This is a genomic window from Streptomyces bullii (genome assembly GCF_042657145.1).
In the GTDB taxonomy this organism is placed as follows: domain Bacteria; phylum Actinomycetota; class Actinomycetes; order Streptomycetales; family Streptomycetaceae; genus Streptomyces; species Streptomyces bullii.
The window spans coordinates 54,800-111,199 of the sequence record NZ_JBHSNY010000008.1 but is presented as its reverse complement, the minus strand read 5'-3'; the positions used below and the strand labels follow the sequence as shown (position 1 = coordinate 111,199).

Sequence of the window (56,400 nt, the reverse complement as noted above, 5' to 3'; positions counted from 1 at the left end):
GTGTCGCTCAGCCGTAGACAAGTCACCGCGGCCGCGGTTGCCGCCGTCCCCCTCACCTTCGCCACGACCGGTACCGCACAGGCCACCGCCCGCCGCGCCCGCACCCTCTACATCGCCGGTGATTCCACCGCCGCCCAGAAATACGCCGACGCGGCGCCCGAGACCGGGTGGGGAATGGCGCTGCCGTTCTTTCTGCACAAGGACCGGCCGGTCGCCAACCACGCGGTCAACGGGCGCAGTTCCAAGAGCTTCGTCGACGAAGGCCGGCTCGATGTCATCCTCCGGCAGATCCAGCCGGGGGACTTCCTGCTCATCCAGTTCGGTCACAACGACGAGAAGGTGAGCGACCCCACCCGGTACACCGAGCCCTGGACGACCTACCAGGACCACCTGCGGCTGTACGTCGAGGGGGCCCGGGCGCGCGGGGCGCGGCCCGTGCTGGTCACGTCCGTGGAGCGGCGCAAGTTCGACGCGGCCGGCAAGGCCCTGCCGACCCACGGCGACTATCCGGCGGCGATGCGGGCGCTCGCCGAGAAGGAGCGGGTCGCGCTGCTCGACGTCCAGGCACTGTCGATCGCGCTGTGGCAGCGGCTCGGGGTCGATGAGACGAAGAAGTACTTCAACTGGACCGCGACCGAGCAGGACAACACGCACTTCAACCCGCCCGGCGCTGTCGCGGTGGCACGGCTCGTGGCGCGGGAGCTGCTGCGCGGCCGGGTGCTCGCGCCGCGTGATGTGCGGCGGCTGGACGAGGAGATCCCCCCGTCCTGGATCACCTGGCCGGAGGCCACCGCGTAACACCCCCCGACGAAAGAGAGCCGCATCATGAACACACGTGAATGGCATGGGCATGGCATGGGGAGAGCCGCCGCCCTGGTCGGCTGTACCGCTCTCGTGCTGTCGCTGACCGGGACCGCCGCCCAGGCGGGCGGCCGTGACCTCGGCCGCGAGGTGCTCGCCGCCAGGGACGGGTGGGCCTCGCAGGGCACGGGCACGACGGGTGGTTCGGCCGCGGACGCCCAGCACGTCTACACGGTCACCACCTGGGATCAGTTCAGGGCCGCCCTGAAGGACGGCGGCTCGGCGCCCAAGATCATCAAGGTCAAGGGGATGATCGACGCCGTCTCGCAGGGCTGCGAGGCGTTCGAGGCCGAGGGCTACGACTTCCAGAAGTACCTCGCCGCCTACGACCCCGCCGTCTGGGGGCACGACAAGCCGGTCAGCGGCGAGCAGGAGGACCTGCGGGCCGCGTCCGCCGCCAACCAGGACAAGGCCATCAAGGCCACCGTGCCCGCCAACACCACCATCGTCGGTGTCGGCAAGAACTCCGGCATCCTCGGCGGCAGCCTCCAGATCAGGGGCGTGGACAACGTCATCCTGCGCAACCTCACCATCGAGGCCCCGGTCGACTGCTTCCCCCAGTGGGACCCCACCGACGACAACAAGACCGGTGCCTGGAACTCCGAGTACGACGGCGTCGTCGTCTACGGCTCCACCCATGTGTGGATCGACCACAACACGCTCACCGACGGCCGTCACCCCGACAGCTCCCTGCCGTCGTACTTCGGGAAGATCTACCAGCAGCACGACGGGCTGGTCGACGTCGTGCGCGGTGCCGACCACGTGACCGTGTCGTGGAACTCCTTCGAGGACCACGACAAGACCATGCTGATCGGCAACAGCGACAGCGCCGCTGCCACCGACGCCGGCAAGCTGCGGGTCACGCTGCACCACAACCGCTTCGAGGGCATCGTCGAGCGCGCCCCGCGGGTGCGGTTCGGGCAGGTCGACTCGTACAACAACCACTTCGTGATCACCAAGGGCCAGAAGTTCGGCTACGTGTACGGCATCGGCAAGGACTCGCGGCTCGTCGCCGAGCACAACGCCGTCACGCTGGCGCAGGGCATCAGCCCCGCCAAGATCCTCAAGAAGTGGATGGAGGCGCCGCTCACCGCCACGGACAACTACGTCAACGGCAAGCTGACCGACCTGATCGCCGTGCACAACGCGGAGATCCCCGAAGAGACGCTCCAGTCGGGCGCGGGCTGGACCCCGACCCTGCGCACGAAGGTCCACTCGCCCAAGGCGGTCCCGGGCATCGTCGACGCCCGCTCGGGCGCCGGACGCCTGTGCTGACGCACCGCTGAACCGGCCGGGGCGGCCCGCACCCCGCCCCGGCCGTCCCCAGCCGTCTGGCACACACGCCCCCACCCCACCCGCACCACCCGTACGCGAAGGAGCAGCCGCATGCTCTCGCAGCCCCACCGTCCCCTCTCCCGCCGGGGTTTCCTCCTCGCGAGCGCCGCGGCGGGCGCCACGCTCGGCGTCGCCTCCGGCCCGGCGTGGGCCGGAGCCCGCCCCCGCCCGTTCGGCCGGTTCGGTTCACCGGCCGCCCGCCTGACCGCGAAGACCCTGTACGTCCATCCGGACGGCGCCGGCGACTTCGCCTCGGTCGCCGCCGCCGTGACCGCCGCGACCGGCACCGGACACACCCTCGTGATCGCCCCCGGCACCTACCGGGAGACGGTCGCCGTCGGCACCGCCCGCACGGAGATGACCTGGATCGGCGCCTCCGAGAACCCCCGGGACGTCGTCATCGTGTACGACAACGCGGCCGGCACCCCCAAGCCCGGCGGCGGCACCTACGGCACCACCGGATCCGCCACCACCACCGTCCAGGCCGACGGCTTCACCGCCCACTGGATCACCTTCGCCAACGACTGGCTGCGCGCCGACCACCCCGACATCACCGGCACCCAGGCCGTCGCCCTCAAGGTCCAGGGCGACCGCTCGGCCTTCCACCACTGCCGCTTCCTCGGCCACCAGGACACCCTGTACGCCGACTCCCTCGCCCTGACCGCCTTCGCCCGGCAGTACTTCGCGCACTGCTACGTCGAGGGCGACGTCGACTTCGTCTTCGGCCGGGCCACGGCGGTCTTCGAGCACTGCCACTTCCGGACCCTCAACCGCACCGACCTGAGCGGCGCCCCGTACGGTTTCGTCTTCGCGCCCTCCACGGCGGCCGCCAACCCGCGCGGCTACCTGGTGGTCAAGGGCCGCGTAAGCAGTGCGGCACCCGACGGCTGCTACAAGCTGGCCCGCCCCTGGGTGCCCAGCTCCGACCGCACCGCCCGCCCGATGCTCACCGTGCGCGAGACCTGGCTGGGCCCCGGCATCGACGCGGTCACGCCCTACACCAACATGTCGGACGCCCATCCCTGGCAGGCGCAGCGCTTCGCCGAGTACCGCAACACCGGTCCCGGCGCCGCCGTCACCGTCCCCGAGGACCGGCCCCAACTCACCGACGAGGAGGCCCGGTCCGCGACCCGGGCGGTCTGGCTCGGCGACTGGCGGCCGGAGAGGCGGGCGTGCTGATGCGCCGGCGCACCCTCCTCACCGGCCTGGCCGGCGGTCTGGTCGCCGCCGGCACCCGGCCCGCCCTCGCCGCGGCCCGCCGCCGCGTGCTGCACGTCCGCCCCGGCGACTCGGTGCAGGCGGCCGTGGACGCCGTCGACGGGCCGGGCTGGACGATCGTCGTGCACCCGGGCACGTACCGCGAGGTCGTCCGGATCCCCGAGGAGAAGACCGGGCTGACCCTGCGCGGGGCCCGACGCGACCCGCGTGCCGCCGTGATCGTGTACGACAACGCCAACGGCACCAGGAAGCCCGACGGCACCACGTACGGCACGGCCGGCTCCGCCACCTTCTCCTCGGCGGCCCCCGGCCTGACCGTACGCGACCTGACCCTCGCCAACGACTGGCTGCGCGCCGACCACCCCGACATCACGGGCGCCCAGGCCGTCGCCGCCTACGTCACGGGCGACCGCTCGTCCTTCGACACCGTCCGCCTCCTCGCCCACCAGGACACCCTCTTCGTCGACACCAGCGCGCTGACGGCCTTCGACCGGCAGTACTTCCGCGACTGCTACGTCGAGGGCGACGTCGACTTCGTCTTCGGCCGGGCGACGGCCGTCTTCGAACACTGCCACTTCCACACGCTGCGCCGGGACGTCGACTTCACCCCCAAGGGCATGGTCTTCGCCCCGTCCACCGCCCGGGCCAACCCGTACGGCATCCTCGCCGTCCGCTGCCGCGTCACGTCCTCCGCCGAGGACGCGGCGTACAAGCTGGCCCGCCCGTGGGTGCCGTCGTACGAGACGACCGCCTGGCCGTCGCTGGTGGTACGGGAGACCCGGATCGGGCCCGGCATCGACGCGGCGGGGCCCTACACCGACATGCGCGAGGCGTACCCCTGGCAGACCATGCGGTTCCGGGAGTACCGCAACACGGGCCCGGGCGCCGCGATCACCGTGCCGGAGAACCGCCCACAACTCACCGCGGCCGAGGCCGGGTCGCACACCAGGGAGACCTACCTGCGCGGCTGGCGGCCCGGTGCGTAGGGTCCGGCGGCGGAGGCGGGGGCGGGCCACAGCAGGCCCACGCACATCAGGAGGACGGCGAACCTGAAGGTGACCTTCGTGAGGAACCTGTCCACCGGCATCGTGCAGCGAGCCCCGCGCGTGCGCTTCGGGCAGGTGCACGTCCTCACCAACGTCTACCGGGGCAGGACGCCCCTGTACGTCCTCGGAGTGGCCGTGGAACCACGACAAGCTGCGTGCCGTCCGGCGCTCGCGCCACGCCGAGGAGCGGCTGCGCGTGAAGACGTGGCCCGAGCTGGGCCACGTCTTCACCGACCGGATGCAGGACGAGGTCTTCGCGTGGCTCGACGCCGTCCTGTGAGGCTCACCGCCGTACGGGCTTGATGCCCTCCAGGGTCGGCACGACCGGCTTGATCGTTCCGTCGGCCGCGAACTCCAGGCGGTCGATGGTGGTCTCACGGTGCGTGCCGTCGCCGCCCGGCCGGCCCGGGCCGTTCAGGGCGAACCGGTGGTAGACGACGTACCAGTCGTCGGTGCCGGGGGCGTTGACCACAGAGTGGTGGCCGGTGCCGAGGATGCCGTACTCCGGGCGCTTCTGCAGGATCGTGCCCCGCTTGGTCCACGGGCCGAGCGGGGACGGGCCCGTCGCGTACGCCACGTGGTAGTTCTCGCTGCGGGTGTCGTCCTCCGACCACATGAAGTAGTACGTGCCGTTCCGCTTGATCACGAAGGAGCCCTCGCGGAAGTTGGCCGGGGTGATGTCCTTCACCTCCGACGCGTCGAACGACACCATGTCGTCGTTCAGCGGCACGACGTACCCGCGGCCGTTGCCCCAGTACAGGTACGCCTGGCCGTCGTCGTCCGTGAAGACGGACGGGTCGATCATCTGGCCGCTCCACGCCCCGCCCTTGGCGACGAGCGGCTTGCCCAGCGCGTCCTTGAACGGGCCGGCCGGGGAGTCGGCCACCGCCACACCGATCTGCTGCTCGGCGCAGAAGTAGAAGTAGTACGTGCCGTCGCGCTCGGCGATCGCCGGCGCCCAGGCGTACTTGTCCGCCCAGGAGACGTCCGGACCGAGGTCAAGGATCACGCCGTGGTCCTTCCAGTGGACCAGGTCCTTCGACGAGTACGCCTTGAACTGCGTGCCGCCCCAGCCGCGGAAGCCGTCCGTGGTCGGGTAGATCCAGTACCTGCCGTCGAGGTAGTGGACGTCCGGGTCGGCGTTGAGGCCGGGCAGGATCGGGCTGCGGGTGCGCACCGCCTCCACCGTCCAGGTGCGCCGGGTGCCGTCGGCGGCGGTCACCGTGTAGGTCTGCGGGGTGCGGAAGTCGCGGCGGGTGCCGGAGCGGGGGCTGACCGTGGCGCCCTCACCGGCCCACAGCTTCGGGGCCAGACGGGACAGTTCGGCGTCGGGCTCCATCGGCAGCACGACCTTGGAGGCGCTCTCCGTGACGATCGCGTACCCCTTCTGGTCCTTGGCCGTCACGTCCACGACCGAGGCCGGGGTGGCGGGGTAGGCGGCCAGCAGCCGGTCGTACTCCTCCTGCGTCACCGGGAGGACCGTGCCGTGCCGGGGGCTCGCCGGGAGCTGGTAGTCCGTCGACGGGGTCCACTTGCCGGAGTCGAGGTCGGTGGTCTCGAAGGGGAGGTAGCCGCGGCCGCCGTACTCGTCGATGAACAGGTACCACTTCTCCTCGGTGTTGGACTTGAACACCGTCGGGCCCTCACCGCGGTCCATCGCGCCGCTGCCGATGCAGTCGGAGACGAAGTCGTACGTCGTGGACGTGAGGTTTGTGGACTTCTCACCGGTGATGAACTTGGCGCAGGGCGAGCTGGAGGTCGGGTCCCGCTCGTCCTTGGTGTAGCGGTAGTAGGTGTCCTTGTGCTTGACGACCGTCGAGTCGATGACCGAGTAGCCGGGGTCGTTCCACACCGTCGGCTCGCTGAAGGTGCGGAAGTCCTTCGTGGTCGCGTACAGCATCTTGTTGTACGTGCTGCCCTTGTGGTCCGGGTCGTCGGCGGCGTAGAGCTTCGAAGCCCAGAAGACGACGTACGCGCCGAGCTCGTCGTCCCAGTAGGCCTCCGGGGCCCAGGTGTTGCCCGCGTTGTCGGGGGCGACCTTCACCAGGCGCTGGTCGGTCCAGTGGACCAGGTCGGTGGACTCCCAGACCATGATCGACTTGCTGCCGTGCCGCTGGACGTGGTCCCAGCTGCCGCTGCTGTTGCGGTACATCCGCAGGTCGGTGGCGATCATGTAGAACTTGTCGCCCTCGGGGGAGCGGAGCACGAACGGATCGCGCAGGCCCTTCTCGCCGATCGTGGAGCTCAGCACCGGCTTCCCGGCGTTCAGCTCCCGCCAGTGCAGCGGGTCGTTGCCCCGGCTGAGGGCGTAGCGGATCTGTTCGCCGTCGGCGGTGCCCTCGCCGGTGAAGTAGGCGAAGAGGTAACCGGCGTACTTGTGCGGCTTCACGGGTGGCGCTCCGGACTGTGCGGTGCTGGGTGGGGCGGTGAGCAGGGAGAGGAGCAGGGCGGGCAGGGCGAGGAGCGGCAGCAGGAGCGTGCGGGCGGTGCGGGGGCGCATGACACTTCCTGTCGGAGTCTGGGGGATTCTGTTGGGTGGAGGCCCTCGGAGTGTCACCGGTGGGGGGCAGTGCGTCAACGGATGGGGACGGGGCGGGAGGGTCGAAAGTTTTCGGCGTCCCGCCCGGCTCAGCCGGCCGTGCCGTGGCGGCAGCCCTTTCCGGCCACGGCGGCATCGGCTCGACCCTGGACTGACCCGCCGCGCGCAGGGAAACGCCCCCGCCGGCCGGAACCGGCGGGGGCGCCTTGCCGCCGGCCGAGGGGGGCTCGGCCGGTGCCGTCCCGACCCTGCGGAGGGGGGCTCCACAGGGTCGTGGTGCCGGCTGCCCGGATGGGGGTCCGGACCGCCGGGCGTCCGGCCGCCCGAGGGGGGTTTCGGGCGGGCCGGGACCGGGCCGTCGGACGTCGGTCGACGGCCCGGGGTCACAACTCCCGCGGCATCACTGGTAGGTGATGTCGGAGGACGAGAACCTGCAGGTCTTGCCGTCCGGGCCCGAACCGAGCTCCTTCGGCTCCTTGCCGGTGGTGTTGCCCTCGAAGCGGGTGCAGGTCTTGATCTTCTTCTTGCCGTCGCCGTGGATACGGATCTTCGACAGCGTGGCGGTGTCGCCGAAGTTGGCGTTCACGCCGACGATCGACTTGCCGGGCGCGGTGACGTCGATGTCGCTCAGCTCGACCGTGCGCTTGTACTGCGTCTTGCAGTTGCCGCAGGTGCGGACCAGCTTGCCGAAGTTCTCGACCTGGAAGCCGGTCACGGTCAGCCTGCCGGCGCCGTTGAACTGCAGCACCTTGTCGTCGGCGTTCTTCGCACCGCCGCCGATCACCTTGTAGACGGCCGACGACGACTTGCCCTTGAAGGTGGCCGCGTCCTCGCCGACGTCCAGCCACCACACGTTCTCCAGCGTGCAGGTGCCCCTGCAGTGCACACCGTCCGCGGCCGGGGTGCCGATGACGACGTTCTTCAGCACCGCGCCGTCGGCGAGTTCGAAGATCGGGTCCTGGCCCTCCTCCTGGCCGCTGCCGCCCAACTCCCCCGAGCCGAAGAACTTCTTGAGCTTGCCGTCGTACGTGCCCGACACCTTGATGGTGGACGGCACGGCCTGGCTGCCCTTGGCGGTCGGCCAGGAGGACGCGGCGCCCGCCGGGGACAGCATCGTCGTGGTGACGATCGCCGCTCCCGTGATGCCGAGCGCGGACGCTGCGGCGATCAGCGCCCGCCGACCGGTGACCCGGCGGCGGTGGCGGACACGCTGTTCTGCTGGTGCAGTCATGTACCAATTCCTCAAGTGGGTGATGACTCTTGCGCCGTGGGGTCGTCGCCGGTGAGGAAAGGGTTGCCGTGTCCCCGGAAATTTTTCACGCGTCGCCCTCGTCGGTCCCGTCCCCGTCGCCGCGGGCCGCGAAGCTGCCGCCCACGGACAGCTGCCGGTCCCCGGCGGCGGCCGTCGCCGTGTAGCGGTCGTCCTCGGCGTCCCGGCCGCCGTGCCGGTGGTCGTACTGACCCGCGAACACCCACTCGCCCTCGGGGACCGTACGGCCCTCCTTGAGCGTCCAGGTGTAGACGAGGAAGCCGTCCCGCTCGACGACCGTGAAGGCGAAGTCGTCCTCGGGCAGCGACCGCCAGGCGCCCGCGGAGGAGACCCCGCCGGTCTGCGCGATCCGCAACCGCACGGTGAGGGCGGTCAGTCGCTCCGTCGTCCTCAGGGTGATGTTGCTCTGCGCCCAGAAGTCGTTGCTGTGCGGGTCGACCGAGCCGTCCGACCACAGCGGGCCGTCTTCGACGCCGGCGGCGGGCGGACGTGCCGTGCCGGACGTGCCGGGGGTCCGCCCGGCGGGCGCGCTCGGGGCGCGGGACTGCGGGGCGGTGCTCGGCTCCGGATCGACCGGAGGCACGGGAGCCCGGCTCGTCGCCTCCGGCGACGGCGTGGGCGTCGCCGAGACCGCCACCCTCCGCTGCGGGGGAGCCTGCTCGGTCTTCACCGCGGAGGCGACCGCGTACCCGCCCACCGCGAGCACGCCCGCGACCGCGGCCGTGGCGCTGACCACCCGCGCCCAGCCCCACACGGGCGGACGCTGCGCCCGGTGGTCGGACCGGGCCGGAGAGACCATGCCGCGCTCGACCCGGGCCAGGATCCTCGCCCGGTCGGGCCGGTGTGTCCCGGCCGCCTCGTGCAGCCGGGCGCGCAGCTCGTCGTGCACGTCCCGCCGCATGGTCATCGGTCCCTTCCTGAGGCCTCACCGGTGCGTGCCATCGCCGCATGCACCCGTTGCGGTACCGCCTGCGCGCCGAGCAGCCGCTGCAGTTCGGCCATCCCCTTCGACGTCTGGCTCTTCACCGTACCCACCGAGACACCGAGGGCGAGCGCGGTGTCCCTCTCCGACAGGTCGAACGCGTGCCGCAGCACCACACAGGCCCGTTTGCGGAACGGCAGCCGACGCAGCGCCTCCCGCACGTCCACCACCCCCGCGACGTCCGGGTTCTCCGTCCTCTCCTCGCGCTGCGACCAGAACAGGGCGATGCGCCGCCGCTCGCGCACCGCGCTGCGGATGCGGGTGCGGGCCAGGTTGGCGACCACGCCGCGTGCGTAGGCCGCCGGATGGTCGGCGGCGCGCACCCGGTCCCAGCGGTGCCACAGCGCCAGTAACGCGTCCGCCGCGAGATCGTCGGCGGTGTCCGTCTCGCCCGTCAGCAGACAGGCGAGACGGGACAGTTCGGCGTAGTGGCGCTCGAAGAAGGCGTGGAACTCCACGGAGGCGGCGTCGTCGACGACTGTGCCCACGGGCGACCTCTCCTCGCAGCGGCTTCGGGCACCCACCAGGTGCCTGTGAGTGTCATGTAGATGACATGTGATCATCCGGGGATGATCCGGACGAGATCCGGAAGCGTAGCAGTGATCAAGTGCGCGTTCGTACGAGCCTTCGAACGATGTGTGGCCCGTCGACCCTGATTCCGTAACACGGAGAAAACCTGAACCCAGTTCAACGCGGGAACAATCCAGCCAGCATCCGCACACCGATCAACCAGGCACCGAGGAGCACCTGCATGTCCGATTCGCAGAAGGTGGCCGACCGGCCGGACGTCCCGCCCCCGGCGGCGAACAGCGTCGACCGGTTCTTCAAGATCTCCGCGCGCGGATCCACCTTCGGCCGGGAGATACGCGGCGGCTTCGCCACGTTCTTCACCATGGCCTACATCCTTGTCCTGAATCCCCTCATCCTGGGCAGCGCCAAGGACAAGTTCGGCCACCAGCTGGACGCCGTCCAACTGACCACCGCCACCGCCCTGGTGGCCGCCGTCATGACGGTCCTCATGGGCGTCGGCGGCAATCTGCCCCTCGCCCTCGCCGCCGGACTCGGCCTGAACGCCGTCGTCGCCTTCCAGATCGCCCCGCTGATGAGCTGGGACGACGCCATGGGCCTGATCGTCCTGGAGGGCCTGCTGATCTGCGTGCTGGTGGTGACCGGTCTGCGCGAGGCCGTCATGCACGCCATCCCGCAGCCGCTGAAGCAGGCGATCAGTGTCGGGATCGGCCTGTTCATCGCCTTCATCGGCTTCGTCGACGCCGGGTTCGTCAGCCGGATCCCGGACGCCGCGAACACCACCGTGCCGGTGCAGCTGGGCGGCTCCGGCACGCTCACCGGGTGGCCGATTCTCGTCTTCTGCCTCGGCGTGCTGCTGACCGTCGGACTGCTCGCCCGCAAGGTCAAGGGCGCCATCCTGATCAGCATCGTGACCATGACGGCGGTGGCGATCTTGATCAACTCCACTGCCGACATCAAGAACTGGGGTCTGACGACCCCTCAGTGGCCCGACCGGCTGGTCGACGCCCCGGACTTCGGGCTGCTCGGCGACTTCAGTCTGTTCGGCGCGTTCGGTCAGGCGAGCGTCATCACCGTCGCCCTGCTGGTGTTCACACTGATCCTGTCCGACTTCTTCGACACCATGGGCACGGTCGTCGGCATCAGCGCCGAGGCCGGCCTGCTGGACGAGGAGGGCAAGGTCCCCGGCCTCGGCCGGGTGCTGCTGATCGACGGTGCCGCGGCCGTGGCGGGCGGCGCGGCCTCCGCCTCCTCCGCGACCTCCTACATCGAGTCGGCGGCCGGCGTCGGCGAGGGCGCCCGCACCGGCTTCGCCAACCTGGTCACCGGCGGCCTGTTCGGCCTGGCGCTGTTCCTGACCCCGCTGCTGACCATCGTGCCGCTCCAGGCGGCGGCCCCGGCCCTGGTCGCCGTTGGCTTCCTGATGATGACCCAGGTCAAGCACATCGACTGGGACCGGTACGACATCGCCGTCCCGGCGTTCCTGACCATCGCCGTGATGCCGTTCACGTACTCCATCACCAACGGCATCGGCGCCGGTTTCCTCGCCTACGTCGTCATCAAGACGGTCCTGGGCCGGGCCAAGGAGGTCCACTGGCTGCTGTGGGGGACCTCGGCGCTGTTCCTGGTGTACTTCGCGATCGACCCGATCGAGCAGGTCCTGGGCGTGAAGTAGCGGCGAGGGCGACGGGCCGCCCCCCGGGGGGAAGGGGGGCGGCCCGTCTCTTCAGATGGCTTTCGCGCGGCGGAGGTTCACGCACCGGGTCAGTTCTCCAGCGCGGCTTCCATCATCGCCTTGGCGACCGGGGCCGCCAGGCCGTTGCCGCTGACCTCGGAGCGGGCCGCGTCGGACTGCTCCACCATCACCGCGACGGCGACCTCCTTGCCCGAGGAGTCGGACTTGGCGTACGAGGTGAACCAGGCGTACGGCGTCTTGCTGTTGTTCTCGCCGTGCTGGGCCGTGCCCGTCTTGCCGCCCACCGTCGCGCCCGGGACCTGCGCGTTGGTGCCGGTGCCCTTGTCGACCACCGTCCGCATCGCCGACCGGAGCTGCTCGGCCGTCGAGGAGCTGATGATCTCCTTCGTGCCCGCCTCGTCGTCGTAGTCCTTGAGCACATCGCCGCCGCTGTCGGTGATCTGCGAGACCATATGCGGCGAGACGAGCTTGCCGCCGTTGGCTATGGTCGCCGACACCAGGGCCATCTGGAGCGGGGTCGCGGTGACGTCGAACTGGCCGATGCCCGTCAGCGCCGTCTCCGACGGGTACATGTCCGACGGGTAGACGCTCGTGTAGGCCCGTACCGGCACGTCCTGCTCGGCGTTGTTGAAGCCGAACTTCTCGGCCATCGCCTTCACCTTGTCCTGGCCCAGGTCGACGGCCATCTTGCCGAACACGTTGTTGCAGGAGTACTGCAGCGCGACCCGGATCGAGGCGTTCTCGCAGGGGGCGTTCGGGTTCTCGTTCGTCAGGTCGCGGGTGGTGCCCGGCAGCCGATACGGGTCGGGGCTGTCGGTGCGCTGGTCCACCGACGAGTACAGGCCGTCCTCCAGCGCGGCCGCCGCCACCACCAGCTTGAACGTCGAGCCCGGCGGCAGCGGCTGGCGCAGCGCGCGGTTGGTCAGCGGCTTGTCCGGGTCCTTGGTCAGCTTCTCCCAGGCCGTCCCGGCGGTGTTCGCGTCGGTCAGCGACGACGGGTCGTACGACGGCGTCGACACCACCGCGAGGATCTTCCCGGTCCTCGGGTCGATCGCGACGGCCGCGCCCTTCTTGTCACCGAGCGCCTGGTACGCCGCCTTCTGCACGTCCGGGTCGATCGTGGTGACCACGTTGCCCGGGTCGGCCCGCCGGTTGGTGATCGTGTCCATCACGGTCTTCAGCCGGCTGTCCGTGCCGTTGAGCAGGTCCTGGTAGATGCCCTCCAGTTGCGTCGGCGCGTAGGCCTGCGAGGCGTAGCCCGTCACCGCCGCGTACAGCGGGCCGTCCGTGTACGTGCGCTTGTACCTGAGGTCGCCCCCCTTCGTCGGTGCCGAGCCGGTGATCGACTTCCCGGCCACGATGATGTTCCCCAGCGGCTCGGAGTACGTCTCGATCGCGTTCCGCCGGTTGTCCTTGTCGTCCGCGAGTGCCTGGCCCTCGTAGAACTGCACCCAGGTCGCCCGCACCAGCAGGGCGAGCACCAGCAGCAGTGTGAAGACCGCAGCGCGCCTGATCGTCTTGTTCATCCCGCTCTGCAGGACGATCGGGATGGATCGGAACGTTCCCTTCCGACGGTTTTCTCATCGTGTGTTCATGAAAGGGGCCGGGCCGTCCCGAGGAACCCCGCCTCGTACGCCGCGATGACGGCCTGTGTCCGGTCCCGGGTTCCCGTCTTGGCCAGGACCGCCGCCACGTGCGTCTTGACGGTGGCGGGACCGACCGCCATACGGCGTGCGATCTCCGCGTTGGTCAGCCCGGCGGCCATGTGCCGCAGCACCTCCCTCTCGCGGCCCGTGAGCTTCCCCACCCAGTCGGGCGGCGCTGGGTACGCGCGCGCGTGCTCGGCGGCCAGGGTCCGCACGGCGGCCGGGAACAGCAGCGTGTCGCTGCGGGCGACCAGCTGGAGCACAGGTGAGCGCGGCGGTGGTCAACGGCGTGACGGTGCTGGTGGACGGCGCGGTGATCGTGCTGGCCTGGTCCTGACCCGGCCGTGGGGTCTGCGGGTGCCCGCCCCGCGCCGAGCTGCCCTGCGGGATGCCCACCTGACTCCCGGCGATCCAGGCGATCTTGAGGGCGATGTACGGCACGCAGGAGACGACGGCGACGGCCCGCAGGAACCGGCGGGTGGGGCCGAGGCCGGCGGTGGGAGCGAGTGACTGCGTCAGGCGCCAAGGCTCCCGCGCGGCCCACGCGCGGCACCTCCTGGGCGGCGACGATCCGCCTCCGCCGCACGGCGGAGAGACCGCTCATCCCGGCAGCGTCAGCACGACCTCGTCGATCTCCTCGCCCCGCGCGGCCGCGTAGCCGGTGGCCCGCGCGGTCACGCGGAACCCGCACTTGTGGAGGACCCGCAGCGACCCCGCGTTGTCCGCCGCCGCCCGGGCGTACAGGGGGCGCTCCGGCACCTCGGCCAGCAGTTCGCGCAGCGCCGCCGTCGCGATGCCCTTGCCCCAGTAGGCCCGATCCACCCAGTACGTCACCTCGCGTTCGCCCGGCGAGCCGTACACCGCCGCGCTGCCGACCACGTCACCGTCGGCGAGCACCGTGCGGACCACGTCGGACGAGGAGCGGATCCGGGCCCAGTGGGCGTCGAAGGCATCCCGGTCGGCCGGGTCCTTCGGGGTGAAGGCCGCCATGCGGAGGGACTCGGGGTCGTTCATCTGCCGGTAGAAGACCGGCAGGTCGCTGTCGTGGACCTCGCGGAGCGCGATGTGCATGGATTCAGAGCCTCCGGGTGGCGAGCGTCAGCCGGTCCCGCGCGTCGAACAGCGCGTCCTTCACCATCTGCTCGTGCGCGGGGGTGAGCCGGGCCACCGGCACCGAGCAGCTGATCGCGTCTCTCGCGGGCGTGCGGTACGGGATGGCCACGCCGAAGCAGCGCAGCCCCAGCGTGTTCTCCTCACGGTCGACCGCGAAGCCCTGGTCGCGCACCTGGTGCAGTTCCTCGATGAGCTTCTCCCGGTCGGTGATCGTGTTCTCGGTCAGTCCGGGCAGCGTCTCGGGCAGCATCTTGCGGACCTGCTCGTCGCTGTACGTGGCGAGGATCGCCTTGCCCAGCGACGTCGAGTGCGCGGGCAGCCGGCGGCCGACCCGGGTGAAGGGGCGCAGGTAGTGCTGCGACTGGCGGGTGGCCAGGTAGACCACGTTGGTGCCGTCGAGGCGGGCGAGGTGGATGGTCTCGGTGGTGTCGTCGGAGAGGCGGTCCAGCGTCGGGCGGGCCGCCGCGACCACCTCGTCGCCGTCGATGTAGGAGGTGCCGACCAGCAGGGCGCGTACGCCGATGCCGTACCGCGTGCCCGTCGCGTCCGTCTCCACCCAGCCGAGGTCGACGAGTGTGCGCAGCAGCATGTAGAGGCTGGACTTGGGATAGCCGACGGCTTCCTGGACCGCCGCCAGGGAGTGCATGCCCGGGCGTCCGGCGAAGTATTCGAGCAGTTCAACGGTCCGTACCGCTGACTTGACCTGCGCCCCGCCGCCTGTCTCGCCTGCCGACATCGCCCTTGACCCCTTCGTTCGACGGGAAATAGTCTCGCCAGCATATTCAGCATCAGAGACAGTGTTCAGTATATCGAACACCCCTGGTGGATGACGTACATACTGCGGCATTGCATGCGGCAATCAATGTGGAGGGACCCGCGGTGGCAGCAGCACCAGTCTGGAGTGTCGACCCCCGAACCGGGAAGCAGCGTGAACAGGTTGCGGTGGAGGCCACAGCCCAGGAGGTGGACGCCGCCGTCCGCGCCGCGCACGAGGCTCGCGGTGCGCTGGCCGACCGCACCGTCCGCTCGGCCTTCCTGCGGTCCTGCGCCGAGGAGCTGGAGGCGGCCAAGGACGGGCTCGTCGAGACCGCCGACGCCGAGACGGCGCTCGGCCCGGTCCGGCTGACCGGCGAGCTCGCCCGCACCTGCTACCAGCTGCGGGCCTTCGCCGACATCGTCGACGAGGGCGCCTTCCTCGACGTCGTGATCAACCACCCCGACGACACGGCGACCCCGCCGGTCCCGGACCTGCGCCGCTACAAGGTGCCGCTGGGCGTCGTCGCCGTCTACTCGGCGTCGAACTTCCCGTTCGCCTTCTCCGTCGCCGGCGGTGACACCGCCAGCGCCCTCGCGGCCGGCTGCCCGGTCGTCGTCAAGGCGCACCCCGACCACCCGGCCCTGTCCGAGCTGGTCGCCAAGGTGCTGCGCCGCGCCGCCGCCCGGCACGGCGTCCCAGAGGCCGTCGTCGGCCTGGTGCACGGCTTCGAGGCGGGCATCGAGCTCATCAAGCACCCGCTGGTCGCCGCGGCCGGCTTCACCGGGTCCGTCAAGGGCGGCCGTGCGCTGTTCGACGCGGCGGCGGCCCGCCCCGTGCCCATCCCGTTCCACGGCGAGCTGGGGTCCCTGAACCCCGTCGTCGTCACCGAGGCCGCGGCCGCCGAGCGCGCCGAGGCGATCGGCTCCGGGCTCGCCGGGTCGATGACGCTGGGCGTCGGCCAGTTCTGCGTGAAGCCGGGCCTGGTGCTCGCGCCGTCCGGCGCGGCGGGCGACCGTCTGCTGAAGTCCCTGACGGACGCGGTCAGCGACACGGACGCCGGGGTCCTCCTCGACCACCGCATGCGCGACAACTTCGTGGCCGGTGTCGCCGAACGCGCCCAACTGCCCGACGTCGAGTCGCCGGTGACGCCCGGCGCGGGCGGCGAGCACACGGTCAGCGCCGGGTTCCTCACCGTGCCGGCGAGCAAGCTGGCGCGGGAGGGCGAGCACGACCTCCTCCTGGAGGAGTGCTTCGGGCCGGTGACCGTCGTCGCCCGCTACGAGGACGAGACCGAGGTCGAGGCCGTGCTGTCGCGGCTGCCGGGCAACCTCACCGCCACCGTGCACCTGTCGGAGCAGGAGGCGGCGGGTGAGGGCCGGGGCGCGGAGCTGCTGCGGGACCTGACGCCGCTGGCCGGGCGTGTGCTGGTGAACGGCTGGCCGACGGGTGTCGCGGTCGCTCCGGCCCAGCACCACGGCGGGCCGTACCCGGCGACGACGTCGACGTCCACGTCGGTGGGCGGCACGGCGATCGAGCGGTGGCTGCGGCCGGTGGTGTACCAGAACGCGCCGGAGGCGCTGCTGCCGCCGGAGCTCAAGGACGACAACCCACTGGGGCTGCCCCGCCGCTTCAACGGCCGACTGGAACGCTGATCGTCGAACACCCGCACAAAGAAAGGGAAACTGGGAGACTCGGGGCATGGACGTCAGCCTCCCCGAACTCCCTTTTCCCCTGCGTACCTACGGCCCCGACGGGCACTGGTCCTACGAGGACGGTGTGCTCACCGGGTGGGCCGGGGCCCGGCAGGACCGCTTCGTGCCGCCCACCGACGAGGCACTGGACCCCGCCTCCGACGCGCCACGGCTGCTCGGGGCGCCCGAGGGCGACTTCCAGCTGATCGCCCGCGTCACGGTCGGGTTCGCCGCGGCCTTCGACGCCGGGGTGCTGTACGTCCATGTCGGCGAGCGGGCCTGGGCCAAGCTGTGCCTGGAGTACTCCCCGGCCGTGCCCACCGTCTGCACGGTGGTCACCCGGGGCCACTCCGACGACGCCAACTCCTTCACGGTGGACGGCAGTTCCGTCTGGCTCCGGGTGAGCCGCACCGGCCGCGCCTTCGCCTTCCACGCCTCCCGCGACGGACGACGCTGGACCTTCGTCCGCCTCTTCACCCTGGGAGACGAGAAGGAGACGGGCGCGGCCCTGGTCGGCTTCATGACGCAGTCCCCGATGGGGGAGGGGTGTGTGGTGACGTACGACCACATCGAGTTCCGGGCGAGCTGGCCGAGCGACCTGCGGGACGGCAGCTGAGCGGCACGGCGCCGGCGGCGGGCCGCGCGGGAACCGGCGCGGCGGGGGGACACGTCCTCCCCTGCATGATCGCACCGCACAGGACCGTCCAGACCCCGGTGATCAGAACCGCCCTGCCCGTCGAGGCCCCGGCCGTCGCCGAGCTGCACACCCGTGCCCGGTCGACGTACTACCCCGACGGCCTTCCCGACGACGGCGCCGACTGGCCGGCCAGGTGGCGGCAGGCCATCGAGCGGTCCGACGGGCGGGTGCTGTGCGCCGTGCGCGACGGCCGGCTGGTGGGCATCGCCTCCTTCCGCACACCGGAGGGGGCCTGCGCGGACACGGTCAAGCTGTTCCAGTTCCACGTCGATCCCGGCCACTGGCGCACCGGCGTGGGCACCGCCCTGCACACCGCCTGCCTGGAGGAGTGGCGGGCCGACGGCAGACGCACGGCCGTCCTGGAGGTCCACACCGGCAACCGGCGCGCCCAGGCCTTCTACGCGCGCCAGGGCTGGACACCGGACCCGGATCACCCGCCGGCCGACGGCGGCCACCATCTGCGCCTGCGGCTGACGGTGGCCGGGGCAGCAGAACCGGGGACGCCCCCGGAGCACGGCGGGGAATGAACCCGGCTGCTTGAACGTTCATGCATCCGGCGGAGGGAGTCTCCGTACCCCGTACGACCTGGAGAGAGCCGAAGCATGCGCGTCGAGATCTGGAGCGACATCGCCTGCCCCTGGTGCTATGTGGGCAAGGCCCGCTTCGAGAAGGCACTGGCGGCCTTCCCGCACCACGACGCCGTCGAGGTGGTGCACCGGTCCTTCGAACTGGACCCGGGCCGCGCCGAGGGCGACGTCGAGCCGGTCGTCACCATGCTCACCAGGAAGTACGGGATGAGCCCGGCCCAGGCCGAGGCCGGCGAGGACAACCTGGGCCGGCTGGCCGCCGCCGAGGGCCTGGACTACCGCACCCGCGGCCGGGACCACGGCAGCACCTTCGCCATGCACCGCCTGCTGCACTTCGCCAAGGAGCACGGCAGGCAGGACGAGCTGCTCCAGATCCTCTACCGCGCGAACTTCGCCGAGGAGCGGTCCGTCTACTCCGAAGGCGCCGAGCGGCTCGTGGAACTGGCCGCCGAGGCCGGGCTCGACACCGACGCGGCCCGCCGCGTGCTCGCCGACCCGACCGCTTACGCCGACGACGTCCGCGCCGACGAGCGCGAGGCCGCGCAGCTCGGCGCGACCGGGGTTCCGTTCTTCGTCCTGGACCGCAAGTACGGCGTCTCCGGAGCCCAGCCCGCCGAGGTCTTCACCCAGGCGCTGACGCAGGCATGGGGCGAGCGCCCGCCCCTGCGGCTGATCGAGCAGCGGCAGGACGAGGCGGACGCGTGCGGACCGGACGGCTGCGCCGTGCCGCGGGGCTGAAACCCGCAGGCCGGGGAGCACCTATAAGCGTTCCTTGGCGGTACCGCGTAGAAGTCGGCAATGGACGGGGAGGTCCCGGGGCCGCAGAGTGGTCCCATGGAGACCTTCGAGAACCTCGTCCGTGCCGAGTTCGCCCCGAAGAGCACCTTCCTCAACACCGCGAGCAGCGGACTGCTCCCCGCCCGCACCGTCACCGCCCTCACCGAGGCCGCCCGCCTGAGGTTCGAGGGCCGTCCGCTGGACACGCTGTTCGCGGACGTCGAGGCAGCCCGCGCATCCTTCGCCCGGCTGGCCGGTGTCCCGGTCACCCGGGTGGCGGCCGGCGCCTCGGTCGCCGCCCACACCGGACTGGTCGCGGCCTCGCTGCCCGCCGGCGCCGAGGTCCTCACCGCCGAGGACGACTTCACCTCCGTCGTCAACCCGTTCCACGTCCGCGGCGACCTCAAGGTGCGCGCCGTGCCCCTGGAGCGGCTCGCCGAGTCCGTCCGGCCGGGCACCGCGCTCGTCGCCGTCAGCGCCGCCCAGTCCGCCGACGGCCGGATCGCCGACCTGCCCGCGCTGCGCGAGGCGGCCCGCGCGCACGGGGCGCGCACGTACGTCGACTTCTCGCAGGCCGCCACCTGGCTGCCGATGCAGGCCGACGCGTACGACTACACCGTCTCCGTCTGCTACAAGTGGCTGCTCGGACCGCACGGGGCCGGCTTCCTGGTCGTCCCGGAGGACTTCGGCGGGCTGACGCCGATCCTGGCCGGGTGGGTCGCGGGCGAGAACCCCTGGGACAGCTGCTACGGCCCCGTCACCGAACCCGCCCACTCCGCCCGGCGGTTCGACCTGCCCCCGGCCCTGTTCACCTACGCCGGGCTGCGCCGGTCCCTCGCCCTGATCGAGGAACTCGGCGTGGACGCCATCCGCGCCCACGACCTCGCCCTCGCCGACCGCTTCCGCGCGGGTCTCGCCGAGCTCGGGCACGAGCCCGTCGCGGCACCCGGCTCGGCGATCGTCTCCGTGCCCGGACTCGGCCACCGGCAGCCCGCGTTGAGCGAGGCCGGCATCGAGGTGTCGAACCGCGCGGGCAACCTGCGGGCGTCCTTCCACCTGTACAACACGGCCGCCGACGTCGACCGTCTGCTGGACGTGCTCTCCGGCTGACGCAACGGGGCAGGGGCCTCCCGTGGCACACAAGGAGGCCCCTGCCCGGCGGTCAGGTCACCCGGTCACCGCACCGGCGTGAAGTCCCGCGCCCCGATGAACTCAGGCCGCCGCACCGGCGCAGCGAACGGCTCCACGGCCGTGTTCTCCACGCTGTTGAACACGATGAACACGTTGCTGCGCGGGAACGGCGTGATGTTGTCCCCGGAGCCGTGCATGGCGTTGCAGTCGAACCAGGTCGCCGAACCCGCCTTGCCGGTGAACAGCTTGATGCCGTGCTCGGAGGCCAGCTTGGTCAGCGCCTCGTCGGAGGGCGTGCCCGCGTCCTGCATCTGCAGCGACTTCTTGTAGTTGTCCTTCGGCGTGGCCCCCGCACACCCGAGGAACGTCTTGTGCGACCCCGGCATGATCATGAGTCCGCCGTTGGTGTCGTAGTTCTCGGTCAGCGCGATCGAGACCGACACCGTGCGCATGCGGGGCAGCCCGTCCTCGGCGTGCCAGGTCTCGAAGTCCGAGTGCCAGTAGAAGCCACTGGCCCCGAAGCCCGGCTTGACGTTGATCCGCGACTGGTGGACGTACACGTCCGAGCCGAGGATCTGCCGCGCCCGGCCGACGACCCGCTCGTCGCGCACCAGATTCGCGAACACCTCGCTGATGCGGTGCACCTCGAAGACGGACCGGATCTCCTTCGACTTCGGCTCCACGATGGAGCGTTCGTCGGCGCGGATCTCCGGGTCGGTGACCAGCCGCTCCAGCTCCTGGCGGTAGACGGCGACCTCGTCCTCGGTGATGAGCTCCTCGATGGCGAGGAAGCCGTCACGCTCGAAGGCCTGCAGGTCGACGGGCTCGAAGGGCCCGGGCGCGTCGGGCGCGCCCCAGACCACCGGGTCCTGGCGCGGGATCAGCACCTCGCTGGTGCCTCGGCTGGGGTAGAGATCGGTGACGGTGGTCGTGGTCACGATGAATCACACCTCCTCGGGTTCGGTGAGCAGCGGGTAGACGCCGTTCTCGTCGTGGTCCTCCCGTCCGGTCACGGGCGGGTTGAACACACAGAGGCAGCGGAAGTCCTCCTTGACCTTCAGCGTGTGCCGCTCGTGCCCGTCCAGGAGGTACATGGTGCCGGGCGTGATGGTGTAGCTCTGCCCGGTCTCGTGGTCGGTCAGTTCGGCCTCGCCCTGGACGCAGACCACGGCCTCGACGTGGTTGGCGTACCACATCGACGTCTCCGTACCGGCGTACAGGGTCGTCTCGTGCAGGGAGAAGCCGACCCGCTCGCGGGCGAGCACGATGCGTTTGCTCTCCCACGTCCCGGACGCGGCCTTCACATGCCGGTCGGTGCCTTCGATGTCCTTGAAGGAACGGACAATCACGGTGCTGCGATGCCTCCTAGATAGCGTCGGTCAGGCGGTTCACGCGCTTCACGTGCTTCACGCGGTTCACGGGTGCACGCGGTTCAGGCGGTTTCGCGGACGGCGCGGGCGAGCGTGGTCAGTCCCTCGTCCAGCTCGTCGGGGGTCACGGTCAGGGCGGGCAGCAGCTTGACGACCTCGCTCTCGGGGCCGGACGTCTCGATGAGCAGGCCGAGTTCGAAAGCGCGCCGCGCGACACGCTCGGCCCGCGTCCTGTCGTGGAACTCCATGCCCCACACCAGGCCGCGGCCCCGGTACTCCTTGACGTCGGCGAGGTTCTCCTCGGTGATGGAGATCAGCGCCTGCTCGACCTGCTCGCCGCGCGTGCGGGTCTGCTTCTCCATCGCCGAGCCGTCCGCCCAGTACGCCTCCAGGGCCGCGGTCGCGGTGACGAAGGCGGGGTTGTTGCCGCGGAAGGTGCCGTTGTGCTCGCCCGGCTCCCACACGTCCAGCTCGGGCTTGAACAGGCACAGCGACATGGGCAGGCCGTAGCCGCTGATGGACTTGGACACGGTGACGATGTCGGGCGTGATCCCGGCCTCCTCGAAGGAGAAGAACGCGCCCGTACGACCGCACCCCATCTGGATGTCGTCGACGATCAGCAGCATGTCGCGCCGCTCGCACAGCTCGGCGAGCCCGCGCAGCCACTCCGCCCGGGCGACGTTGATGCCGCCCTCGCCCTGCACGGTCTCGACGATGACCGCGGCCGGGCGGTTGAGGCCGGAGCCCTGGTCCTCCAGCAGCCGCTCGAACCACAGGAAGTCCGGGACCTGACCGTCGAGGTAGTTGTCGAACGGCATGGGCGTGCCGTGCACCAGCGGGATGCCGGCACCGGCCCGCTTGAAGGCGTTGCCGGTCACGGCCAGCGAGCCCAGCGACATGCCGTGGAAGGCGTTGGTGAAGGACACGATGGCCTCGCGGCCCTTGACCTTCCGCGCCAGTTTCAGCGCGGCCTCGACGGCGTTGGTGCCGGTCGGGCCCGGGAACATGACCTTGTACGGCAGGTCGCGCGGGCGCAGCACCAGGTTCTGGAAGGACTCCAGGAAGGCGCGCTTGGCCGTCGTCGACATGTCGAGGCCGTGGGTGACGCCGTCCCGTGCCAGGTAGTCGATCAACGCCCGTTTCAGCACGGGGTTGTTGTGCCCGTAGTTGAGTGAGCCGGCTCCGGCGAAGAAGTCGAGGTACTCGTGGCCGTCCTCGTCGTACATGCGGCTGCCCACCGCACGGTCGAAGACGGTCGGCCAGCCGCGGCAGTAGCTGCGCACCTCGGACTCGAGGGTCTCGAAGACGCTCAGGTCGGGCTGGGTGATGGTCACGACGAATCGCTCCTCGATGCGTGGGGGAGGTCGGGGGGAGTCGGAAGGGTCACTGGGACAGGGGGCCGATGCGGTACAGGACCTCGGGATCGTGCGGGCCGTCGGGGAACAGGCCCGCGTCGAACAGCACCTCGCGCTCCAGCCGGGCGCCGCGGCGCTCGGCGAACGACGTGAACAGGCGCTCGGAGGCGGTGTTGCCCGGGGTGATGGTGGTCTCCACGGTGGTCACCCCGTGCTCCGCGACGGCACGCGTGGCCAGCCCGTCGAGCAGTGCGGCGGCGAGCCCGCGACCGCGGTGGGCCTCGTCCACCGCCACCTGCCAGACGAGCAGGGTGCCCGGGCTGTCCGGCCGGACGTAGCCGGTGATGAAGCCGACGGGCTCGCCGTGCTCGTCGCGTGCGACGGCCGAGGTGGCGGCGAAGTCGCGGCACCACAGCAGATAGCTGTACGACGAGTTCAGGTCGAGAGCCTTCGAGTCCTTCGCTATCCGCCACAACGCGGCCCCGTCCGCCACCGACGGACGATCGATTTGCAGGTCTGCTTGTGCGGCAGTCATGCGAAGCGAATTTACCGAGCGAAATTCGAAATTGCATCGCCCTGCGGGGTTACGTACAAGCGCGACGTGTGTTATCACGCGGGCGCGTGGGTTCGCGCGAGACGACGGAAGAATGACGCGGTCTGTCCGGAAAATACCGGACAAAGCGGCGGTGATGTGTAACGCGTCACAACCGTGTAACCCTTACGAGATCTGCCCGAATCACGTCGTTCCGCGTTCGCAGAATCTTTGCGTTTAGGTTCGGGAGAAGCGGGCAGAAGAAAACGGGAAGCTACCCACGGAAAGTGTAGGAATGCAATTCCCGGAATTACGCTGAATCCAGGCTACGGTCACTCCGTCGATACGTTCACGCCCGTGTGTGAGCCCGATGGGACTCCGGCGCCGGTTCGTCTCCCGGCGCCAGGCCCGCTCCTACTGCCAGGCCCTTTCCGCCGCCCTCAGCGCCTCCGCCACGTCCACGTCCAGGCCCCTCTCGGCCAGGGCGAAACCCAGTGCCGTCAGGCTCGACCGCACTGCTGCCCGGGTGGCGTCGGCGCCGTAGTGGTTGACCCGGATCATCTCCTTGGCCAGCGGGCCTCCACCGGCGGCCAGCGGCACCGCCGGGTCGGCCTCCAGCGCCCGACGCACCAGCTCCGCGGCCACGACACCGGACGGTGCCCGCAAAGTCGTGGCGACCGGCGCCGCCTGCGCGACCTCGTGCACGTACGGCTCCAGGCCCCCGCCCAGCGCGAGCGCCCCGGCCCGGGTGGCCGCCGCGGCCGACGCGTGCCGCGCCATCACGGTCTCCAGCCCCTCGCGCTCGATCCGCTCGACGCACGCCTCCAGCGCCAGCATCTCCAGCTGTGCGGGAGCGTGCGGCAGCGCCCTGCGGCCGCCGTCGATCCAGCGTTCCTTCCAGTCCAGCAGGGAGAGGTACGACCGGCGCGGCGCCCGGGGGTTCGCCGCCATGCGGGTCCAGGCCCGCTCACTCACCGACACCGCCGACACCCCGGCGGGACCGCCCATCGCCTTCTGCGCGCCGATCACGCACAGGTCGACGCCCCACGCGTCCGGCAGCACCGGTTCCGCGCCGACCGACGCCACCGCGTCCAGGTGGAACAGCGCGCCGTGCGCCCGCACGACCTCCCCGATCTCCGCGACCGGGTTGGTGTTCCCCGTCGCCGCCTCGGCGTGCACCAGCGACACGAAGTCGATCTCCGGGTGCTCCGCGAACGCCTCACTGATCTGGCCGGCCGTGACCGCCGTGTGGAAGGGCACCGCGAGGTCGATCACCGTCGCGCCGCAGTCCCTCAGCCAGTTCCCGAAGGTCTGCCCGTACGGCCCGGTGATCACGTTCAGCGCCGTGGTGCCGGGCCCGGCGACCCCGCGTATGGCTCCCTCCAGCGGCAGCAGCGCCTCGCCCTGCGGGATCACGACGTCCTGCTCGGTGCGGAGCAGCCGCGCCACCCGGTCCTCGATCGAGGCGAAGTGCGCGGCGCTCAAGGGGGCCAGGTCGAGGAGGGGGTGGGTCACGGGTGTGCTCTCTTCGCTCGTCTCGTCACTCGGTGGTGGACGCAGTCGAGGGTAACCGGGGTGTCGGGGCCGCCCCCCGGCCCCAGACCTGGTTTGAAAGACCAGCTTCCTCCCCATAATCGGAATAATCGGAACTCGCGTTCCCTCACAGGAGGCTCCTCCGTGAACACGTTCCCCGGGCGCAGGGCCCGCATCCTGGCCGCCACCACCGCGACGGCCGGGCTGATGCTCGTGGCCGGCTGCGCCTCGGACGAAGAGGGCGGCAGCGGCACGAAGACCGCCGCGGGCGGGGTGGAGCTGGTCAAGGCCGGTCAGCTGACCACCTGCACCCACCTGCCGTACCCGCCCTTCCAGTCCGAGATCGACGGCAAGGTGCAGGGCTTCGACGTCTCGCTCATCGACCTCGTCGCCGACGACCTGGGCGTGAAGCAGCAGATCCTCGACACGCCCTTCGAGAATTTCAAGACCGGCGCGTTCCTCAACTCCGGCGAGTGCGACCTGGCCGCCGCCGGCATGACCATCACGGAAGAGCGCAAGAAGAACGTCGACTTCTCCGACCCCTACTTCAACGCCACCCAGGCCCTCCTCGTGGACAAGAACAGCGGCGTCGGCTCGCTCGCCGACGTGAAGTCCAAGGGCGTGAAGCTCGGCGCCCAGGCGCAGACCACCGGCGAGGACTACGCGAAGAAGCAGGGCCTCGACCCGGTCTCCTTCGAGTCCTCGGACGCGGTCCTCAACGGCCTGCGCACCGGCCAGGTCAAGGCCGTCGTCATCGACTACCCGGTGGTGCAGGGCTGGCTGAAGGACAAGGCGAACGCCGACGCCTTCCAGGTCGCCGAGAACATCAACACCGGTGAGCAGTACGGCTTCACGGTGAAGAAGGGCAACACCAAGCTGCTCGCCGCCATCAACAAGGCGCTGGCCGACGCGAAGGCCGACGGCACGTACAAGGAGCTGTACGAGCGCTGGATCGGCCCGTACGACGAGTCCGCGGCGTCCCCGTCGGCCTCATGACCGGCACGGACCAGCACGTCCAACCGAAGAAGAAGGGACTGACCCGCCGCCAGAAGCGAGGCGTGTCGCGCGGTGTCCAGTACGCCGTCTTCGTCGCGGCCGTGATCGCCTTCGCGGTCCTCGCCGACTGGGACCGGCTGCGCAACCAGTTCGCGCAGCAGGACATCGCGGAGCAGATGTTCCCCGACGTCATCACGCTGGCGTTGAAGAACACCGTGCTCTACACCGTGACCGGCTTCGCCGTAGGACTGGCCCTCGGCATGGTGATCGCGCTGATGCGGCTGTCGTCCGTGGGCCCCTACCGCTGGCTCGCCGGCGTCTACATCGAGATCTTCCGCGGCCTGCCCGCCCTGCTGATCTTCATCTTCATCGGCGTGGCCGTGCCGCTGGCCTTCCCGGGCACCGAGATCCCCGGCGGCACCTACGGCAAGGTCGCCCTCGCGCTCGGCCTGGTGGCCGCCGCGTACATGGCGGAGACGATCCGCGCGGGCATCCAGGCAGTGCCGAAGGGGCAGATGGAGGCGGCCCGTTCGCTGGGCTTCTCACCCGCCCGCGCGATGGTGTCGATCATCATCCCGCAGGCGTTCCGCATCATCCTGCCGCCGCTGACCAACGAGCTCGTCCTGCTCTTCAAGGACTCCTCCCTGGTGCTGTTCCTCGGTGTCACCCTGGAGGAGCGCGAGCTGTCCAAGTACGGCCGCGACCTGGCCAGCCAGACCGCCAACTCCACGCCGATCCTCGTTGCCGGGCTGTGCTACCTGCTGGTCACGATCCCGCTCGGCTTCGTCGTCCGCCGTCTGGAGGCCAAGGCCCAGGAGGCCGTGAAATGACCCGCCCCGAGATCGAGGTCCGCGACCTGCACAAGTCCTTCGGCACCAACGAGGTGCTGCGGGGCATCGACCTGGAGATCGGACAGGGCGACGTCGTCTGCGTCATCGGCCCGTCCGGTTCCGGCAAGTCGACCCTGCTGCGGTGTGTCAACCTGCTGGAGGAGCCGACGAAGGGGCAGGTCTTCGTCGGCGGCACCGAGCTGACGGACCCCGACGTCGACATCGACGCCGTGCGCCGCCGCATCGGCATGGTCTTCCAGCAGTTCAACCTGTTCCCCCACCTCACGGTGACCGAGAACCTCACCTTGCCGCAGCGCCGGGTGCTCAGGCGCCCCAAGACGGAGGCCGCCCGGATCGCCGCCGAGAACCTGGCCCGGGTGGGCCTGTCCGAGAAGGCGACCGCCTACCCGTCGTCCCTCTCCGGCGGGCAGCAGCAGCGAGTCGCCATCGCCCGGGCGCTGGCGATGGGCCCCGAGGTGATGCTGTTCGACGAGCCGACCTCGGCGCTCGACCCCGAGCTGGTGGGCGACGTCCTGGCCGTGATGCGCATGCTGGCGAACGAGGGCATGACGATGATGGTCGTCACCCACGAGATGACCTTCGCCCGCGAGGTCGCCGACCGGGTCGTCTTCATGGACGGCGGAGTGATCGTCGAGGACGGCACTCCCGAGCAGGTCATCGGCGCCCCGCGCCACGAACGCACCCGCCACTTCCTCTCCCGTCTCCTCGACCCCGCGATGGCGGAGGTGGAGGAGGAGACGTCGGACCAGGTGGGTCGGAAGGACCGGCCGTGACACTCCCGTTGCCGGAACTGTGGCTTCCAGCGCAGCGGGGCCGAGCGGACAGTGCTGGACTCGCCAGGTGCCGCCGTACCCGCTGATCACCCTGATCGCCCTGACCGTCGTGGTCGCCGCCGTCGCGCTCATCGGCCGCGGCCGGCCGGCCCTCTCCCGCCGAAGCCCGCGGCGCCCGGACCCTGCGGCCGGGCTCCGCGTGCTGGCCGGCCTGACCGGCGCGGCGGCCGTCTGCCTGTACGCCTGGGGCGCGCTCGCCGTGGCCGGCGCCGTCCTGGAGGCGGAGGACGGGGGCACGTCCTCCGCGCCGCTCGGCCCCTGCCTCCGGCCGGACCGCCAGGAGGACGCCGGCCACGTCATCGGCTACTCGGTCGACTACGTGCCGCTGCGCTTCGTCTGCGAGACCGCCGACGGCCGGGACGACTTCACGAGCGACGACGTGCCCGGCTACGTCAACCCCGGCGTGGCCGTGCTCGCGCTGGCCGCCGCCGGGAGCGCGGTCGCGGCCGGCTACGCGGGAGAGCTCCGCGCACGGGCCGAGGCCCGACGGGGCGAACGCACTTCCTCGGGCACCGTCTAAGGTGCGGTCCATGAACGAACGCGCGGTGCTGCACGTGAAGGGACGGGTCCTCACCGGACCGCGGGAGGACCAGGTCCGCGACGAGCTGTGGGTGGTCGACGGACGGATCTCCTACGACCGTCCCACCGACGCCCGCGACGTCCGCACCGTCGAGGGCTGGGCCCTGCCCGGCCTCGTCGACGCGCACTGCCACGTCGGCCTGGACCGGCACGGCGCGGTCCCCGAGGACGTCGCCGAGAAGCAGGCGCTGACGGACCGGGACGCGGGCACGCTGCTGATCCGCGACGCGGGCTCGCCCTCCGACACCCGCTGGATCGACGACCGCGACGACCTACCGAAGATCATCCGGGCGGGCCGGCACATCGCCCGCACGCGCCGCTACATCCGCAACTACGCCTGGGAGATCGAGCCGGAGGAACTCGTCGCGTACGTCGCCCAGGAGGCCAGGCGCGGCGACGGCTGGGTCAAGCTGGTCGGCGACTGGATAGACCGCGAGCTCGGCGACCTGTCCGCCTGCTGGCCCCGCGAGGCGGTCGAGGCGGCCATCGCGGAGGCCCACCGCCTGGGCGCCCGCGTCACCGCCCACTGCTTCGCGGAGGACTCCCTCCAGGACCTCGTCGAGGCGGGCATCGACTGCATCGAGCACGCCACGGGTCTGACGGAGGACCTCATCCCGCTCTTCGCCGAGCGCGGTGTCGCCATCGTCCCGACCCTGGTCAACATCGCCACGTTCCCGCAGCTCGCCGCGGGCGGCGACGCCAGGTTCCCCCGCTGGGCGGACCATATGCGCCGGCTCCACGCCCGCCGCTACGACACCGTCCGCAACGCCTACGACGCCGGCATCCCCGTGTACGTCGGCACCGACGCGGGCGGCTCACTCGCCCACGGCCTGGCGGCGGCCGAGGCCGCGGAACTGGTCACCGCGGGCATCCCGCCCCTGGAGGCGGTCTCCGCCACGACATGGGCGGCCCGCGCATGGCTCGGACGCCCCGGACTGGACGAGGGCGCACCGGCGGACCTCGTGGTGTACGACGAGGACCCGCGCACGGACGTCCGCGTACTGGCCGCACCGCGGCGGGTGGTGCTCAACGGCCGGGTGGTCGGATAGGCGGGTCGAGCCCGCGCGGGGTCTGGGACCGGACTGGCGGGTCGAGCCCGCGCGGCGTCTGGGACCGGACTGGCGGGCAGGAACCCGCGTGGCCTCCGGGACAGGACTGGCGGGCGGGGACCCAGGACTGGCGGGCAGGGACCCCGCGTGGCCTCCGGGATCGGATGGGCGGGCAGGAACCTGCGTGACCTCCGGGGACAGGACTGGCGGGCAGGGACCCCGCGCGCGTCCGGGATCGGATGGGCGGGCGAGAACTTGTGCGGCGCCAGATCGGATGGGCGGGCAAGAGGCCGCGTGGTCCGGCATCGGGCAGGCGGACAGGAACCTGCGCGACCTCGGGATCGGGCAGGCGGGCACGAACCCGCGTGGCCTCCCGGACCGTCCAGCCGGGCATGAACCCGCGTGGCCTCCCGGACCGTCCAGCCGGGCATGAACCCGCGCGGCCTCCCGGACCGTACAGGCGGGCGGGAGCCGCGCGCCGTCCGGGAGGCTCCGTGGTGCGGGGCGGAGACCCCGGACCACGGGGCTTCTCTCAGCCGACCGGGTCGGGCCCGTGGGTCGGCGGGCGGCCCACCGCGTCCCCCAGCGCCCGCAGAAACCCGTCCACCGTGGCCCGGTCCCGCACGGCCAGCCGCAGCCACTCCTCGCCCAGACCGGGAAACGTGTCCCCGCGCCGCACGGCGAAGCCCGCCTCCCTCAGCCGCCGCCGTACGTCCGCCGCCCCCGGCAGCCGCACCAGGACGAACGGCCCCTCCGCCGGCTGCACCACCCGCAGTCCGGCCGCGGCGAACCGGGACAGCCCCGCCACCAGATGGGCCCGGTCCGCCGCGACGCGGTGCGCGGCATGCGCCGCCTCCGCCAGCGCCCGCGGCCCGACGCACGCCCGGGCCGCCGCCAGCGCGGGCGTCGACACCGGCCACAACGGCTGCGCCCGCTCCAGCTCCGCGACGATCTCCGGCTCGGCCAGCACGTACCCGACGCGCAGCCCGGCCAGCCCCCATGTCTTGGTCAGACTCCGCAGCACCACCAGCCCGGGCACGTCCGTCCGCCCGGCCAGCGCCTCCCGCTCACCCGGCACGGCGTCCATGAACGCCTCGTCCACCACCAGCACCCGCCCGGGGCGCGCCAGCGCCGCCACGGAAGCCGCCGGGTGCAGCACCGACGTCGGGTTCGTCGGGTTGCCGACCACCACCAGGTCCGCGCTCTCCGGGACGGCAGCCGGGTCCAGCCGGAAGCCGTCCTCCTCCCGCAGCAGCACCCGGTCGACGGTGTGCCCGGCGTCCCGCAGCGCCGCCTCCGGCTCGGTGAACTGCGGATGCACCACCACCGGCCGCCGCACCTTCAGGGCCCGGGCCAGCAGCACGAACGCCTCCGCGGCCCCCGCCGTCAACAGCACCCGCTCCACGGGGAGCCCGTGCCGCTGCGCCACCGCGGCCCGCGCGGCCCGCCCGTCCGGATAGGCGGCCAGGCCCTCCAGCGACCCGGCGATCACCTCGCGCAGCCACCCCGGAGGCGTGTCCGCGCGCACGTTCACCGCGAGGTCGACGAGCGCGGCCCCGTCGTCCCGGACCTCCGCGTCCCCGTGATGCCGCAGGTCCGGCCCGGACGGCGACTCAGTGCGCATGGGAGTGCGCGCCGTGGTGGTGATGCCCGTGGCCGTGTCCGTGGTGGTGCCCGTCGTCGTCCGGGTGGAAGTGCGGCTGCTGGGGCATCCCCACCTTGTCCTCGAACCCGGGCAGCGCGATCCGGTACACGCATGAGTCGCAGTTCATCCGCAGATCGCCCTTCAGGGCCTCCTCGTACCGCTCCATCACCAGGTCCAGCAGCTCCGGCTCCGGCCCGATGACGTCCGCCGACCGCACGTCGGCCTCCGGGTGGGCCGCCGCCCAGCCCTCGGTCTGCTGCCGCACGCGGTCCGGCAGCACGCCGGTGAACAGGAAGTACGGGAGGACGACGATCCGCCGAGCCCCCAGCCTCAGGCACCTGTCCAGCCCGCTCGGGACGTCGGGCGCCGCCAGCGACACGAACGCCGTCTCCACGCCCGCGTAGCCGCGCCCCTCCCACAGCAGCCGGGCCGCCTTGAACACCTCGGCGTTGGCGTCCGGGTCGGTCGACCCGCGCCCCACCAGCAGCACGGTCACGTCGGCCCGGTCCCCGGGCGCGCGCCCGGCGCCGGGGGAGGAGCCCAGGGCCTCCTCCACGCGCCGCTCCAGCACGCTCAGCAGCGCCGGATGCGGACCGAGCGGTCGGCCGTAGGTGTAGGAGATGCCGGGGTGGCGTTCCTTCTCACGGGCCAGCGCCGCCGGGATGTCTCCCTTGGCGTGACCGGCGGACACCAGCATCAGCGGCACGGCCGCGAACCGCCGTACGCCCTGCTCCACCAGTTCGGTGACGGCCTCGCCGAGCGGCGGCGGGGACAGCTCGATGAAGCCGCCGGCGACGGGCAGTCCCGGGTTGCGGCGCCCGAGCTCCCGCACGAAGTCGCGGAACGCCTCGGCTCCGGCGTCGTCCCGGGTGCCGTGTCCGGCGATGAGCAGGGCGGGCGGGGTGGTCACAGTGTCTCCTCGGCAGAAATCGGGTGGTACAGCAGGGCGTTCAGCGCGGCGGCCGCGACCGCCGAACCGCCCTTCTCGGACACGTTGCTCACGGCGGGCAGCCCGCTCTCGCGCAACGCGGCCTTCGACTCGGCCGCGCCGACGAAACCGACGGGCAGCCCGATCACGAGCGCGGGCGAGGCGTCCAGGGTCAGCAGCTCCTCCAGAGCGGTCGGCGCGCAGCCGATCACCCACAGCGCCCCCGGGCCCACCTCCTCGTGGGCCAGCCGCATCGCGTGCGCCGAACGCGTCAGACCGGGCCCGGCCACCGCGTCCTTGAGACGGCAGACGGTCTCCCGCCGGGTGATCCCGGCGGCCACCATCTCCACGTCCACCACGACCGGCGCCCCCGCGTGCAGCGCGACGTGCGCCTTCGCCAGGTCGCCCTCGTCCATGACGAGGTCGCCGGCGTACTCGAGGTCGGCGGAGGAGTGGACGACCCGCTCCACCACCGCCCGGGTCAGCGGCGGGAAGTGCGAGGTGTCCAGACGGCCGCGCAGCCGCCGGAAGGACTCCTGCTCGATGGGATGCACCACGCGGTTCATCGCGCCTCCTCCTGCGGATCCTGCTGCCAGCGGTAGCCCCGCGGCGTCACCATGCGGCCGGCGATCGTGCGGGTCGCCGTGTTGCCCACCGTCACGACCGTCATCATGTCGACCGTCACCGGGTCCAGGTCCGCCAGGGTCGTGACCCGGCTGGACTCGTCGGCCCGCGACGCGTTCCGTACGACACCGACCGGCGTCGTCGGCTCCCGGTGCCCGGCGAGGATCGCGAGGGCCTTCGGCAGCTGCCAGTCGCGGCCCCGGCTGCGCGGGTTGTAGAACGTCACGACGAGGTCCGCCTCGGCCGCGGCCCGCACCCGCCGCTCGATGACCTCCCACGGCGTGTGCAGGTCGGACAGGGAGACCGAGACGTGGTCGTGGCCCAGCGGCGCCCCCAGGATCGCCCCGGCCGCGAGCGCCGCCGTGACCCCGGGCACGCCGACCACGTCGATGTCGTCCGACGCCTCGGCGAGCGCGGGGGAGGCCATGGCGTACACGCCCGCGTCCCCGCTGCCGATCAGCGCGACGGCCTGTCCGCGCCGGGCCTCCTCGACCGCCGTCCGGGCCCGCTCCTCCTCGGCGCCGAGCCCCGACTCCAGGACGCGGGTGCCGGGCCGCAGCAGGTCGCGGATCTGGTCGACGTACTGGTCGAGCCCGACCAGCACCGAGGCGCGCCGCAGCTCCGCCTTCGCCCGCGGTGTCAGCAGGTCCCGGGCGCCCGGGCCGAGCCCGACCACCGCGAGCCGTCCACGACCGGGCCGCCGTACGACGGCGCAGGTCGCCATGGCCGACTTGCGCTTGGGCACCAGGAGGTCGCCGCCCCGCAGCAGGGCCGCGGCCTCGGCGACGGAGGGCGTACCGACGGCGGCGAGCGGCGCGTCCGACGGGTTGGGGACCTCGACGGAGGCCAACTCCTCCGCGGCGTACGTCACCAGGGGAACACCCAGCCGCTCGGCCGCCGCCAGGATCCCGGGTTCCTCGGCCTTGGCGTCCACGGTGGCGAGCTCCGCCACCGAGGCGGCGGACAGCCCGGCCTCGCGCAGGACGCCCTCGACCAGCCCCAGCACCTCCTCGGCGGGGGCGTTGCGGGAGGCGCCCACGCCCACGACCAGGGACGGCGGCCGCAGCACCACCTGCCCGTCGGCGGAGTCGACCAGACGGTCCGTCAGACGGATCACATAGGGGCCCTCGGCGTCCTCGGCGACCGGGAGCGGCGGCAGCGGCCAGCTCACCTCGGCGCGCAGCGCCACCGGAGCCCCGTCCAGCAGGGCCCGCGAGACGCCGGCGACGTCCCCCTCCACCGGGAGACCGAGCGTGTCCAGACCGGACAGCCCGACCGCGTCCGTCGCCGTCGTCACGACGGGCTCGGCCCCCAGCACCTCCCCGACCTTCCGGGCGAGTTCGTTGGCGCCGCCGGCGTGCCCGCCCACCAGGGACACGGCGAACCGCCCGCCCTCGTCGACGCACACCACGCCCGGGTCGGACCTCTTGTCCTCCAGCAGCGGGGCCACCAGCCGCACCACGGCCCCCGTGGCCAGGAAGCACACGAGCTGCTCGCACTCCGCGAACGCGGCACGCACCGCGTCCCCGACGGGACCGTCGTACACGCGCGTACGGTCCGGCCACGCCGCGGCCAGCCGGTCCCGCGCCGCCGCTCCCGCCGCGGTGGCGGAAATCAGGCCGATCACTGGGCAACTCCTTCACTAAGGGCCTGGGACCTGACGCCCCACAGCAGAAACACCGGGTTGGTCGCGGCGAGCCGGGTCACGTCCCCCGGCAGCGGCGCCAGCCGCGACGACTGCAACAGCACCCCGTCGCAGTCGAACCCCGCACGGGTCAGCGCCTCGCGCACGGCCGGAACCCGGTCCAGCGCGGCCATCGCGACGACCACCGTCCGACGGGCGCGCCGCGCGCACGCCGTGACGATGCCGGGCAGCTCACGGCCCCCGCCGCCGACGAAGACGGCGTCGGGATCGTCGAGGCCGGCGAGCGCCGCGGGAGCCGCCCCGTGCACCACGCGGACGTCGACGCGGTGCGCGGCGGCGTTGGCACGGATCCGCTCCACGCCGTCCGCGGTCTTCTCCACGGCGGTGACGGCGGCACCCAGCCGCGCGCACTCGACGGCCACCGAACCGGAGCCGGCGCCGACGTCCCACACCAGGTCGCCGGGGCGCGGCCCGAGCCGGGCCAGTGCCAGCGCCCGGACCTCGAACTTGGTGATCATCGAGTCCCGGTGGGCGAACCCGGACTCCTCCAGCGCCCACCCGGCGGGCCGCGCGGGCGCTCCCGCGACGGTCCGGGCCGGGCCCAGCGCCCGCGCCTCGTCCAGGCACAGCACGACGCTCACCGCCGTGCCCCAGTCGCGGGCGGCGGCCTCGTCGGGCATGACCCGCTCCACCCGCTCGTCCGGGGAGCCGAGCGCGGAGGCGACGACGAGGACCCGGTCGTACGACCGCAGCGCGGCGCCCAGTTCGGCGGGCCCGGCCCCTGGCCCGGTCAGCACCGCCACCTTCGGGTGGGCGCGGCACAGGTTGACGGCCGTGCGCGGGTCCCGCCCGTGCGCGCTGGTCACCACGGCGTCGTCCCAGGGCAGCCCGATCCGCGCGAAGGCGGCGGCGACGGAGGAGACCCCGGGCCGCACGTCCAGCCGCTCGGGCCCCAGCCGCTCGGCCAGCGCCCGCACGATCCCGAAGAACCCGGGGTCCCCGGAGGCGAGCACGACCACGGGCCGGTCCTTGCGGGCGTACTCCTCGATGGTGTCCAGGGCGGGCGCCAGCGGCCCGAGGACGATCCGCTCGGCCGTCTCCGGCAGCCGTACGGCGTCCAGATGCCGCCGCCCGCCCACGACGAGCTCCGCCGCCGCGAGCACCCGCTCGTCGAGCGGCACCCCCGCGCCCGTGCCCGTGCCGCTGCCGGTACCCGTACCGACGACGGTGATCATGTGTTCGCCCCCCGCGAGCGCAGCGCCCTGCGGGCCTCCGGGTCGGCCTTGCGGTAGCCGTGGAAGTGACCCGGGTGGTACAGGTGCGAGCGGGTGCCGTGCGCGTCGAGCGCGGGCCCGACCAGGAAGAGGGTGTGCTTCCAGAGCTTGTGCTCCTTGACCGTCTCCTCCAGCGTGGCGATCGTGCACCTGACGACCAGCTCCTCAGGCCAGGTCGCCTGGTAGGCCACGACGACCGGTGTGCTGGTGGGGTAGCCGCCCTCCAGCAGCTCCCGCACCAGCTGCCCGCTGCGGGCGGCCGACAGGAAGATCGCCATGGTCGTGCCGTGCTTGGCGAACTCGCGGACCTCCTCCCCGGGCGGCATCGGCGTCTTGCCGCCACCCAGCCGGGTCAGCACGACGGACTGGGCGACCTCGGGAATGGTCAGCTCGCGCTGCGCGAGCGCGGCGACGGCGGAGAAGGAGGAGACGCCCGGCACGATCTCCGTGCCGATGCCGATGTCGCGGCAGCGGTCCACCTGCTCCTGGGTGCCGCCCCACAGGGCCGGGTCGCCGGAGTGGATCCGGGCGACCTTCAGGCCCTCCCGGCGGGCCCGCTCGTACACGGCGACGACGTCCTCCAGCGACATCGTCGCCGAGTCCAGGATCTCCGCGTCCTCGCGCGCGTGCCGCAGGACCTCCTCCTGGACCAGGCTCGCGGCCCAGATCACCACGTCGGCCTCGGCGATGGCGCGCGCGGCGCGGAACGTCAGCAGGTCGGCGGCGCCGGGGCCGGCACCGACGAAGGTCACCTTGCCGGTGGGGGCATCGGCCATGGGAATCGGTCCTCTCCTACAAGTGGGAAGTCAGTGCGTGACGGGCTGTCGCACGTGCGCGACCGGTGCCCGGTCCGATGGCGGGCCCGCCCCGGGCCGCGCCGCTGGTGGTGGCCGTCCTGTCCGACCGGCCCGGCCACAGCGGCCCGGTATCCGGCAGATCACCGACGAGGAGCGGCGCGGGGAGGCGCGCACGGCGGTCCCCGTCGCGCTGGGCGCCTTCCTGGTGACGCCGGCCGGCGGCTGGACGGCACGGCGCGTGACCGACCGCCGTCGTCCGGTGCTGGGCCAGGGGGGTGCCCCCCTGCGCGAGCGGAGTCGAGAGCCTGGGGAGGGCGGGCCGACGCGGGGCGTGGCCGGTCCGGGCCTGCTGCCGGAGGCGCCGGCGGCGACCGGCACGGAGATCCGAGGTGTCCCGGCCGCGCTGCTGCTGTTCGTCACCGGTTTCCTGCCGGCCCCTCTGGCGGGACGTCTGCCGGCCCACCTCCCCCGAGCAGGGGGGACCGCCAGGGCCGCGCACCGCGCCGGGGCCGCCGGCGGCGGCCCCGGCGCGGTGCGGGACTGACGGCCGCCCCGGCGCACCCCGCCCTCTCCGCGCTGCTGCTGTCCCCCTCCGCGGCAGCGGTGTTGCTCCGGCCGGTGGTGGGCGTGGCCGAACGACACGGACGGGGTCACAGTTTGCCGCCCCGCCCGCCGTCGCGCCGCGCCGGCGCGATCAGCGTCGACAGGTACGGCAGGGGAGCGCCGTCGAGGTCGGCGGCCGGCCGGATGGACTCCTCCTCCAGCCCGAGCGCCGAGCCCCACACGGCGTCGTCGAGCCGCCCGGTCTGCCGCAGCGCCTCGGCGACCTCCTGGGCCTGCCGCCCGAACTTGTAGGCGACGACGGTCCCGGGGCCGGCCAGCGCGTCCTTGAGCACGGCCGAACCCGCGGTGACGGGCACGAGCGTGAGCGGCTCGGTCCCCTCGGTGAGGACGGCCCCGGACCGTGCCGCCAGGTCCTGCATGGCGGTGATGCCCGGCACGGTCTCCACGACGGTTCCCGGTACCAGTTCGGCGACGGTCTGCGCGAGATAGGTGAACGTCGAGTACACGTTGGGGTCGCCGATGGTCGCGAAGGCGACACGGCCGTGGGCCCGCAGCAGCTCGGCGACCCGCTCACCGGCTGCGTCCCAGGCGGCCTCGCGGCGCGCCCGGTCGGTCCGCTCGTTCAGCGCGAAGACCACCCGGACGACCTTCTCCCCGGGCACGTAGTGCAGCACGGTCGCCTCGGCGCGCCCGCGCTCCCCGGTGTCCATCACGGGGACGACGACGACATCGGCGGACCGCAGGGCGTTGACGCCCTTGACGGTCACCAGCTCCGGATCACCGGGCCCGACCCCGACTCCGACCAGCCTGCTGCTCATGACGTCCGGCACCTCTCCACGAACCGACGGGCGACACCGGGCTCGGACGCCCAGTGCGTGTGCAGATAACTCGCGTGCACACCGCGCTGTACGAAACCTTCGACCCGTCGCTCGGGCGCACGCACACCCCAGGCGGGCGCCGTGCCGGCCCCCGGTTCCACGACGGTCCGGTGGAACTCGTGCCCCCGCATCCGCGTCCCGGCGGCCGCCAGCACACCGTCGCTCACGGCCACGGCGTCCCGGTAGCCGAGGGTGAGGCGCTCGGTCATCCGCGCGGTGGCGTCGAGCACCCCGCACATCGGCTGCCCGTCGAGCTCCCGGCACAGATACAGCAGCCCGGCGCACTCGGCGGCGACGGGAGCACCGCTGAGCGCCAGGTCGGCGACGGCCTTGCGCAGCGGCTCGTTGGCGGACAGCTCGGCGGCGTACACCTCCGGGAAACCGCCCCCGATCACCAGCCCGCGCGTCCCGTCCGGCAGCCGCTCGTCCCGCAGCGGATCGAAGGGGACGACGTCGGCGCCGGCGGCGGTGAGCAGCTCGGTGTGCTCGGCGTAGGAGAAGGTGAAGGCGGATCCACCGGCCACGGCGACGACCTCACGCGGGCCCGTGGCGGCGGCCGGTGGTTCCCAGGCCGCGCACGACAACGCCCCCGCGCTGCGCGCCAGCGCCACCAGCCCGTCCAGGTCGCACCCCTCGGAGACCTGCGCGGCCATCGCCGCCACCGCCTCCACGGCCTCGGCCCGCCGCTCGGCGACCGGCACCAGCCCCAGATGCCGGGACGGCGTGTCCACCTGCCGGACGCGCCGCAGCACGCCCAGCACCGGAACCCCCGCCGCGTCCAGCGCCTGGCGCAGCAACTCCTCGTGCCGGTCCGACCCGACCTTGTTGAGGATCACGCCCCCGACCCGCACCTCCGGGTCCCAGGACGCGAACCCGTGCACCAGCGCCGCCACCGACCGCGACTGCGACGAGGCGTCCACCACCAGCACGACCGGCGCCCGCAGCAGCTTCGCCACGTGGGCGGTGGACGCCAGTTCACCCTCCCCGGCGGCCCCGTCGTACAGGCCCATCACGCCCTCGACCACCGCGATGTCGCATCCGCGCGCCCCGCGCGCGAACAGCGGACCGATCAGCTCGGGCCCGCACAGGTACGCGTCGAGGTTCCGCCCCACGCGCCCGGTGGCGAGCGCGTGATACCCGGGGTCGATGTAGTCGGGGCCGACCTTGTGCGGGGACACGGACAGCCCGCGCCCGGCCAACGCGGCCATCAAACCCGTGGCGACGGTGGTCTTGCCGCTGCCCGAGGAGGGCGCGGCGATGACCAGCCGGGGCACGGACGTCACCACTCGATGCCCCTCTGCCCCTTCTGCCCGACGTCCATGGGGTGCTTGACCTTGGACATGTCGGTCACGAGGTCGGCGAAGCCGACGAGCTTCTCCGGCGCGTTGCGCCCGGTGATCACCACGTGCTGGGTGCCCGGCCGGTCGCGCAGTACGTCCACGACCTCGTCGGTGTCGATCCACCCCCAGTGCATCGGGTACGCGAACTCGTCGAGCACGTACAGCCGGTACGTCTCGTTCGCCAGGTCCCGCTTGACCTGCTCCCAGCCCTCCCGGGCCTTCTCCTCGTTGTCCATCTGCGCATCGCGCTGCACCCAGGACCAGCCCTCGCCCATCTTGTGCCAGGCGACGGTCCCGCCCTCGCCGGAGTCGCCGAGCACCTTCAGCGCCCGCTCCTCGCCGACCTTCCACTTGGCCGACTTCACGAACTGGAACACCCCGATCGGCCAGCCCTGGTTCCAGGCCCGCAGCGCGAGTCCGAAGGCGGCGGTGGACTTGCCCTTGCCGACGCCGGTGTGCACGACGACGAGCGGCCGGTTGCGCCGCTGACGCGTCGTCAGTCCGTCGTCCGGTACGACACTCGGCTGTCCCTTCGGCATTACGCCGCCCTCCTCGAAGTCCCCTGCACGTCCCTCACCAGTCCGGCGATCGAGTCGGCCCGCAGCTCGTCCAACGTCACGGCAGTACCGCCCAGTTCACCCGCGAGCTGCCCGGCGAGCCCCAGCCGTACCGGCCCCGACTCGCAGTCCACGACCACCGACGCCACGCCCTCGGCCGCGAACAGCCGCGCCGCTCGGGCGGCCTGCGCGACGGGCTCCGGGCCACCGGTGGCCCGCCCGTCGGTGACGACCACGACCAGAGCCCGCCGCGCCGGGTCCCGCAGCCGCTCCACCCGCAGCACGTCGTGCGCCCTCAGCAGCCCGGCGGCCAGCGGCGTCCGCCCGCCCGTCGGCAGCGCCTCCAGCCGGGCCGCCGCCGCGTCCACCGACGAGGTCGGCGGCAGTGCGACGTCCGCGCCCGCACCGCGGAACGTCACCAGCCCCACCTTGTCGCGCCGTTGGTAGGCATCCAGCAGCAGCGACAGCACGGCCCCCTTCACGGCGCTCATCCGCTGCCGGGCCGCCATCGACCCGGAGGCGTCCACAACGAACAGCACGAGGTTCCCCTCGCGCCCCTCACGGGTGGCCTGCCGCAGGTCGTCCCGGCGCACCACCAGGCCCGGCCCGGACCGGCCGCGTGCCCGCTGGTGCGGAGCGGCGGCGCGCACCGTCGCCGCCAGGTGCAGCTTCGTCAGCGTGCCCCGCACCCGCCGGGCCCCGGTGGTCCGCCCCTGCTCGGTGCGCGCCCGCGACCGCCGCCCGGCGGCGCCCTCGCCGACGCCGGGCACGCTCAGCACCTTGGCGCGGAAGGGCTCGGCGGCGCGTGCGGGCGTCTGCTCCGAGGAGTCCGCGGAACCGGACGCCTGCGGCTCACCGCCCTCACCGGCCTCGGGCCGCGCGCCCGTGTCACCGCCGCCCTGCGGGTCCTGCGAAGGCGACGGCCCGCCGCCCCCACCGGGCCCGTCCGGCCCCGGGTCCGGATCGTCGTCGTCACAGTCCGAGAACTCCTGGAGCGTCTCGTCGAGCTTGTCCTCGTCCAGCCCCGGCGCGTCGAAGGGGTTGCGCCGCCTGCGGTGCGGCAGCGCGAGCAGCGCGGCCTGCCGCACGTCCTCGGCGAGCACGTCGGTCCTTCCCGCCCAGGCGGCCAGCGCGGTGGCGGTCCGCGCCATCACGATGTCGGCGCGCATGCCGTCCACCTCGAACGCCGCACAGGTCGCCGCGATTTGCCGCAGCGCTCCGTCGCCCAGCCGCACCGACGGCAGCAGCTCCCGCGCCGCCGCGATCCGCCCCCTCACGGCGGCCTCCTCCTGCGCCCAGCGCGCCGCGAAACCGGCCGGGTCGGCGTCGTAGGCCAGCCGCCGCCTGACGACCTCCACCCGCTGGTCCGGTTCCCGCGAGGCCGCGACCTCCACGGTGAGCCCGAACCGGTCGAGCAGCTGCGGCCGCAGCTCGCCCTCCTCGGGGTTCATGGTGCCGACGAGCAGGAAACGCGCGGCGTGCCGCACCGACACGCCCTCGCGCTCGACGTACGAGGCGCCCATCGCCGCCGCGTCCAGCAGCAGGTCGACCAGATGGTCGTGCAGGAGGTTGACCTCGTCGACGTACAGGATCCCGCGGTGCGCGTCGGCGAGCAGGCCCGGCTCGAAGGCCTTCACGCCCTCGGCGAGCGCCCGCTCGATGTCCAGCGCGCCGACCAGCCGGTCCTCGGAGGCGCCGACCGGCAACTCCACCATCCGGGCGGGGCGTTCGACGCCCGGGCCCGGCTCGTGCGGCCCGTCGGGGCAGCCCGGGTCCGGTGCGGCTGGGTCACAGGAGAAACGGCAGCCGGGCACCACGGCCACCTGCGGCAGCAGCGCCGACAGGGCGCGCACGGCCGTCGACTTGGCGGTGCCCTTCTCGCCGCGCACCAGCACGCCGCCGACCGCCGGGGACACGGCGTTCAGCAGCAGCGCGAGCCGCAGATCGTCCTGGCCGACGACGGCCGTGAACGGAAACGGGGTGGTCACTTCTCGTCACCCTCCAAGTCGCCTTCGAGCTCCAGGTAGGTGGCGCGCAGCCGCTCCAGCGTGTCCGCGTCCGGCTCGGCCCACAGTCCGCGGTCCGCGGCCTCCAGCAGCCGCTCGGTGATGCCGCGCAGCGCCCAGGGGTTGGACTTCTTCATGAAGTCCCGGTTCTCCGGGTCGAAGACGTACTCCGCGCTGAGTTTCTCGTACATCCAGTCGTCGACGACACCGGCCGTGGCGTCGTACCCGAACAGGTAGTCCACGGTCGCCGCCATCTCGAACGCGCCCTTGTAGCCGTGCCGCCGCATCGCCGCCATCCAGCGCGGGTTGACCACGCGGGCACGGAACACGCGGTGCGTCTCCTCGCCCAGCGTGCGCGTCTTCACCTGGTCGGGGGTCGCCGAGTCGCCCACGTATGCCTCGGGGTTCGCGCCTGTCAGGTGGCGCACCATGGCGACCATGCCGCCGTGGTACTGGAAGTAGTCGTCGGCGTCGACCAGGTCGTGCTCGCGGGTGTCGACGTTCTTCGCGGCGACGGCGATCCGCCGGAACGCGGTCTCCATGTCCCCGCGCGCCGCCCGCCCGTCCAGACCGCGCCCGTAGGCGTAGCCGCCCCAGACGGCGTACACCTCGGCCAGGTCGGCGTCCGAGCGCCAGTTGCGGGCGTCGATCAGCGGCAGCAGACCGGCGCCGTACGCGCCCGGCTTGGACCCGAAGACGCGGGCCGTGGCGCGCCGCCGGTCGCCGTGCTGCGCGGTGTCCTCGTCGGCGTGGGCCTTGACGTAGTTGGACTCGGCGGGCTCGTCCAGCTCGGCGACGGCCCGTACGGCGTCGTCGATCAGCCCCACCACGTGCGGGAAGGCGTCCCGGAAGAAGCCGGAGATGCGCACGGTGACGTCGATGCGGGGCCGGCCCAGCTCCGCCAGGGGGAGCACCTCGAAGCCGGTGACCCGGCGCGAGGCGTCGTCCCAGACGGGACGGCAGCCCAGCAGCGCCAGGATCTCGGCGATGTCGTCGCCCTGGGTGCGCATGGCGGAGGTGCCCCACACCGTCAGGCCGACGGACTTCGGGTACTCCCCGGTGTCCTGAAGGTAACGGGCCACCAGCGAGTCCGCCAGCGACTGCCCGACCTCCCAGCTCAGCCGGGACGGGATGGCCTTGGGGTCGACGGAGTAGAAGTTGCGCCCCGTCGGCAGGACGTTGACCAGACCGCGCGTCGGCGAACCCGACGGGCCCGCCGGGACGTATCCGCCGTCGAGGGCCCTGAGGATGTGCCCGATCTCGTCGGTGGTGCGGGCCAGGCGCGGCACGACCTCGGTGCAGGCGAACTCCAGGACGGCGACGGCCTCGGGGAGTTCGGTGCCGAGCACCTCACGGACGAGCGCCGGGCATTCGGCAGCCGCCCAGCCGCGGGACTCCATCCCCTCCGCGAGGCGCCGGCACAGCTGCTCCAGCAGATCGACGGCGTCGGCCGCCGTACGGGACGGTCCCGCGACCAGGTCCGTCAGCTCCACCGGTACCTTCACCGGCGCGCCGGGCTCGGCCAGCAACTCCTTCTCCACCAGACCGAAATGCTCGGCGAGACACGCCCTGAGCCCCGGCAGCGCGTTGGCCCGCCCGCCCCACACCTGGGAGGCGCGCAGCACGGCCAGCACCAGGTTGACGCGCGGCTCGCCGACCGGGCCGCCGCCCAGGATGTGCAGGCCGTCGCGGATCTGCACATCCTTGATCTCGCACAGATAGCCGTCGATGTGCATGACGAACTCGTCGAACTCGTCGTCGTCCGGCTGCTCGTCCACGTGCAGGTCGTGGTGGAGCTCGGCCGCCTTGACGAGGGTCCAGATCTGCGCGCGGACCGCCGGGGCCTTGCCCGGGTCGAGGTCGGAGACGAGCGCGTACTCGTCGAGCAGCTGCTCCAGCTTGGCCAGGTCGCCGTAGGTGTCGGCGCGGGCCATCGGCGGCACCAGGTGGTCGACGACGGTGGCGTGGCCGCGGCGCTTGGCCTGCGTCCCCTCACCGGGGTCGTTGACGATGAACGGGTAGACCAGCGGAAGGTCGCCCAGCACCGCGTCCGGGGCGCAGCCGGCGCTCAGGCCCAGACCCTTGCCCGGCAGCCACTCCATCGTGCCGTGCTTGCCCATGTGCACGATCGCGTCGGCGCCGAAGCCGCCCTGCGACGTCGCGGCCTCCAGCCACCGGTAGGCCGCCATGTAGTGGTGCGAGGGCGGCATGTCGGGGTCGTGGTAGATCGCGATGGGGTTCTCGCCGAAGCCGCGCGGCGGCTGGATCATCACGACGACGTTGCCGAACCGCAGGGAGGCGAGCACGATGTCGTCCCCGTCGACGTAGAGGGAGCCCGGCGGCTCGCCCCACGCCTGCACCATGGCCGCCCGCAGCTCCGGGTCGAGCTCGCCGAACCACGCCTGGTAGTCCGCCAGCGGCACCCGCGCGGGCGCGGCGGCCAGTTGCTCCTCCGTCAGCCACTCGACGTCGTGCCCGCCGGCCTCGATGAGGCGGTGGATCAGCTCGTCGCCGTTGTCCGGGTAGCCCTCGACGACGTATCCGGCGTCCCGCAGTGCGTCCAGGACCCGCACGGCCGAGGCGGGCGTGTCGAGCCCCACCGCGTTGCCGACCCGGGAGTGCTTCGTCGGATACGCGGTGAAGACGAGCGCGAGCCTCTTCTCCGCGTTCGGCTTGTGCCTGAGCCGCGCGTGCCGTACGGCGATCCCCGCGACACGCCCGGCCCGCTCGGGGTCGGCGACGTACACGGGCACGTCGTCCGGGCCCTGCTCCTTGAAGGAGAACGGGACGGTGACCAGCCGCCCGTCGAACTCCGGGATCGCGACCTGCATCGCCGCGTCCATGGGGGACAGCGCGGCGTCCGACTCCTCCCAGGCCGCACGGGAGGACGTCAGGCACAGCCCCTGCAGCACGGGCACGTTCAGCTCGGCGAGCCGGCCGATGTCCCAGGACTCCTCGTCGCCGCCCGCCGACGCCTGCGAGGCGTGCGTGCCGCCGGCCGCGAGCACGGTCGCGATCAGGGCGTCGGCCCGGCCCAGGAGCTCGTACAGCCCGGCGTCGGCGCCGCGCAGCGAACCGCAAAAAACGGGCAGGGCGTTGGCGCCCTGGGCCTCGATCGCGTCGCACAGGGTGTCCACGAAGGCGGTGTTCCCGCTCAGTTCGTGGGCGCGGTAGAAGAGCACGCCGACGGTCGGGCGGCCGTCCACGCACGCACGCTCGCCGTGCACCCCGTAGGCGGGCATCCGCTGCGGCGCGGCGAAGCCCTCACCGGTCAGCAGCACGGTGTCGGACAGGAACCGCGCGAGTTCGGTGAGGTTGGCGGGACCGCCCTCCACGAGGTACTTCAGCGCCTCGGCCACCACACCGGCCGGCACGGACGACTCGGCCATCAGCTCCGCGTCCGGCACGGCCTCACCGCCGAGCAGCACGGTCGGGATACCGGAGGCCCTCAGCGCGGCCAGCCCGTCCTCCCAGGCCCGCTTGCCGCCCAGCAGCCGTACGACGGCGACGTCCGCGCCCTGGATCAGCCCGGGGAGCTCCTCGGCGACGTCCACCCGGGTCGGGTTGCCGATCCGGTAGGGGGCGCCGGAGGCCCGGGCCGCCAGCAGGTCCGTGTCGGCGGTCGACAACAACAACACAGTGCTCATGCGGGCGCTCCCGGTGGAATGAAGGGCAGTCCTTGCGGCGCGCCCGACTCGATGAGCCGCCAGAGCGCGTCCGTGTCCGCGTGCTGTTCGATCAGGTCGCCGAGCCGGTCGAGCTGCTCCTCGCGCAGCGCGGCGAACGAGGTGTCCGGCGCCGGCACGAAGCGGCGGCCCGCGGCGGCCGCCACCTCGCGCAGGAAAGCGCGCCGGAACGCGTCCGACTCCAGTGAGCCGTGCCAGTGCGTGCCCCAGGTCTGGCCGACCCGGCAGCCGTCCAGGAAGGGTTCCCCACCCAGCACGTCGGCGACACCGTGATGGATCTCGTACCCCTCGACGGGCTGTCCGAGGGCTTCGCCGGACGGACGCGTGAGGGTCTTCTCCCGCGCGAACCGCACCCGCACGGGCAGCACCCCGAGGCCGTCCACGTGGCCCCGGCGGCTCTCCACGTCGTCCTCGATGTGCTCGCCGAGGATCTGGAAGCCGCCGCAGATGCCGAGGACCGGCCGTCCCTCGGCGGCCCTGCGCACCAGGGCGTCCGCCAGCCCGCGCGCCCGCAGCCACTCCAGCGCCCGCACGGTGCCGCGGGTGCCGGGGACCACGACCAGGTCGGCGTCCGCCAGCTCCTCCGGGCGGTCCACGAACCGCACCACCACGCCCGGTTCGGCGGCGAGCGCGTCCACGTCCGTGAAGTTGGACATGAGCGGGACGGCGCACACGGCGACCCGCAGCACGTCTTCACCGACGGGCGGCGCGACTGCGGACTCCCGTACGGCGCCGCGCAGCGACACCCGCAGCCCGTCCTCCTCGTCGATGCCGAGCCCGTGCCGGAAGGGCAGCACACCGTACGTCCGCCGCCCGGTGAGCCCGTGGAGCATCTCCAGCCCGGGCTCCAGCAGCGACACATCACCGCGGAACTTGTTGACGAGGAACCCCGCGACGCACTCCTGGTCCTCGTGGGAGAGCAGCGCGACGGTGCCGAAGAAGGACGCGAAGACCCCGCCCCGGTCGATGTCACCGACGACGAGCACGGGCAGCCGCGCGTTGCGCGCGATCCCCATGTTGACGATGTCCGTCCGCCGCAGATTGATCTCGGCGGGCGAACCGGCCCCCTCACAGATCACCGCGTCATACGTGCCCCGCAACTGGGCGAGACAGTCCAGCACGGTCCCGAGCAGCGCCTGCTGCCGCCCCCCGTGATAGCCCCGCGCGCTCAACTCGCCCACCGGCTTGCCCAGCAGCACGACCTGGCTGCTCTGCTCGCCGCCCGGCTTGAGCAGCACGGGATTCATCAGCGCGGTCGGCTCGACACGGCAGGCCTGCGCCTGCATGGCCTGCGCCCGCCCGATCTCGGCGCCCTCACGCGTCACGAACGAGTTGAGGGACATGTTCTGCGCCTTGAAGGGCGCGACCTTGACCCCCTGCCGCACCAGCCAGCGGCAGATCCCCGCGGTGACGACGCTCTTGCCGGCGTCGGAGGTGGTGCCCGCGACGAGAAGACCACCGGTCATGACGTACTCCCCTTCCCCCTGCGGGCCTTTGCCGCAGCCTTGGCCGCCTTCGGCGCCTTGGTCGCCGATGTGGCGAGGAGCCGGGCGGCGGCACCCGCGCCGAGCGCGAGCCAGCCGACGCGCCGGGAGAGCCGTACGGCCCGCTCGATGTCGGCCACGGTCACGGCCCGTCCGTCCGCGTTGAGCACGGGCCGGTGCTCGACCCGCCCGCCGTACGACAGCGTCCCGCCGAGCCGCACCCCGAGCGCGCCCGCGAAGGACGCCTCCACGGGCCCTGCGTTGGGGCTGGGATGCCTGCCCGCGTCGGCCCGCCAGGCCCGCACCGCGCCCCGTGGGTCCGGCCCGGTGACGGTGGCGAGGACGGCGGTCAGGCGTGCTCCCGGCCACCCCGCGAGGTCGTCGAGCCGCGCGGAGGCCCACCCGTAGCGGCGGTACCGGGGCGACTTGTGCCCGACCATGGCGTCCAGTGTGTTGACGGCCCGGAAGCCGAGCAGGCCGGGCACTCCCGCGACAGCCCCCCACACCAGCGCGCCCACGACCGCGTCGGAGGTGTTCTCGGCGACGGACTCGACCACGGCCCGGGCGATCCCGTCGGCGTCCAGGGCCTGCGGGTCCCGCCCGCACAGATGCGGCAGCCGGGCCCGGGCGGCCTCGACGTCACCGGCCTCCAGGGCCCGCCCGATGGTGCGGGCCTCCCGCGCGAGCGACGTCCCGCCGACGACCGACCAGGTGGCGGCGGCGGTCAGGGCGACGGAGACGGCGGGGGAGCGGCGTACGGCCCGTTGCGCCAACCCGCCGAGGGCGACGGCCCCGCCGACGCAGACGGCGGTGTGCAGCGCGCCCCACCCGCGGTGGTCCCGCCACAACGCCCGTTCCACGGCAGCCGCGGCCCGCCCGAACGCGGCGACCGGATGCCCGCGGCGCGGATCGCCGAGGAGCAGGTCACCGAGGAGACCGGCGGCGGCGCCGTACGCGAAGACGCGATCGGCACCCATGGGCTCAGCCGACCGAGGGGCCGGGCAGAGAAGGGGTACGGGACCTCAAACGGCAGCCGAGCATCGCGACATGTCCTCACTCAGGGTGTCCACGCCCTGGTTCGACGAGACCGGCGGTGAGAGTTCCTGGCTCCCGGGGCTCCTCGCCCCGGTGACAGTGGCGGGACCGCGCCGGACTTTCACCGGCTTCCTCTCCTGCCGCCGTACTGGCTCCGGAAGTCCACCACGGCCCACGAACAGCCGTCAACTTGCCGTTGACCTGCGGCTAAGGAGTGTGCTCAGGCCCACACGCGGGCGGTCGGGGATATCACGGCGAGCGCCGCGCACGACAGCGGGGTGCGGGACGGCGATCCGTCCCGCACCCCGCTGTACCGCTGCTGCCGGTCAGGCCACGATCAGGTAGATCCCGTACGCCACGGCCGCCGCGCACGCCGCGAAGCACGCGTACGCCCCGGTGACCGCGAGCGTCGCGGAACCACCCTGCGCGGACGCCCGCTCCCGGCGGGACAGTCCTGTGATGCCGAGGGTGAACAGGCCCACCAGCGCCACGGTGACCACGAGGCTGACACCGAAGACGGAGCCGAGGGCCGCCCAGTCGATCTTCATGCTGCTACTTCCTTACGTACCCGGGTGCGCGGGCTCAGACGGTGGTCGTGGCCGGCGGGGACGCCGGATCGGCGGTGGTGGAGGCCGTGGCGGCCGGGATGGTGGCCGTGAGGTCCTCGGTCACCGTGCCCGCCGGAGGCGGCGTCACGGCGGCGATCGCCGCGGTCACCACGCCGGCCGGCTCCTCCTCGACGTCGTTGACGTTGGTGTGGTCGACGACCTCACGCCGGGAGATCTTCCAGATGGCGGCGCTGGAGGCGACCAGGAAGACGGCCACCAGGGCGGTGCCCCAGTCGCCGAAGCCGGTGACGTACTCGGCGAGCGCGCCGACCAGGGCGGCGGCCGGCAGGGTCAGGCCCCAGGCGACGAACATCCGGGTGGCCGTCGACCAGCGGACGACGCCGCCCTTGCGGCCCAGGCCCGCGCCCATCACCGAGCCGGAGACGGAGTGCGTGGTGGAGAGGGAGAAACCGAGGTGGGAGGAGGCCAGGATGACCGTCGCGGCGCTGGTCTGGGCGGCGAAGCCCTGCTGCGGCTGGAGGTCGGTCAGGCCCTTGCCCATCGTGCGGATGATGCGCCAGCCGCCGAGGTAGGTGCCGAGGGCGATGGCGATGCCCGCGGAGAGGATGACCCACATGGGCGGGTCGGAGTCGGGGGCGACGGTGCCGCCGGCGACCAGGGCCAGGGTGATGACGCCCATCGTCTTCTGCGCGTCGTTGGTGCCGTGGGCCAGGGAGACCAGGCCCGCGGAGGCGATCTGGCCGGCGCGGTAACCCTTCTCGGACGCCTTGCCGTCGGCCTTCTTGCCGAGCGTGTACGTCAGGCGGGTCGCGAACATCGCGGCGAGGCCCGCCACCAGCGGGGCGGCGACCGCCGGGATCAGCACCTTGGTGACCAGGACGTCACCGTGGACCGCTCCGACGCCCGCCGAGGCGATGGTGGCGCCGATCAGACCGCCCATCAGGGCGTGCGAGGAGCTGGAGGGGAGCCCGACCAGCCACGTCAGCAGGTTCCAGAGGATCGCGCCGACCAGTGCGGCGAAGATGACCTCGGGACGGATGCCGGCCTCGTCGACGAGACCCTTGGAGATCGTGTTGGCGACTTCCACGGACAGGAAAGCGCCGACCAGGTTGAGGACGGCGGACATGGCGACGGCGACCTTGGGCCTCATGGCGCCCGTGGAAATGGTCGTGGCCATCGCGTTCGCGGTGTCGTGGAAACCGTTCGTGAAATCGAACGCGAGTGCGGTTACCACCACAATCGCGAGGATCAGCGAGAAGCTTTCCATTTACCCAGGCAATCGTTCGAGGTCATTGGCTGGACGAACGTAGGTAACCAGGGTGAACGGAAGATGAACTGGGGTGGACTTCGGAGTGTCTGTAAGAGGGGGCCGCCGCTCCGCCCGGAACCGCGGCCCTGGCGCCGCACCGGTTACGCCCCCCGGGCGAACTTCTTCAGTCGATCGAGGGACCCGTTGAAGAGATTTTTGTCACCCGGAAGGGTGCCGCCGTTGCCGTACTGCCACAGGGTCCAGGTCGACCAGCCGGCTGGCAGCGCCCCGGGCCGACGCGTCATGGCGGGCGAGCCGAAGGGCGTGGTGGGAGCCGAAGGCGCGGCTGCCGCCGTGCACAGGTTCCGCGAGTGGGTGGTCGTGCAGATGACCGGCCGTCGGCCGGTGAGCCGCCTGACCTCGTCGCTGAACGACTTGATCCAGTCGAGCATTCGCGCCTTGCTCAGGCCGTGGCACTCGTGCCTCTTGTCGTACGGGTCGTACTCGATGTCGAGCGCGGGCGGCAGCGTCCAGCCGTCCGCGGTCCAGCCGCCGCCGTTGTGTACGAAGGGGGCCGGTCGCCTTGACGCAGACGAACCTGGCGCCCGTCGCCCGGGCGTGCTTCCCGTCGACGTTCATCGCAGGCCCGGCTTCCGGCCTGAAGTGCCCCGACCCGGCGGCGCGTCGACGCCCTGCCTGGCAGGATCGCCGCATGGCTGAGCAGCGGTGGGACCAGCGGGACGCGGGGGACGTCCGGGACGGCGCACGGGCCGCGGAGGAACCGCGGCGCAGGAGTGCGCGCGCCGAGGAGGCGCGGGCCTGGGCGGACCTCGTCGCGACGGCCCGCCGGACCGTCTCCGAGCAGCTCGTCGTCGGCACCTCCGGCAACGTCTCCGTACGCGTCGGCGAGACGGTGCTGGTCACGCCCTCGGGCGTGCCGTACGACCGGCTCACGCCGGACGACGTCACCGGCGTCGACCTCGACGGCCGGCAGGTGCTGGGCAGCCTCGTCCCGACCAGCGAGCTCCCCATGCACCTCGCCGTCTACCGCACCACGGGCGCCCACGCCGTCGTCCACACCCACGCCGTGCACGCGACGGCCGTCTCGACGCTGGTGCAGGAGCTCCCGCTGATCCACTACATGGCCGCAGCGCTCGGCGGACCGGTGCGGGTCGCCCCGTACGCGACGTACGGCAGCGACGAGTTGGCCGAGAACATGCTGCGCGCCCTCGACGGCCGCTCCGGCTGCCTCCTGCAGAACCACGGCACCATCACCCACGGCGCCACCCTCGACCAGGCCTACGACCGCACCGCACAGCTGGAGTGGATGTGCCGCCTGTGGCTGACCGCGTCGTCGCTGCCGGGCCGGACGCCGAGCCTGCTGTCGGAGGAGCAGCTGGCGGAGGTGGCGGAGAAGCTGCGCGGGTACGGGCAGCGGGGCTGACGCCGGGGGTGCGCCCCCGCTCCCGACCGAGCCCTCCGCCCACTGGCCGGGCGCGGACAGCACCAGGACACTGGACGGGTGCGCACTGTCAAAGCGACGGCTGCCGCCGTCACCGCCGTGACCGTCGCCGGCGCCGCAGCGGTGGCCGCCGGCCGACTCGCCAGCGACGCCGCCCTCAAGGCGCCTCCGGGTAGGCCCCTGCCCACCGAGCCCCGGCTCACCGTGCACGGCACCGCGGCGGGCCGGGTCAGCCTCACCCGCGATCTGGCCGCCCTGCGGCCCGGCCGGTACGGCCTCGCCGGCGACGGCTCCCACGCGGTCGTCGGCCCCGTCCTGAACGCCGCCCCGCACAGCGCCGACACCGTCGTACGCCGCCTGGAACGCGTCACGCACGGCACCCTGGAGCCCGGTGACCGGGTCTGGTTCACCTCGAACGTGCACGTCGGCGACCCGGGCACGGCCCTCGGCCTCGACCACGCCGACGTCGACATCCCCGGCGAACTCGGCTCCCTCCCCGCCTGGTTCGTCCCCGGCGCCCGGGACACCTGGGTGATCGCGGTGCACGGCCTGGGCGCCACCCGGGAACTCGCCCTGAACGTCATGGACTTCCTGCACCGCCACCGCTTCCCGGTGCTCGCCCTCGCCTACCGCGGCGACCTCGGCGCGCCCCGCTCGCCGGACGGGCTGGGGCACCTCGGCGAGACCGAGTGGCGCGACCTCGACGCGGCGATCCGCTACGCCGTGCGGAACGGCGCCCGGCAGATCGTCCTGCACGGCTGGTCCACCGGAGCGACCATGGCCCTGCGCGCCGCCGAGCACGCGGGACTGCGCGAGCGCGTCTCCGGACTCCTGCTGGACTCCCCGGTCCTCAGCTGGGAGACGACCCTGCGCGCCCTCGCCGCGGCCCGCCGTACCCCCGGCGCGCTGCTGCCGCTGGCCGTACGTGCCGCGCAGGGACGCACGGGCCTGTACGGCGACCGCCGCGCCGGCCTCGGCCGCCTCGACCGGCTCCGGGTCCCCGCCCTGGTCTTCCACGGCCCCGGAGACGAGGTGGCGCCCTGGCAGCTCTCCCGACGACTCGCCGAGGCCCGCCCCGACCTGGTCGCCCTCCACAGGGTCGACCACGCACCCCACGGCGCCATGTGGAACGCCGACCCGCAGCGGTACGAAGAGGCGATGCGGCGGTTCCTGACGCCGTTGATGTGAGGGCGGTCGATGGGACGGCGTGGACGGGACGCCGTTGCTGGGACGGCGTTGACCGGCACGTCGATGTGGCGGCGTTGACCGGACACGTCGATGTGACCGCGTTGACGGACGCGTCGATGTGACGGTCCTCCGCGGTGGGTGACCGCGGCGCCGTTCCTGCCCGTCACCCGGTCGCGGGGATTCCGTTTAGCGTCGTACCACTGGCCTGATCTCGGCCCGGCGCCGCCCTCGGGGCCTCGTGCGTTGGCCATCCCCGTCGCCCGCCGTGACATTCCGTTTGGGTTTTCGGACCGTCAACCGGAAGACTGCCCCCGTGACGTCCCGTATCCCGCGCGACTCCAGGCTTCGACTCGTCCGCCCGCGACCCCTGGCCGCCGCCCCCAGAGCAGTGAACCAGCGGCGCCCTCGCCGCCCCGCACCGCGCCCCCCGGAGGGCACTCCGGCACCGGCGGAGCTGGCCAGAATGGCACGCTCCGGTCTGGCCGGCGCGGCCCGCGTCGCCCGCTGGGCCGACTCCGCCCTCGGCCCCGGCCGCGAGGGTGCGACCGCCGACGGCAAGGCCACCCTCTCCGACGCGACCGCCGAACGGGCGGCGCGCGAACTGGGCCTGAGCCCGGCTCAGGTCCGGGCCGACTGGGACACCGCCCGCCTCGCGGGCCTCGTCGAGGTGCACGGCGACAACGCCCGCCCCGGCTGGCGGCTGCGCGCCTGGAACCGTGACGACAGCGCCGTGCTGCGCGGCTGGGTCGCCCTCTTCGACGCCTGGTCGCTCGCCTACCCCGAGCCCGAGGACCACGAGCCGGCCGCCGTCGCCGAGGTCGTCTCGGCCATGCCGCAGGTGCTCTCCTTCCTCCAACTGTCCGCCGGGCCCGTGCCCGTGGAACAGCTCCTCGACCTCCTCCAGCAGCGGGTCACCGAACTGCGCACCGAGCGCTGCGAGGTCGTCTACGGCCCGCAGCCCGAGCCGGCCCGGCCCCGACCCGCCGGACCCGCGGCGCCCGACGCGCCCCTCGCCCCGCTCCTCGACTGGGCCCTGCGCGCCCTGGCCTCCGTCGGCGCCCTCACCTACGGCCACGGACAGGCCACGCTCACCCCGCTCGGCAGCTGGGCCGTGTGGGTGAAGCTGGAGCAGATCTGCGTCGCCGCCCAGAGCCCCGCCGGGAACATCGAGCAGTCCGCCGAGGACATGCTGCGCGGCTGCGCCCAGCTCCGCCCCAACGCGGCCCGCGCCGAGTACCGCGCCTGGCTCGCCGCCCGCCCCGTCGGCAGCGCCGTCACCGAACTGCTGGAGGCGGCCCGGGGCGAGGACGCCCTGCTGCGCGGCCTCGCCTTCGAGGCGCTGCGCGTGGTCGGCGCCCCCGCTGAGCCCGACGTGCGGGCCGTGCTGGACGAGCCGACGCTCAGGCCGTACGCCCTGCTGTGGCTGGCCGAGCACGACGGCATCGACCCGGAGGACGCCCACGAGGTGCTCACCCGCGAGGAGGCCACGTGGCTGTGGGTGGACACCGCGGCCGCCGTCGCCGACCACGGCGAGTCCTCCATGCTCGTGCGGCACCTGGAGTCCGCGGTGCAGCCGACCGTCCCCGCGCTCCTCGACGAGGTGCGCGCCGTCGGGCACCCGCGCACCGTGCAGGTCCTGGTCGCACTCGCCGCGGCCCACCCCGACCCGGCCCTGGCCAAGGCCGTGCGCCGCGCCGCGTTCCAGGTCCACACCGGCGGCAGCTAGGACCCGTCGCGTGCGTCACGCCGCAGACCCGTGGCCTGACCGGGCCCCCGCCACCCCTGCCGCGCTGTCAGCCCGCCGTCTCGGGGGCGTACGTGCCGAAGCTCCAGACGTTGCCCTCCAGGTCGCGGGCCATGTAGTCCCGCGAGCCGTAGTCCTGGTCCGTCGGGGGCATCAGGATCTCCACGCCGTGCTCCAGGGCGCGTCGGTGGTGTGCGTCGACGTCGTCCACGACGACGTACACCCCGCCGGGGCCCGCGTCCTTCATCGCCGTGTCGAACACGCCGCCGCGGCCCTTGGAGCCGATCATCACCGCGCCGTTGCCCTGCGTCAGCTCCGCGTGCAGCACCTTTCCGTCCTCGCCCTCGTACACCGACAGCTCCGTGAAGCCGAGGGCCTCCGTCAGCTGCCGGATCGCCGCCTTCGCGTCCGCGTACAGCAGCGTGGGGTAGATGCTCGGACGCCCACCGCCCGTACCTGCCATGCCGACTCACTCCCTTGTGACTCGCCGCACGAAATCACTGCCCGGACTCTCAGCCGGATTCGCGGCCCGGGACCGCCGGAGAACAGCCGTACCCCGGCCCGCAGCCCAGTCTCGCACCGGCCACCGACGACGGCCCCCGGACCGTCCGCGCCGTACCGGCGTGGGGCACGTCACATGGGGCGCTCGGCGGCGAACGGCCCGGACACCCCGCCCGAACACCCGAACGCAGAAAAAGTGGTTGCAGGGCCCCGCTAGACTGGCTTCATGGCCATTCTCCTCGCGCATTAGACGGCGGGAACGTCCTCAGCCGCCAACCCGCCCCCACCTTCGCCCAGGAGTCTGACCAGTGATCTCCGCCTCCGGCATCGAGCTGCGCGCCGGTGCTCGCGTGCTCATCGAAAACGCCACCTTCCGCGTCGCCAAGGGCGACCGCATCGGCCTGGTCGGCCGCAACGGCGCGGGGAAGACCACGCTCACCAAGTGCCTGGCCGGTGAGGGCATCCCCGCCGCCGGCACCATCACCCGCTCCGGCGAGGTCGGCTACCTCCCGCAGGACCCCCGCACCGGCGACCTCGACATCCTCGCCCGCGACCGCATCCTGTCGGCGCGCGGCCTCGACGTCCTGATCCGCAAGATGCGCGAGAACGAGCAGCGGATCGCCAACGGCCAGGGCGCCACCCGCGAGAAGGCGCTCAGGCAGTACGAGCGCCAGGAGACCGAGTTCCTCACCAAGGGCGGGTACGCCGCCGAGGCCGAGGCCGCCACCATCGCCGCCGCGCTGAACCTGCCCGACCGTGTGCTCGGCCAGCCCCTGCACACGCTCTCCGGCGGTCAGCGCCGTCGTATCGAGCTGGCCCGCATCCTGTTCTCCGACGCGGACACGCTGCTGCTCGACGAGCCGACCAACCACCTCGACGCCGACTCGATCGTCTGGCTGCGCGACTACCTCAAGACCTACCGCGGCGGCTTCATCGTCATCTCCCACGACGTCGACCTGGTCGAGACGGTCGTCAACAAGGTGTTCTACCTGGACGCCAACCGGGCCACGATCGACGTCTACAACATGGGCTGGAAGCTGTACCAGCAGCAGCGCGAGGCCGACGAGAAGCGCCGCAGGCGCGAGCGCGCGAACGCCGAGAAGAAGGCCGCCGCGCTCAACGCCCAGGCCGACAAGATGCGCGCCAAGGCCACCAAGACGGTCGCCGCGCAGAACATGGCCCGTCGCGCCGAGAAGCTGCTGTCCGGTCTCGAAGAGGTCCGGATGTCCGACAAGGTCGCCAAGCTCCGCTTCCCCGAGCCCGCGCCCTGCGGCAAGACCCCCCTGATGGCCGAGGGCCTGTCGAAGTCGTACGGCTCGCTGGAGATCTTCACCGACGTCGACCTGGCCATCGACAAGGGCTCCCGGGTCGTCATCCTCGGCCTCAACGGCGCCGGCAAGACCACGCTGCTCCGGCTCCTCGCCGGCGTCGAGCAGCCGGACACCGGCATGGTCGTCCCCGGCCACGGCCTCAAGCTCGGCTACTACGCCCAGGAGCACGAGACCCTCGACGCCGACCGCACGGTGCTGGAGAACATGCGCTCCGCCGCGCCCGACATGGACCTCGTCGAGGTCCGCAAGGTGCTCGGCTCGTTCCTGTTCTCCGGCGACGACGTCGACAAGCCCGCCGGTGTCCTGTCCGGCGGCGAGAAGACCCGTCTCGCGCTCGCGACCCTGGTCGTCTCCTCGGCGAACGTGCTGCTCCTGGACGAGCCGACCAACAACCTCGACCCGGCCAGCCGGGAGGAGATCCTCGGCGCACTGCGCACCTACAAGGGCGCGGTCGTCCTCGTCACCCACGACGAGGGCGCCGTCGAGGCGCTCCAGCCGGAGCGGATCATCCTGCTGCCGGACGGCGTCGAGGACCTCTGGGGCGCCGACTACGCCGATCTCGTCGCCCTCGCTTGATCGAAAGGGTGATCCACAGCGTATGGATCATTCGGCCCATCGGTGATCCACCATCTGTGTGAGATCTCCTCGTACCGAGGTGTGTCCTACATCGATTTCGCGGCCGAGCCCCCGATTCTCCGGGGCTCGGCCGTCGCGCCTTTCTGACCTGGCCTTTCCCGGAACAACCCGTTCGGCCGTACGGACGCCGATGTTCGGAATGTGCTGTTCCGATTGTGGGGACTCGCTCCCGTCGTCAAAACCTTCTCTCACGGACCTTGCCGAATGGGTGGCCATGAAGCCCCGGAGGGGTGATCATGAGGAGACCAGAGCGCACTTCCCATGAGGAGGCACGGGTGGCCGAGA

At 72.5% G+C, this 56,400-nt stretch carries 49 protein-coding genes, 4 pseudogenes and 1 riboswitch (1 of these 54 running past the window's edge); of the genes and pseudogenes, 23 read left to right on the top strand and 30 right to left on the bottom strand.

Features of this window, described 5'->3' with window-relative positions; translation table 11 throughout:
* The 6 genes and pseudogenes from ACFPZJ_RS23410 to ACFPZJ_RS23385 all read left to right on the top strand — a co-directional run.
* On the top strand, nucleotides 1–798 hold the full coding sequence (locus ACFPZJ_RS23410) for a rhamnogalacturonan acetylesterase (RefSeq protein ID WP_381024942.1): 798 nt from the start codon (nucleotides 1–3) through the stop codon (nucleotides 796–798).
* A gap of 27 nt (nucleotides 799–825) precedes the next feature.
* Nucleotides 826–2,136 carry a pectate lyase family protein gene (locus ACFPZJ_RS23405; protein ID WP_381024940.1) on the top strand — a complete coding sequence of 437 codons (1,311 nt, stop codon included), beginning with the start codon at nucleotides 826–828 and terminating at the stop codon, nucleotides 2,134–2,136.
* Between the two features lie 111 nt (nucleotides 2,137–2,247).
* Nucleotides 2,248–3,375 carry a pectinesterase family protein gene (locus ACFPZJ_RS23400; RefSeq protein ID WP_381024937.1) on the top strand — a complete coding sequence of 376 codons (1,128 nt, stop codon included), beginning with the start codon at nucleotides 2,248–2,250 and terminating at the stop codon, nucleotides 3,373–3,375.
* A complete protein-coding gene (locus tag ACFPZJ_RS23395; RefSeq protein ID WP_381025751.1) occupies nucleotides 3,375–4,400 on the top strand; it encodes a pectinesterase family protein in 1,026 nt (341 codons plus the stop codon). Before ACFPZJ_RS23400 ends, ACFPZJ_RS23395 begins: the two co-directional genes overlap by 1 nt.
* A 36-nt stretch (nucleotides 4,401–4,436) precedes the next feature.
* Nucleotides 4,437–4,583, top strand: a pseudogene (locus ACFPZJ_RS23390) (pectate lyase family protein); the annotation flags it as partial.
* Nucleotides 4,584–4,602: 19 nt separating this feature from the next.
* A pseudogene (locus tag ACFPZJ_RS23385) lies at nucleotides 4,603–4,740 on the top strand (hydrolase); the annotation flags it as partial.
* A gap of 3 nt (nucleotides 4,741–4,743) precedes the next feature.
* On the opposite strand, the gene ACFPZJ_RS23380 reads toward ACFPZJ_RS23385, so the two are convergent.
* The 4 genes from ACFPZJ_RS23380 to ACFPZJ_RS23365 form a co-directional block, all read right to left on the bottom strand.
* A complete protein-coding gene (locus ACFPZJ_RS23380; protein WP_381024934.1) occupies nucleotides 4,744–6,960 on the bottom strand; it encodes a glycoside hydrolase family 43 protein in 2,217 nt (738 codons plus the stop codon).
* Nucleotides 6,961–7,399: 439 nt separating this feature from the next.
* On the bottom strand, nucleotides 7,400–8,230 hold the full coding sequence (locus ACFPZJ_RS23375; protein WP_381024931.1) for a pectate lyase: 831 nt from the start codon (nucleotides 8,228–8,230) through the stop codon (nucleotides 7,400–7,402).
* 85 nt (nucleotides 8,231–8,315) lie between these two features.
* On the bottom strand, nucleotides 8,316–9,176 hold the full coding sequence (locus ACFPZJ_RS23370; protein ID WP_381024928.1) for a hypothetical protein: 861 nt from the start codon (nucleotides 9,174–9,176) through the stop codon (nucleotides 8,316–8,318).
* Nucleotides 9,173–9,739 carry a SigE family RNA polymerase sigma factor gene (locus tag ACFPZJ_RS23365; protein ID WP_381024926.1) on the bottom strand — a complete coding sequence of 189 codons (567 nt, stop codon included), beginning with the start codon at nucleotides 9,737–9,739 and terminating at the stop codon, nucleotides 9,173–9,175. Before ACFPZJ_RS23365 ends, ACFPZJ_RS23370 begins: the two co-directional genes overlap by 4 nt.
* 263 nt (nucleotides 9,740–10,002) lie before the next feature.
* On the opposite strand from ACFPZJ_RS23365, the gene ACFPZJ_RS23360 reads away from it, so the two are divergent.
* Nucleotides 10,003–11,454, top strand: a complete 1,452-nt coding sequence (locus ACFPZJ_RS23360; protein WP_381024923.1) for an NCS2 family permease — start codon at nucleotides 10,003–10,005, stop codon at nucleotides 11,452–11,454.
* Between the two features lie 89 nt (nucleotides 11,455–11,543).
* Here the strand turns inward: ACFPZJ_RS23360 and ACFPZJ_RS23355 are convergent, their stop codons facing one another.
* From ACFPZJ_RS23355 to ACFPZJ_RS23340, 4 genes and pseudogenes are all read right to left on the bottom strand, one after another.
* A complete protein-coding gene (locus ACFPZJ_RS23355; RefSeq protein ID WP_381024921.1) occupies nucleotides 11,544–13,001 on the bottom strand; it encodes a peptidoglycan D,D-transpeptidase FtsI family protein in 1,458 nt (485 codons plus the stop codon).
* A gap of 65 nt (nucleotides 13,002–13,066) precedes the next feature.
* Nucleotides 13,067–13,381: pseudogene (locus tag ACFPZJ_RS23350) on the bottom strand (response regulator transcription factor); the annotation flags it as partial.
* Between the two features lie 340 nt (nucleotides 13,382–13,721).
* Nucleotides 13,722–14,192: a GNAT family N-acetyltransferase gene (locus tag ACFPZJ_RS23345; RefSeq protein ID WP_381024918.1), complete on the bottom strand. Its 471-nt coding sequence runs from the start codon at nucleotides 14,190–14,192 to the stop codon at nucleotides 13,722–13,724.
* Nucleotides 14,193–14,196: 4 nt separating this feature from the next.
* A complete protein-coding gene (locus tag ACFPZJ_RS23340; protein ID WP_381024916.1) occupies nucleotides 14,197–14,970 on the bottom strand; it encodes an IclR family transcriptional regulator in 774 nt (257 codons plus the stop codon).
* Nucleotides 14,971–15,113: 143 nt separating this feature from the next.
* Here ACFPZJ_RS23340 and ACFPZJ_RS23335 point away from each other — a divergent pair, with 143 nt between their 5' ends.
* The 5 genes from ACFPZJ_RS23335 to ACFPZJ_RS23315 all read left to right on the top strand — a co-directional run bounded on the left by ACFPZJ_RS23335 (nucleotide 15,114) and on the right by ACFPZJ_RS23315 (nucleotide 19,853).
* A complete protein-coding gene (locus ACFPZJ_RS23335; RefSeq protein WP_381024914.1) occupies nucleotides 15,114–16,643 on the top strand; it encodes an aldehyde dehydrogenase (NADP(+)) in 1,530 nt (509 codons plus the stop codon).
* Between the two features lie 46 nt (nucleotides 16,644–16,689).
* A complete protein-coding gene (locus ACFPZJ_RS23330) occupies nucleotides 16,690–17,298 on the top strand; it encodes a DUF1349 domain-containing protein (RefSeq protein WP_381024912.1) in 609 nt (202 codons plus the stop codon).
* A 65-nt stretch (nucleotides 17,299–17,363) separates the two neighbouring features.
* On the top strand, nucleotides 17,364–17,906 hold the full coding sequence (locus tag ACFPZJ_RS23325) for a GNAT family N-acetyltransferase (RefSeq protein WP_381024909.1): 543 nt from the start codon (nucleotides 17,364–17,366) through the stop codon (nucleotides 17,904–17,906).
* Between the two features lie 75 nt (nucleotides 17,907–17,981).
* A complete protein-coding gene (locus ACFPZJ_RS23320; RefSeq protein ID WP_381024907.1) occupies nucleotides 17,982–18,704 on the top strand; it encodes a DsbA family oxidoreductase in 723 nt (240 codons plus the stop codon).
* 96 nt (nucleotides 18,705–18,800) lie between these two features.
* Nucleotides 18,801–19,853, top strand: coding sequence for an aminotransferase class V-fold PLP-dependent enzyme (locus tag ACFPZJ_RS23315; RefSeq protein ID WP_381024905.1), 1,053 nt, complete (start codon nucleotides 18,801–18,803; stop codon nucleotides 19,851–19,853).
* 65 nt (nucleotides 19,854–19,918) lie between these two features.
* Here ACFPZJ_RS23315 and thpD read toward each other — a convergent pair whose 3' ends face one another.
* From thpD to ACFPZJ_RS23290, 5 genes are all read right to left on the bottom strand, one after another.
* Nucleotides 19,919–20,812 (bottom strand): ectoine hydroxylase, encoded by an 894-nt coding sequence (gene thpD, locus ACFPZJ_RS23310; RefSeq protein WP_381024903.1) that lies wholly within the window; start codon nucleotides 20,810–20,812, stop codon nucleotides 19,919–19,921.
* Nucleotides 20,813–20,818: 6 nt separating this feature from the next.
* Entirely contained in the window at nucleotides 20,819–21,223 is a 405-nt protein-coding gene (locus ACFPZJ_RS23305; RefSeq protein WP_381024901.1) for an ectoine synthase, read from the bottom strand.
* Nucleotides 21,224–21,306: 83 nt separating this feature from the next.
* Nucleotides 21,307–22,578, bottom strand: a complete 1,272-nt coding sequence (gene ectB, locus ACFPZJ_RS23300) for a diaminobutyrate--2-oxoglutarate transaminase (RefSeq protein ID WP_381024898.1) — start codon at nucleotides 22,576–22,578, stop codon at nucleotides 21,307–21,309.
* A gap of 49 nt (nucleotides 22,579–22,627) precedes the next feature.
* On the bottom strand, nucleotides 22,628–23,134 hold the full coding sequence (gene ectA, locus ACFPZJ_RS23295; protein ID WP_381024895.1) for a diaminobutyrate acetyltransferase: 507 nt from the start codon (nucleotides 23,132–23,134) through the stop codon (nucleotides 22,628–22,630).
* 411 nt (nucleotides 23,135–23,545) lie between these two features.
* Complete coding sequence (locus tag ACFPZJ_RS23290; protein WP_381024892.1) at nucleotides 23,546–24,646, bottom strand: pyridoxal-phosphate-dependent aminotransferase family protein; 1,101 nt, start codon at nucleotides 24,644–24,646, stop codon at nucleotides 23,546–23,548.
* A gap of 162 nt (nucleotides 24,647–24,808) precedes the next feature.
* Between ACFPZJ_RS23290 and ACFPZJ_RS23285 the strand changes: the two genes are divergently transcribed.
* The 5 genes from ACFPZJ_RS23285 to ACFPZJ_RS23265 all read left to right on the top strand — a co-directional run bounded on the left by ACFPZJ_RS23285 (nucleotide 24,809) and on the right by ACFPZJ_RS23265 (nucleotide 28,972).
* The gene (locus tag ACFPZJ_RS23285; RefSeq protein WP_381024890.1) at nucleotides 24,809–25,660 is read left to right on the top strand and encodes a transporter substrate-binding domain-containing protein; all 852 of its coding nucleotides are present in this window, start codon (nucleotides 24,809–24,811) and stop codon (nucleotides 25,658–25,660) included.
* Nucleotides 25,657–26,490 carry an amino acid ABC transporter permease gene (locus tag ACFPZJ_RS23280; RefSeq protein ID WP_381024887.1) on the top strand — a complete coding sequence of 278 codons (834 nt, stop codon included), beginning with the start codon at nucleotides 25,657–25,659 and terminating at the stop codon, nucleotides 26,488–26,490. The genes ACFPZJ_RS23285 and ACFPZJ_RS23280 overlap by 4 nt, the downstream gene beginning before the upstream one ends.
* A complete protein-coding gene (locus tag ACFPZJ_RS23275; protein ID WP_381024884.1) occupies nucleotides 26,487–27,284 on the top strand; it encodes an amino acid ABC transporter ATP-binding protein in 798 nt (265 codons plus the stop codon). The genes ACFPZJ_RS23280 and ACFPZJ_RS23275 overlap by 4 nt, the downstream gene beginning before the upstream one ends.
* A gap of 67 nt (nucleotides 27,285–27,351) precedes the next feature.
* Complete coding sequence (locus ACFPZJ_RS23270) at nucleotides 27,352–27,864, top strand: hypothetical protein (protein WP_381024882.1); 513 nt, start codon at nucleotides 27,352–27,354, stop codon at nucleotides 27,862–27,864.
* Nucleotides 27,865–27,874: 10 nt separating this feature from the next.
* Entirely contained in the window at nucleotides 27,875–28,972 is a 1,098-nt protein-coding gene (locus ACFPZJ_RS23265) for an amidohydrolase family protein (RefSeq protein WP_381024879.1), read from the top strand.
* 532 nt (nucleotides 28,973–29,504) lie between these two features.
* On the opposite strand, the gene cobC is transcribed toward ACFPZJ_RS23265, so the two are convergent.
* From cobC to cobM, 6 genes are read right to left on the bottom strand one after another with little or no spacing between them, the layout of a single operon-like run.
* Nucleotides 29,505–30,596 (bottom strand): Rv2231c family pyridoxal phosphate-dependent protein CobC, encoded by a 1,092-nt coding sequence (gene cobC / locus ACFPZJ_RS23260; protein WP_381024876.1) that lies wholly within the window; start codon nucleotides 30,594–30,596, stop codon nucleotides 29,505–29,507.
* Nucleotides 30,586–31,527: a sirohydrochlorin chelatase gene (locus ACFPZJ_RS23255; RefSeq protein ID WP_381024874.1), complete on the bottom strand. Its 942-nt coding sequence runs from the start codon at nucleotides 31,525–31,527 to the stop codon at nucleotides 30,586–30,588. The genes cobC and ACFPZJ_RS23255 overlap by 11 nt, the downstream gene beginning before the upstream one ends.
* Nucleotides 31,524–32,111: a precorrin-8X methylmutase gene (locus tag ACFPZJ_RS23250; protein WP_381024871.1), complete on the bottom strand. Its 588-nt coding sequence runs from the start codon at nucleotides 32,109–32,111 to the stop codon at nucleotides 31,524–31,526. The genes ACFPZJ_RS23255 and ACFPZJ_RS23250 overlap by 4 nt, the downstream gene beginning before the upstream one ends.
* Entirely contained in the window at nucleotides 32,108–33,796 is a 1,689-nt protein-coding gene (gene cobJ / locus ACFPZJ_RS23245; RefSeq protein ID WP_381024868.1) for a precorrin-3B C(17)-methyltransferase, read from the bottom strand. The genes ACFPZJ_RS23250 and cobJ overlap by 4 nt, the downstream gene beginning before the upstream one ends.
* The gene (gene cbiE, locus ACFPZJ_RS23240) at nucleotides 33,793–35,049 is read right to left on the bottom strand and encodes a precorrin-6y C5,15-methyltransferase (decarboxylating) subunit CbiE (RefSeq protein ID WP_381024865.1); all 1,257 of its coding nucleotides are present in this window, start codon (nucleotides 35,047–35,049) and stop codon (nucleotides 33,793–33,795) included. The genes cobJ and cbiE overlap by 4 nt, the downstream gene beginning before the upstream one ends.
* Nucleotides 35,046–35,864, bottom strand: a complete 819-nt coding sequence (cobM, locus tag ACFPZJ_RS23235; protein ID WP_381024863.1) for a precorrin-4 C(11)-methyltransferase — start codon at nucleotides 35,862–35,864, stop codon at nucleotides 35,046–35,048. The genes cbiE and cobM overlap by 4 nt, the downstream gene beginning before the upstream one ends.
* Before the next feature lie 160 nt (nucleotides 35,865–36,024).
* Between cobM and ACFPZJ_RS23230 the strand changes: the two are divergent.
* Nucleotides 36,025–36,366: pseudogene (locus ACFPZJ_RS23230) on the top strand (hypothetical protein); the annotation flags it as partial.
* 169 nt (nucleotides 36,367–36,535) lie between these two features.
* On the opposite strand, the gene cobI reads toward ACFPZJ_RS23230, so the two are convergent.
* The 10 genes from cobI to ACFPZJ_RS23180 form a co-directional block, all read right to left on the bottom strand.
* The gene (gene cobI, locus ACFPZJ_RS23225) at nucleotides 36,536–37,267 is read right to left on the bottom strand and encodes a precorrin-2 C(20)-methyltransferase (protein WP_381024861.1); all 732 of its coding nucleotides are present in this window, start codon (nucleotides 37,265–37,267) and stop codon (nucleotides 36,536–36,538) included.
* Nucleotides 37,264–38,613, bottom strand: coding sequence for a cobyrinate a,c-diamide synthase (locus ACFPZJ_RS23220; protein WP_381024858.1), 1,350 nt, complete (start codon nucleotides 38,611–38,613; stop codon nucleotides 37,264–37,266). The genes cobI and ACFPZJ_RS23220 overlap by 4 nt, the downstream gene beginning before the upstream one ends.
* The gene (gene cobO, locus ACFPZJ_RS23215; protein WP_381024855.1) at nucleotides 38,607–39,206 is read right to left on the bottom strand and encodes a cob(I)yrinic acid a,c-diamide adenosyltransferase; all 600 of its coding nucleotides are present in this window, start codon (nucleotides 39,204–39,206) and stop codon (nucleotides 38,607–38,609) included. Before cobO ends, ACFPZJ_RS23220 begins: the two co-directional genes overlap by 7 nt.
* The gene (locus ACFPZJ_RS23210; RefSeq protein ID WP_381024853.1) at nucleotides 39,206–41,212 is read right to left on the bottom strand and encodes a putative cobaltochelatase; all 2,007 of its coding nucleotides are present in this window, start codon (nucleotides 41,210–41,212) and stop codon (nucleotides 39,206–39,208) included. Before ACFPZJ_RS23210 ends, cobO begins: the two co-directional genes overlap by 1 nt.
* On the bottom strand, nucleotides 41,209–44,877 hold the full coding sequence (cobN, locus tag ACFPZJ_RS23205; RefSeq protein ID WP_381024851.1) for a cobaltochelatase subunit CobN: 3,669 nt from the start codon (nucleotides 44,875–44,877) through the stop codon (nucleotides 41,209–41,211). The genes ACFPZJ_RS23210 and cobN overlap by 4 nt, the downstream gene beginning before the upstream one ends.
* A complete protein-coding gene (locus ACFPZJ_RS23200) occupies nucleotides 44,874–46,382 on the bottom strand; it encodes a cobyric acid synthase (protein WP_381024849.1) in 1,509 nt (502 codons plus the stop codon). Before ACFPZJ_RS23200 ends, cobN begins: the two co-directional genes overlap by 4 nt.
* Complete coding sequence (locus ACFPZJ_RS23195) at nucleotides 46,379–47,377, bottom strand: cobalamin biosynthesis protein (RefSeq protein ID WP_381024846.1); 999 nt, start codon at nucleotides 47,375–47,377, stop codon at nucleotides 46,379–46,381. The genes ACFPZJ_RS23200 and ACFPZJ_RS23195 overlap by 4 nt, the downstream gene beginning before the upstream one ends.
* Nucleotides 47,378–47,478: 101 nt before the next feature.
* Nucleotides 47,479–47,617, bottom strand: a riboswitch (cobalamin riboswitch).
* Nucleotides 47,618–47,761: 144 nt separating this feature from the next.
* On the bottom strand, nucleotides 47,762–47,983 hold the full coding sequence (locus ACFPZJ_RS23190; RefSeq protein ID WP_381024844.1) for a hypothetical protein: 222 nt from the start codon (nucleotides 47,981–47,983) through the stop codon (nucleotides 47,762–47,764).
* Between the two features lie 34 nt (nucleotides 47,984–48,017).
* Nucleotides 48,018–49,271 (bottom strand): inorganic phosphate transporter, encoded by a 1,254-nt coding sequence (locus tag ACFPZJ_RS23185; RefSeq protein ID WP_381024841.1) that lies wholly within the window; start codon nucleotides 49,269–49,271, stop codon nucleotides 48,018–48,020.
* Between the two features lie 143 nt (nucleotides 49,272–49,414).
* Entirely contained in the window at nucleotides 49,415–49,780 is a 366-nt protein-coding gene (locus ACFPZJ_RS23180; protein ID WP_381025748.1) for a GH25 family lysozyme, read from the bottom strand.
* A gap of 185 nt (nucleotides 49,781–49,965) precedes the next feature.
* Between ACFPZJ_RS23180 and ACFPZJ_RS23175 the strand changes: the two genes are divergently transcribed.
* The 3 genes from ACFPZJ_RS23175 to ACFPZJ_RS23165 all read left to right on the top strand — a co-directional run bounded on the left by ACFPZJ_RS23175 (nucleotide 49,966) and on the right by ACFPZJ_RS23165 (nucleotide 53,629).
* Entirely contained in the window at nucleotides 49,966–50,697 is a 732-nt protein-coding gene (locus tag ACFPZJ_RS23175; protein WP_381024839.1) for a class II aldolase/adducin family protein, read from the top strand.
* 78 nt (nucleotides 50,698–50,775) lie between these two features.
* Nucleotides 50,776–51,903 carry an alpha/beta hydrolase gene (locus tag ACFPZJ_RS23170; protein ID WP_381024836.1) on the top strand — a complete coding sequence of 376 codons (1,128 nt, stop codon included), beginning with the start codon at nucleotides 50,776–50,778 and terminating at the stop codon, nucleotides 51,901–51,903.
* 463 nt (nucleotides 51,904–52,366) lie between these two features.
* On the top strand, nucleotides 52,367–53,629 hold the full coding sequence (locus ACFPZJ_RS23165) for a hypothetical protein (protein WP_381024834.1): 1,263 nt from the start codon (nucleotides 52,367–52,369) through the stop codon (nucleotides 53,627–53,629).
* A gap of 67 nt (nucleotides 53,630–53,696) precedes the next feature.
* Here the strand turns inward: ACFPZJ_RS23165 and ACFPZJ_RS23160 are convergent, their stop codons facing one another.
* On the bottom strand, nucleotides 53,697–54,110 hold the full coding sequence (locus tag ACFPZJ_RS23160; protein ID WP_381024831.1) for a VOC family protein: 414 nt from the start codon (nucleotides 54,108–54,110) through the stop codon (nucleotides 53,697–53,699).
* Between the two features lie 346 nt (nucleotides 54,111–54,456).
* Here ACFPZJ_RS23160 and abc-f point away from each other — a divergent pair, with 346 nt between their 5' ends.
* Both abc-f and ACFPZJ_RS23150 read left to right on the top strand, forming a co-directional pair.
* Nucleotides 54,457–56,055: a ribosomal protection-like ABC-F family protein gene (gene abc-f / locus ACFPZJ_RS23155; protein ID WP_381024828.1), complete on the top strand. Its 1,599-nt coding sequence runs from the start codon at nucleotides 54,457–54,459 to the stop codon at nucleotides 56,053–56,055.
* 335 nt (nucleotides 56,056–56,390) lie between these two features.
* On the top strand, nucleotides 56,391–56,400 hold the start of the coding sequence (locus tag ACFPZJ_RS23150; RefSeq protein WP_003976983.1) for a helix-turn-helix domain-containing protein. It continues 212 nt past the right edge of the window; 10 of the gene's 222 nt are visible here — the first part of the coding sequence; its start codon is at nucleotides 56,391–56,393; its stop codon lies beyond the right edge, outside the window.

Coding starts and splice junctions, on each gene's coding strand:
- ACFPZJ_RS23265 (WP_381024879.1), top strand. CDS start 27,875: ATGAACGAACGCGCGGTGCTGCACGTGAAGGGACGGGTCCTCACCGGA.
- ACFPZJ_RS23250 (WP_381024871.1), bottom strand. CDS start 32,111: ATGAACCGCGTGGTGCATCCCATCGAGCAGGAGTCCTTCCGGCGGCTG.
- ACFPZJ_RS23400 (WP_381024937.1), top strand. CDS start 2,248: ATGCTCTCGCAGCCCCACCGTCCCCTCTCCCGCCGGGGTTTCCTCCTC.
- ACFPZJ_RS23160 (WP_381024831.1), bottom strand. CDS start 54,110: ATGGCAGGTACGGGCGGTGGGCGTCCGAGCATCTACCCCACGCTGCTG.
- cobN (WP_381024851.1), bottom strand. CDS start 44,877: ATGAGCACTGTGTTGTTGTTGTCGACCGCCGACACGGACCTGCTGGCG.
- ACFPZJ_RS23395 (WP_381025751.1), top strand. CDS start 3,375: ATGCGCCGGCGCACCCTCCTCACCGGCCTGGCCGGCGGTCTGGTCGCC.
- cobI (WP_381024861.1), bottom strand. CDS start 37,267: ATGAGCAGCAGGCTGGTCGGAGTCGGGGTCGGGCCCGGTGATCCGGAG.
- ACFPZJ_RS23330 (WP_381024912.1), top strand. CDS start 16,690: ATGGACGTCAGCCTCCCCGAACTCCCTTTTCCCCTGCGTACCTACGGC.
- ACFPZJ_RS23200 (WP_381024849.1), bottom strand. CDS start 46,382: ATGACCGGTGGTCTTCTCGTCGCGGGCACCACCTCCGACGCCGGCAAG.
- ACFPZJ_RS23175 (WP_381024839.1), top strand. CDS start 49,966: ATGGCTGAGCAGCGGTGGGACCAGCGGGACGCGGGGGACGTCCGGGAC.
- ACFPZJ_RS23190 (WP_381024844.1), bottom strand. CDS start 47,983: ATGAAGATCGACTGGGCGGCCCTCGGCTCCGTCTTCGGTGTCAGCCTC.
- ACFPZJ_RS23195 (WP_381024846.1), bottom strand. CDS start 47,377: ATGGGTGCCGATCGCGTCTTCGCGTACGGCGCCGCCGCCGGTCTCCTC.
- ACFPZJ_RS23380 (WP_381024934.1), bottom strand. CDS start 6,960: ATGCGCCCCCGCACCGCCCGCACGCTCCTGCTGCCGCTCCTCGCCCTG.
- ACFPZJ_RS23375 (WP_381024931.1), bottom strand. CDS start 8,230: ATGACTGCACCAGCAGAACAGCGTGTCCGCCACCGCCGCCGGGTCACC.
- cobO (WP_381024855.1), bottom strand. CDS start 39,206: ATGCCGAAGGGACAGCCGAGTGTCGTACCGGACGACGGACTGACGACG.
- ectA (WP_381024895.1), bottom strand. CDS start 23,134: ATGACTGCCGCACAAGCAGACCTGCAAATCGATCGTCCGTCGGTGGCG.
- cbiE (WP_381024865.1), bottom strand. CDS start 35,049: ATGATCACCGTCGTCGGTACGGGTACCGGCAGCGGCACGGGCACGGGC.
- ACFPZJ_RS23320 (WP_381024907.1), top strand. CDS start 17,982: ATGCGCGTCGAGATCTGGAGCGACATCGCCTGCCCCTGGTGCTATGTG.
- cobC (WP_381024876.1), bottom strand. CDS start 30,596: ATGCGCACTGAGTCGCCGTCCGGGCCGGACCTGCGGCATCACGGGGAC.
- ACFPZJ_RS23370 (WP_381024928.1), bottom strand. CDS start 9,176: ATGACCATGCGGCGGGACGTGCACGACGAGCTGCGCGCCCGGCTGCAC.
- ACFPZJ_RS23345 (WP_381024918.1), bottom strand. CDS start 14,192: ATGCACATCGCGCTCCGCGAGGTCCACGACAGCGACCTGCCGGTCTTC.
- ACFPZJ_RS23165 (WP_381024834.1), top strand. CDS start 52,367: ATGGCACGCTCCGGTCTGGCCGGCGCGGCCCGCGTCGCCCGCTGGGCC.
- cobM (WP_381024863.1), bottom strand. CDS start 35,864: ATGGCCGATGCCCCCACCGGCAAGGTGACCTTCGTCGGTGCCGGCCCC.
- ACFPZJ_RS23340 (WP_381024916.1), bottom strand. CDS start 14,970: ATGTCGGCAGGCGAGACAGGCGGCGGGGCGCAGGTCAAGTCAGCGGTA.
- ACFPZJ_RS23315 (WP_381024905.1), top strand. CDS start 18,801: ATGGAGACCTTCGAGAACCTCGTCCGTGCCGAGTTCGCCCCGAAGAGC.
- ACFPZJ_RS23280 (WP_381024887.1), top strand. CDS start 25,657: ATGACCGGCACGGACCAGCACGTCCAACCGAAGAAGAAGGGACTGACC.
- ACFPZJ_RS23405 (WP_381024940.1), top strand. CDS start 826: ATGAACACACGTGAATGGCATGGGCATGGCATGGGGAGAGCCGCCGCC.
- ACFPZJ_RS23275 (WP_381024884.1), top strand. CDS start 26,487: ATGACCCGCCCCGAGATCGAGGTCCGCGACCTGCACAAGTCCTTCGGC.
- ACFPZJ_RS23360 (WP_381024923.1), top strand. CDS start 10,003: ATGTCCGATTCGCAGAAGGTGGCCGACCGGCCGGACGTCCCGCCCCCG.
- ACFPZJ_RS23325 (WP_381024909.1), top strand. CDS start 17,364: ATGATCGCACCGCACAGGACCGTCCAGACCCCGGTGATCAGAACCGCC.
- ACFPZJ_RS23185 (WP_381024841.1), bottom strand. CDS start 49,271: ATGGAAAGCTTCTCGCTGATCCTCGCGATTGTGGTGGTAACCGCACTC.
- ACFPZJ_RS23355 (WP_381024921.1), bottom strand. CDS start 13,001: ATGAACAAGACGATCAGGCGCGCTGCGGTCTTCACACTGCTGCTGGTG.